The organism is Echinicola shivajiensis, assembly GCF_018642165.1.
Taxonomy (GTDB): domain Bacteria; phylum Bacteroidota; class Bacteroidia; order Cytophagales; family Cyclobacteriaceae; genus Echinicola; species Echinicola shivajiensis.
Window position 1 is genome coordinate 57,672 of record NZ_JAHHZM010000008.1, and the last position, 57,671, is coordinate 115,342.

56 protein-coding genes (2 of these 56 cut by a window edge) are annotated in these 57,671 nt (G+C 39.3%); 28 read left to right on the forward strand and 28 right to left on the reverse strand.

The window, feature by feature from the left end:
• The 3 genes from KMW37_RS13920 to KMW37_RS13930 all read left to right on the forward strand — a co-directional run.
• Positions 1–213: the end of an amidohydrolase gene (locus tag KMW37_RS13920; protein ID WP_215225252.1), read on the forward strand. Its footprint begins 921 nt before the window's first position; the window shows 213 of its 1,134 coding nt (coding positions 922–1,134); its start codon lies beyond the left edge, outside the window; its stop codon occupies positions 211–213.
• A gap of 21 nt (positions 214–234) precedes the next feature.
• Positions 235–1,389 (forward strand): alanine racemase, encoded by a 1,155-nt coding sequence (gene alr, locus KMW37_RS13925; protein ID WP_215225253.1) that lies wholly within the window; start codon positions 235–237, stop codon positions 1,387–1,389.
• Positions 1,390–1,567: 178 nt separating this feature from the next.
• The gene (locus tag KMW37_RS13930) at positions 1,568–1,972 is read left to right on the forward strand and encodes an META domain-containing protein (RefSeq protein WP_215225254.1); all 405 of its coding nucleotides are present in this window, start codon (positions 1,568–1,570) and stop codon (positions 1,970–1,972) included.
• A 100-nt stretch (positions 1,973–2,072) separates the two neighbouring features.
• On the opposite strand, the gene purU is transcribed toward KMW37_RS13930, so the two are convergent.
• Together purU and KMW37_RS13940 are read right to left on the reverse strand one after the other, a co-directional pair.
• The gene (gene purU / locus KMW37_RS13935; protein WP_215225255.1) at positions 2,073–2,927 is read right to left on the reverse strand and encodes a formyltetrahydrofolate deformylase; all 855 of its coding nucleotides are present in this window, start codon (positions 2,925–2,927) and stop codon (positions 2,073–2,075) included.
• A 133-nt stretch (positions 2,928–3,060) separates the two neighbouring features.
• On the reverse strand, positions 3,061–6,000 hold the full coding sequence (locus KMW37_RS13940; RefSeq protein ID WP_215225256.1) for a DEAD/DEAH box helicase: 2,940 nt from the start codon (positions 5,998–6,000) through the stop codon (positions 3,061–3,063).
• 1,365 nt (positions 6,001–7,365) lie between these two features.
• On the opposite strand from KMW37_RS13940, the gene KMW37_RS13945 reads away from it, so the two are divergent.
• The gene (locus KMW37_RS13945; RefSeq protein ID WP_215225257.1) at positions 7,366–8,877 is read left to right on the forward strand and encodes a hypothetical protein; all 1,512 of its coding nucleotides are present in this window, start codon (positions 7,366–7,368) and stop codon (positions 8,875–8,877) included.
• A gap of 66 nt (positions 8,878–8,943) precedes the next feature.
• Here KMW37_RS13945 and KMW37_RS13950 read toward each other — a convergent pair whose 3' ends face one another.
• Both KMW37_RS13950 and rbfA read right to left on the reverse strand, forming a co-directional pair.
• Complete coding sequence (locus tag KMW37_RS13950) at positions 8,944–10,167, reverse strand: ABC transporter permease (protein ID WP_215225258.1); 1,224 nt, start codon at positions 10,165–10,167, stop codon at positions 8,944–8,946.
• Between the two features lie 81 nt (positions 10,168–10,248).
• Entirely contained in the window at positions 10,249–10,623 is a 375-nt protein-coding gene (gene rbfA, locus KMW37_RS13955) for a 30S ribosome-binding factor RbfA (protein ID WP_215225259.1), read from the reverse strand.
• A gap of 92 nt (positions 10,624–10,715) precedes the next feature.
• Here rbfA and KMW37_RS13960 point away from each other — a divergent pair, with 92 nt between their 5' ends.
• Together KMW37_RS13960 and KMW37_RS13965 are read left to right on the forward strand one after the other, a co-directional pair.
• Positions 10,716–12,110, forward strand: coding sequence for a hypothetical protein (locus KMW37_RS13960; RefSeq protein WP_246581497.1), 1,395 nt, complete (start codon positions 10,716–10,718; stop codon positions 12,108–12,110).
• 85 nt (positions 12,111–12,195) lie between these two features.
• On the forward strand, positions 12,196–12,630 hold the full coding sequence (locus KMW37_RS13965; RefSeq protein WP_215225260.1) for a hypothetical protein: 435 nt from the start codon (positions 12,196–12,198) through the stop codon (positions 12,628–12,630).
• Positions 12,631–12,703: 73 nt separating this feature from the next.
• Here KMW37_RS13965 and KMW37_RS13970 read toward each other — a convergent pair whose 3' ends face one another.
• The 5 genes from KMW37_RS13970 to KMW37_RS13990 form a co-directional block, all read right to left on the reverse strand.
• On the reverse strand, positions 12,704–13,366 hold the full coding sequence (locus KMW37_RS13970) for a phosphatidylserine decarboxylase family protein (RefSeq protein WP_215225261.1): 663 nt from the start codon (positions 13,364–13,366) through the stop codon (positions 12,704–12,706).
• Between the two features lie 126 nt (positions 13,367–13,492).
• Complete coding sequence (locus tag KMW37_RS13975; protein ID WP_215225262.1) at positions 13,493–14,770, reverse strand: Glu/Leu/Phe/Val family dehydrogenase; 1,278 nt, start codon at positions 14,768–14,770, stop codon at positions 13,493–13,495.
• A 74-nt stretch (positions 14,771–14,844) separates the two neighbouring features.
• Positions 14,845–15,684: a phosphatidate cytidylyltransferase gene (locus KMW37_RS13980; RefSeq protein WP_215225263.1), complete on the reverse strand. Its 840-nt coding sequence runs from the start codon at positions 15,682–15,684 to the stop codon at positions 14,845–14,847.
• Complete coding sequence (locus KMW37_RS13985; protein WP_215225264.1) at positions 15,668–15,874, reverse strand: putative signal transducing protein; 207 nt, start codon at positions 15,872–15,874, stop codon at positions 15,668–15,670. Before KMW37_RS13985 ends, KMW37_RS13980 begins: the two co-directional genes overlap by 17 nt.
• Entirely contained in the window at positions 15,849–16,808 is a 960-nt protein-coding gene (locus KMW37_RS13990) for a CPBP family intramembrane glutamic endopeptidase (protein ID WP_215225265.1), read from the reverse strand. The genes KMW37_RS13985 and KMW37_RS13990 overlap by 26 nt, the downstream gene beginning before the upstream one ends.
• 37 nt (positions 16,809–16,845) lie before the next feature.
• Here KMW37_RS13990 and dusB point away from each other — a divergent pair, with 37 nt between their 5' ends.
• Both dusB and KMW37_RS14000 read left to right on the forward strand, forming a co-directional pair.
• Complete coding sequence (dusB, locus tag KMW37_RS13995; protein WP_215225266.1) at positions 16,846–17,844, forward strand: tRNA dihydrouridine synthase DusB; 999 nt, start codon at positions 16,846–16,848, stop codon at positions 17,842–17,844.
• Positions 17,845–18,240: 396 nt separating this feature from the next.
• Positions 18,241–19,173, forward strand: a complete 933-nt coding sequence (locus KMW37_RS14000) for a DMT family transporter (protein ID WP_215225267.1) — start codon at positions 18,241–18,243, stop codon at positions 19,171–19,173.
• Here KMW37_RS14000 and KMW37_RS14005 read toward each other — a convergent pair.
• The 6 genes from KMW37_RS14005 to KMW37_RS14030 all read right to left on the reverse strand — a co-directional run bounded on the left by KMW37_RS14005 (position 19,165) and on the right by KMW37_RS14030 (position 26,352).
• Complete coding sequence (locus KMW37_RS14005) at positions 19,165–20,628, reverse strand: potassium/proton antiporter (protein ID WP_215225268.1); 1,464 nt, start codon at positions 20,626–20,628, stop codon at positions 19,165–19,167. The two genes, KMW37_RS14000 and KMW37_RS14005, sit on opposite strands and share 9 nt — an antisense overlap.
• A 39-nt stretch (positions 20,629–20,667) precedes the next feature.
• Positions 20,668–21,753: a DUF3810 domain-containing protein gene (locus KMW37_RS14010; RefSeq protein WP_394369624.1), complete on the reverse strand. Its 1,086-nt coding sequence runs from the start codon at positions 21,751–21,753 to the stop codon at positions 20,668–20,670.
• Between the two features lie 68 nt (positions 21,754–21,821).
• Positions 21,822–22,406, reverse strand: coding sequence for a NifU family protein (locus tag KMW37_RS14015; RefSeq protein WP_215225269.1), 585 nt, complete (start codon positions 22,404–22,406; stop codon positions 21,822–21,824).
• Between the two features lie 68 nt (positions 22,407–22,474).
• Positions 22,475–23,806, reverse strand: a complete 1,332-nt coding sequence (locus tag KMW37_RS14020) for a dicarboxylate/amino acid:cation symporter (RefSeq protein WP_215225270.1) — start codon at positions 23,804–23,806, stop codon at positions 22,475–22,477.
• 18 nt (positions 23,807–23,824) lie between these two features.
• Entirely contained in the window at positions 23,825–24,907 is a 1,083-nt protein-coding gene (aroC, locus tag KMW37_RS14025) for a chorismate synthase (RefSeq protein ID WP_215225271.1), read from the reverse strand.
• Entirely contained in the window at positions 24,907–26,352 is a 1,446-nt protein-coding gene (locus tag KMW37_RS14030; protein ID WP_215225272.1) for a BatD family protein, read from the reverse strand. The genes aroC and KMW37_RS14030 overlap by 1 nt, the downstream gene beginning before the upstream one ends.
• Before the next feature lie 123 nt (positions 26,353–26,475).
• Between KMW37_RS14030 and KMW37_RS22475 the strand changes: the two genes are divergently transcribed.
• Positions 26,476–26,664, forward strand: coding sequence for a hypothetical protein (locus KMW37_RS22475; RefSeq protein WP_246581499.1), 189 nt, complete (start codon positions 26,476–26,478; stop codon positions 26,662–26,664).
• A gap of 145 nt (positions 26,665–26,809) precedes the next feature.
• Here the strand turns inward: KMW37_RS22475 and KMW37_RS14035 are convergent, their stop codons facing one another.
• From KMW37_RS14035 to bshC, 4 genes are all read right to left on the reverse strand, one after another.
• Positions 26,810–27,937 carry a sugar phosphate isomerase/epimerase family protein gene (locus KMW37_RS14035; RefSeq protein ID WP_215225273.1) on the reverse strand — a complete coding sequence of 376 codons (1,128 nt, stop codon included), beginning with the start codon at positions 27,935–27,937 and terminating at the stop codon, positions 26,810–26,812.
• Positions 27,938–28,032: 95 nt separating this feature from the next.
• Positions 28,033–28,518, reverse strand: coding sequence for a hypothetical protein (locus KMW37_RS14040; protein ID WP_215225274.1), 486 nt, complete (start codon positions 28,516–28,518; stop codon positions 28,033–28,035).
• A 29-nt stretch (positions 28,519–28,547) separates the two neighbouring features.
• Positions 28,548–29,123 (reverse strand): 5-formyltetrahydrofolate cyclo-ligase, encoded by a 576-nt coding sequence (locus KMW37_RS14045; RefSeq protein WP_215225275.1) that lies wholly within the window; start codon positions 29,121–29,123, stop codon positions 28,548–28,550.
• Positions 29,101–30,681 carry a bacillithiol biosynthesis cysteine-adding enzyme BshC gene (bshC, locus tag KMW37_RS14050; RefSeq protein ID WP_215225276.1) on the reverse strand — a complete coding sequence of 527 codons (1,581 nt, stop codon included), beginning with the start codon at positions 30,679–30,681 and terminating at the stop codon, positions 29,101–29,103. Before bshC ends, KMW37_RS14045 begins: the two co-directional genes overlap by 23 nt.
• Positions 30,682–30,863: 182 nt before the next feature.
• Here bshC and KMW37_RS14055 point away from each other — a divergent pair, with 182 nt between their 5' ends.
• The 17 genes from KMW37_RS14055 to KMW37_RS14135 all read left to right on the forward strand — a co-directional run bounded on the left by KMW37_RS14055 (position 30,864) and on the right by KMW37_RS14135 (position 45,511).
• Entirely contained in the window at positions 30,864–33,077 is a 2,214-nt protein-coding gene (locus KMW37_RS14055; protein ID WP_215225277.1) for a heavy metal translocating P-type ATPase, read from the forward strand.
• A 28-nt stretch (positions 33,078–33,105) separates the two neighbouring features.
• On the forward strand, positions 33,106–33,303 hold the full coding sequence (locus KMW37_RS14060) for a heavy-metal-associated domain-containing protein (protein ID WP_215225278.1): 198 nt from the start codon (positions 33,106–33,108) through the stop codon (positions 33,301–33,303).
• Between the two features lie 170 nt (positions 33,304–33,473).
• Positions 33,474–34,715, forward strand: a complete 1,242-nt coding sequence (locus KMW37_RS14065; RefSeq protein ID WP_215225279.1) for a M16 family metallopeptidase — start codon at positions 33,474–33,476, stop codon at positions 34,713–34,715.
• Positions 34,716–34,777: 62 nt separating this feature from the next.
• Positions 34,778–35,263 (forward strand): 2-C-methyl-D-erythritol 2,4-cyclodiphosphate synthase, encoded by a 486-nt coding sequence (ispF, locus tag KMW37_RS14070; protein ID WP_215225280.1) that lies wholly within the window; start codon positions 34,778–34,780, stop codon positions 35,261–35,263.
• A gap of 1 nt (position 35,264) precedes the next feature.
• Entirely contained in the window at positions 35,265–35,948 is a 684-nt protein-coding gene (gene mnmD, locus KMW37_RS14075) for a tRNA (5-methylaminomethyl-2-thiouridine)(34)-methyltransferase MnmD (RefSeq protein WP_215225281.1), read from the forward strand.
• 593 nt (positions 35,949–36,541) lie between these two features.
• Positions 36,542–37,000: a cupin domain-containing protein gene (locus KMW37_RS14080; protein ID WP_215225282.1), complete on the forward strand. Its 459-nt coding sequence runs from the start codon at positions 36,542–36,544 to the stop codon at positions 36,998–37,000.
• Positions 37,001–37,189: 189 nt separating this feature from the next.
• Positions 37,190–37,615, forward strand: a complete 426-nt coding sequence (locus KMW37_RS14085) for a hypothetical protein (RefSeq protein WP_215225283.1) — start codon at positions 37,190–37,192, stop codon at positions 37,613–37,615.
• A 51-nt stretch (positions 37,616–37,666) separates the two neighbouring features.
• Entirely contained in the window at positions 37,667–38,389 is a 723-nt protein-coding gene (locus KMW37_RS14090; protein WP_215225284.1) for a hypothetical protein, read from the forward strand.
• Between the two features lie 5 nt (positions 38,390–38,394).
• A complete protein-coding gene (locus tag KMW37_RS14095; RefSeq protein ID WP_215225285.1) occupies positions 38,395–38,541 on the forward strand; it encodes a hypothetical protein in 147 nt (48 codons plus the stop codon).
• Positions 38,542–38,603: 62 nt separating this feature from the next.
• Positions 38,604–40,151 (forward strand): serine hydrolase, encoded by a 1,548-nt coding sequence (locus KMW37_RS14100; protein WP_246581500.1) that lies wholly within the window; start codon positions 38,604–38,606, stop codon positions 40,149–40,151.
• 80 nt (positions 40,152–40,231) lie between these two features.
• Positions 40,232–40,885: a transglycosylase domain-containing protein gene (locus KMW37_RS14105; RefSeq protein WP_215225286.1), complete on the forward strand. Its 654-nt coding sequence runs from the start codon at positions 40,232–40,234 to the stop codon at positions 40,883–40,885.
• Positions 40,886–40,945: 60 nt separating this feature from the next.
• A complete protein-coding gene (locus KMW37_RS14110; protein WP_215225287.1) occupies positions 40,946–41,332 on the forward strand; it encodes a DUF3995 domain-containing protein in 387 nt (128 codons plus the stop codon).
• Between the two features lie 68 nt (positions 41,333–41,400).
• Positions 41,401–41,979 (forward strand): Crp/Fnr family transcriptional regulator, encoded by a 579-nt coding sequence (locus KMW37_RS14115; RefSeq protein ID WP_215225288.1) that lies wholly within the window; start codon positions 41,401–41,403, stop codon positions 41,977–41,979.
• 84 nt (positions 41,980–42,063) lie between these two features.
• On the forward strand, positions 42,064–43,233 hold the full coding sequence (locus tag KMW37_RS14120; protein WP_215225289.1) for an Acg family FMN-binding oxidoreductase: 1,170 nt from the start codon (positions 42,064–42,066) through the stop codon (positions 43,231–43,233).
• Between the two features lie 198 nt (positions 43,234–43,431).
• Positions 43,432–43,992, forward strand: a complete 561-nt coding sequence (locus tag KMW37_RS14125; protein WP_215225290.1) for a dihydrofolate reductase family protein — start codon at positions 43,432–43,434, stop codon at positions 43,990–43,992.
• Between the two features lie 16 nt (positions 43,993–44,008).
• The gene (locus tag KMW37_RS14130) at positions 44,009–44,758 is read left to right on the forward strand and encodes a carbon-nitrogen hydrolase family protein (RefSeq protein ID WP_215225291.1); all 750 of its coding nucleotides are present in this window, start codon (positions 44,009–44,011) and stop codon (positions 44,756–44,758) included.
• 186 nt (positions 44,759–44,944) lie between these two features.
• The gene (locus KMW37_RS14135) at positions 44,945–45,511 is read left to right on the forward strand and encodes a hypothetical protein (RefSeq protein WP_215225292.1); all 567 of its coding nucleotides are present in this window, start codon (positions 44,945–44,947) and stop codon (positions 45,509–45,511) included.
• A gap of 10 nt (positions 45,512–45,521) precedes the next feature.
• On the opposite strand, the gene KMW37_RS14140 is transcribed toward KMW37_RS14135, so the two are convergent.
• The 5 genes from KMW37_RS14140 to KMW37_RS14160 form a co-directional block, all read right to left on the reverse strand.
• Positions 45,522–47,003, reverse strand: a complete 1,482-nt coding sequence (locus tag KMW37_RS14140; RefSeq protein ID WP_215225293.1) for a cryptochrome/photolyase family protein — start codon at positions 47,001–47,003, stop codon at positions 45,522–45,524.
• Complete coding sequence (locus KMW37_RS14145) at positions 46,996–48,111, reverse strand: FAD-binding domain-containing protein (RefSeq protein ID WP_246581501.1); 1,116 nt, start codon at positions 48,109–48,111, stop codon at positions 46,996–46,998. The genes KMW37_RS14140 and KMW37_RS14145 overlap by 8 nt, the downstream gene beginning before the upstream one ends.
• Complete coding sequence (locus tag KMW37_RS14150) at positions 48,092–48,583, reverse strand: SRPBCC family protein (RefSeq protein WP_215225294.1); 492 nt, start codon at positions 48,581–48,583, stop codon at positions 48,092–48,094. Before KMW37_RS14150 ends, KMW37_RS14145 begins: the two co-directional genes overlap by 20 nt.
• 326 nt (positions 48,584–48,909) lie before the next feature.
• A complete protein-coding gene (locus KMW37_RS14155; RefSeq protein WP_215225295.1) occupies positions 48,910–49,410 on the reverse strand; it encodes a TspO/MBR family protein in 501 nt (166 codons plus the stop codon).
• Positions 49,411–49,421: 11 nt separating this feature from the next.
• A complete protein-coding gene (locus KMW37_RS14160; protein ID WP_215225296.1) occupies positions 49,422–50,117 on the reverse strand; it encodes an SDR family NAD(P)-dependent oxidoreductase in 696 nt (231 codons plus the stop codon).
• Positions 50,118–50,238: 121 nt separating this feature from the next.
• On the opposite strand from KMW37_RS14160, the gene KMW37_RS14165 reads away from it, so the two are divergent.
• Positions 50,239–50,805: a fasciclin domain-containing protein gene (locus tag KMW37_RS14165; protein WP_215225297.1), complete on the forward strand. Its 567-nt coding sequence runs from the start codon at positions 50,239–50,241 to the stop codon at positions 50,803–50,805.
• A gap of 309 nt (positions 50,806–51,114) precedes the next feature.
• Here the strand turns inward: KMW37_RS14165 and KMW37_RS14170 are convergent, their stop codons facing one another.
• The gene (locus KMW37_RS14170) at positions 51,115–53,997 is read right to left on the reverse strand and encodes an outer membrane beta-barrel protein (protein WP_215225298.1); all 2,883 of its coding nucleotides are present in this window, start codon (positions 53,995–53,997) and stop codon (positions 51,115–51,117) included.
• Positions 53,998–54,198: 201 nt separating this feature from the next.
• Positions 54,199–54,537 (reverse strand): bacillithiol system redox-active protein YtxJ, encoded by a 339-nt coding sequence (gene ytxJ / locus KMW37_RS14175; RefSeq protein ID WP_215225299.1) that lies wholly within the window; start codon positions 54,535–54,537, stop codon positions 54,199–54,201.
• Positions 54,538–54,839: 302 nt separating this feature from the next.
• Between ytxJ and KMW37_RS14180 the strand changes: the two genes are divergently transcribed.
• Positions 54,840–56,228 carry a DUF4403 family protein gene (locus tag KMW37_RS14180; RefSeq protein WP_215225300.1) on the forward strand — a complete coding sequence of 463 codons (1,389 nt, stop codon included), beginning with the start codon at positions 54,840–54,842 and terminating at the stop codon, positions 56,226–56,228.
• A gap of 65 nt (positions 56,229–56,293) precedes the next feature.
• Here the strand turns inward: KMW37_RS14180 and KMW37_RS14185 are convergent, their stop codons facing one another.
• Both KMW37_RS14185 and KMW37_RS14190 read right to left on the reverse strand, forming a co-directional pair.
• Positions 56,294–56,968 (reverse strand): 3'-5' exonuclease, encoded by a 675-nt coding sequence (locus tag KMW37_RS14185; protein ID WP_215225301.1) that lies wholly within the window; start codon positions 56,966–56,968, stop codon positions 56,294–56,296.
• Positions 56,969–57,671 carry the final stretch of a DUF294 nucleotidyltransferase-like domain-containing protein gene (locus KMW37_RS14190; RefSeq protein WP_215225302.1) on the reverse strand. Its footprint extends 1,244 nt past the window's final position, so 703 of the gene's 1,947 nt are visible here — the last part of the coding sequence; its start codon lies off the right edge, out of view — the gene reads right to left on this strand; the stop codon is at positions 56,969–56,971.

Genomic DNA, 57,671 nt, shown 5'->3' on the forward strand with positions numbered 1-57,671 from the left:
ATGTTAAAGCTAAAAACCAAACATGTCCGAAATTCATTTAAATGGTCAGAGGATTTTGGTCAGTTTTCTTCTCAGAGTAAAACCCTTCTTTTTGGTTTGGGATCTGGCAAAAGCCATCCCCAGCTTCATGAAGCTCATTATGATTTTCCTGATCAGATCATCCCCACTGGAATTAATATGTTCGAAAAAATATTGGCTCAAATTCACCAGTAAACACCTAAATTCTTAAAGCCCATGCCGCATACTTCCCACTTGGAAATCAGTAAATCTGCCTATCGAAGAAATATAAAATTCCTCCAAAATCAACTGGGAGCTGAAACCATCATCTCTTCCGTAGTAAAAGGAAATGCCTATGGACATGGCATTGAAAACATAATCCCAATCGCAGAATCTGCAGGCATTAGACACTTTAGCACATTCAGCACTGATGAAGCAATGAGGGTACACAATACCATCGAAAAGAACAGTACCATCATGATCATGGGTATGATTGAAAACAGAGACTTGGAATGGGCAATTGAAAAAGACATTGAATTTTTTGTCTTTGAGTTCGATAGATTATTGGCGACCATCAAAGCGGCCAAAAAACTAAGGAAAAAAGCAAAAGTTCATATAGAAGTAGAAACAGGTTTCCACAGAACTGGATTTGAATGGAAAGAAAAGGAAATTCTGGCAGAAATGCTTTTTGAACAGCAAGAACACCTCGAGCTGTCCGGGCTTTGCACGCACTACGCCGGGGCTGAAAGTATTGCCAATTATGTACGGGTCCAAAACCAAATTAAGAAATACCATGAATTCAAGAAGTGGTTTTTCAACAAGGGAATAAAGTTCAAAACCCATCATACCGCCTGTTCCGCTGCTAGCCTAAGTTACCCAGAAACCATCATGGATATGGTTAGAATTGGAATCGTTCAATATGGTTTTTGGCCCAGTCAAGAAACTTATATGAGCAAATTCAAACAACTAGCTGTAAACCGAAAAAATCCCTTAAAGCGGCTTATCACCTGGAAAAGCAAGATCATGAGTCTGAAGAAAGTAGAAATGGGAGATTTTATCGGCTACGGCAATACCTATATGGCCCCAAGAAATATGCTGGTTGCCATGATCCCCATAGGTTATGGTCATGGCTTTAGCAGAATGCTTTCCAATTTGGGAAAGGTTTTGATTCATGGCAAAATCGTTTCTGTAGTCGGAACTGTGACCATGAATTCCATCACTGTAGATGTGACTGATCTTAGGGATGTAAAAAAAGGAAATGAAGTAGTGATCATTGGTAAACAGAAAAACAATGAAATTACCGTCGCTTCCTTTAGTGAATCAAGCCAGCAGGTCAACTATGAACTTTTGACAAGGTTACCTCAGGACATTCCAAGAAAGATTGTATACTGAGTCCATCGATAAACATGTAAGACCGCAAATCAAAATATCAGCACATTCATATTTATCAACAAGAGGATAAGTATAATTTTTGTTTGACAACCACCTATCAGGTTCATTGCTTCTGAATCCAGAAGTAAGAAATCTGAACTAGCACATCAAAAAATTTACAAACAAAAAAGCTTTTAACATGAAGTTACTTAATTCACTATTCTTAACCTACCTATTAGCCTTGACATTTTTTGCCTGTGGTGGCCCCACCGATATCGGAGCACATGATTGGAAAGTCAAATCCATCAATGGAGCCCCTGCCACACAAGAACAACTTTCCACCATGACCTTAAAATTCGGAGAAGACAAAAAGGTCTCTGGGTCTTCTATTTGTAATAACTTCAAAGGGCAAGCGGTATACAATAGGGAAAAAGTGAAATTTTCCACATTATATGCTGACAGTAAGCCTTGTGAAGAACGGTATATTGAACAGGCCTACCTAAGCTCTCTAGAAATGAGTGAAAAATATAGCCAAACTGCCAACCGATTGGTGTTCTATGATGAAAAAGGCAATATCACTGTAGAACTTGAAAAAATCAACTGAATAAAATCTTCTAGAAAATAAATTAGGCTGTCCAGTAGACTACCGCTGGCCTTGATTAGCAATTTTCAGAACCGGCAAGTCTACAGGACAGCCTTGAAATCTAATTAAATATGATAGTCTTATTGCCCATGACCATTACTTTTTGGGCTATATGGTATTTAATGGCTTTTGACAATACTACTTTTTCCACATCCTGTCCAATTTGCACCAATTCCTCCACTGTATTATGGTGCTTGACACGAGCAATATCCTGCTCGATAATAGGCCCTGCATCCAACTCTTCGGTCACATAATGACCTGTAGCACCAATGATTTTCACACCACGCTTATGGGCCGCATGATAAGGCTTTGCTCCTACAAAAGCTGGCAAAAATGAATGGTGAATATTGATGATCTTATTAGGATATTGAGCGATGAATTTAGGACTTAAAATTTGCATATACCTGGCCAATACCACGAAATCGACTCCCTTTTCAGCCATCAATTCCAGTTGCTTCTCTTCTTGCTCAGCTTTGTTTTCCTTATTAATTGGAAAATAATAAAAAGGGATATTAAAGGCTTCCACCACGGGCTTTAGTTTTTCGTGATTGGAAATCACCATTGGAATTTCCACATCAAACTGCCCTGAATAATACCTAGAAAGAATATCAAATAAGCAGTGGGAATGCTGGGAGACCATAATGGCCATTTTTGGCTTTGGTTCGGTAAAGTACAAGGTAAAGTTCATGCCAAACTTGGTACCTACAGTCTCAGCAAAAATACGCTCTATTTGATCTTTTTTTATGGCAAAGGTACTCAGTTCCCACTTGGCACGCATAAAGAAATCTCCAGTCTCATTATCTATATACTGGTCAACTTCTTCCACATTTCCATTGTGAAAATAAAGAAACTGAGAAACAGCTGCCACTATACCTTTCTGGTCCTTACACTGTATGATCAAAATCGCACTTTCCATACCAATCAAAAATTAGGGAAACAATACTATTACTGCTTTAAAATTATATCTTTTTTAGATTACGGCCATTATTATTGGATAAATTTCAAAAAAAGATCATTTGCAAGAAGCATTTATTTAATCTTCAAAGGTTTTATTCTAATAATGCCTCTATATCCTCCTTATTGAGGTTTTTCATAAAGCTTTCTTCAGTGCTGATCAGTTCTCCTGCAAGGGCCATTTTTCTTTCCTGCAAAGCCATGATTTTCTCTTCGACTGTATTATGGGCGATGAACTTATAGATGATCACTTTGTTTTCCTGCCCGATTCGGTGTGCTCGGTCAATTGCCTGAGCCTCCACAGCAGGATTCCACCAAGGATCTAAAAGGAAAACATACTCAGCCTTGGTAAGGTTAAGCCCCACACCTCCGGCCTTTAAGGATATAAGGAAAATTTTCACTTTTTCATTTTCCTGGAATGCTTTCACTTGGGCCTGCCTATCCTTGGTCGTTCCATCCAAATAAGCATATGGAATATGATGGGTATCCAGATACTCCTTCACAATGGCAAGGTGCTTCACAAACTGACTAAAGACTAAAACCTTATGACCTTCCCTTGCTGTAGAATCCAGCATATGGATAATATCCTCCATCTTCCCTGAATCACCGGCATATGTAGGATCGGTAAGCCTTGGGTGATTGGCTATTTGACGCAGCTGAGTCAAGCCTCTTAAAAGCGTAAATGCTTGCCTGTTCATTCCCGGAATGGACATTTCCTGAACAATTTTTTCACGGTAATAAGCCTTCACTTCTTCGTAAGCCTTTTCCTGATCAGAAGTCATATTGGAATATTTGACATTGATCACCTTCTCAGGAAGGTCAGTGGCCACTTGGGTTTTCAGCCTTCTCAAAACAAATGGTTTGATCATGGCATGTAGCTTTGTAGCCTTGTCCATGTCATTCATCTTCTCAATAGGCTGCAAGAACTGCTTCTTAAACATCCCCTGAGTACCAAGAAGTCCTTGGTTTACAAAATTCATTTGTGACCAAAGATCCATTGTTCCGTTTTCTACCGGAGTACCAGTAAGTATCAATCTATGTCTACATACCAATTGATTGACCGCTTTGGAAATGATACTTCCTGGATTTTTGATTGCCTGAGATTCATCCAAAATGATATAATTGAAGAAAAAGTCTTTCAGTATATCCACATCCAAACGGGTAATTCCATAAGATGTCAGCACCAAATCATATTTTGAAAACCGGCTACTGTCTTTAATCCGCTGCGAACCTGTATAGACCAAAATCCTCAGATTTGGAGTAAACTTTCTGGCTTCCAACTCCCAGTTGTATATCAGTGAAGTAGGCATCACCAAAAGAGAAGTGGCTCCTTCAGTACGCTCCTTTTCATGGGCCAACAGTGCCAAAGTCTGAACAGTTTTACCCAAGCCCATATCATCAGCCAAACATCCTCCAAAATTATACTCATTCAAGAACCTCAACCAATCATAGCCTGCTTTCTGATAAGGGCGCAAGGTCCCTTTGAAATTAGGAGAAATATCATAGGACTCCATTTCAGAGAAATCCTTGAGTTTTTCCAATTTTCTACTAAGCGTTAGATCAATTAGGTTCCCTTTTTGTAATTCTTGGGCCAGCGCAATATGATGCTTTTTAAGCTTCATATGTTCATGCTGTTGCTCACCAGTTTCCAGAAAAGAGAAAATTTCAGAGTAGTTCACAAACCAGGAATCAGGTATTACGGCAATTTCACCATTAGGCAATTCAAATTCTGCTTTCCCCTTCACCAATAATTTTCTTAGTTGACTAAACGGTATTTCGAATTCACCAAAACGAATGACCGCATTGACATCAAACCAATCTATATTCTCCTTGATCTCGACTTTTATGGAAGCATGCCCAATAAAATACTTCTTGCCTTTTCCACTTTGGTTTTGAAGGATTTTCACCCCCATGCCTTCAAGTGCCTCTCTGTGAGAATTTAACCAGTCAAAAGCTTTGGATTTTCCCAAACTGAACCTGGAAGCTCTTACAGGCAATCCCAGATCTTTAAGGTAGTCTCCATAGGATTTCTCTTTCTCCAAATCCCGAATCACTTTATGGAAGACGTAATTATCCCCTTGCTCTTCCAACTCTACATTATTGGATTTCTTCTCTTCTGAGCGGAAGGAATAATTTCCATATTGGAATTTGAGGTCAAAAACGATTTTATCTTCATCTTCAGACTCCTGTGCTTGACCAAATAAGTCTGTACTGTTGCCCGAACTTGGCAGATCACTTAGGCTTAACAATGCCTCAGGTTTACTGCGCTGAACTTTTATATCAAACCCCTTGGCATAAACATCAAAGGATGCTACTAATTGGGTGATGAATTTCTGGTAATAAGATCGCTCTACATTTTTGGGAATGACAATAAACTTCTTGTTCAGGAAAGGCTTAAGTTTCTTTCCATCTACATTTTTCTCAAAATTATAGAGGTTGCCATTCACCACAAGCCAAGCAGGTTCCTCACAAATCAAGTAGCCTCCTCTATACTGCCATTCCATTTTTTCCCCTTCATATTTAAGGGTAGGGAAATAATGGGTATTATCTTCATTTCTCCTAAAGTGGAAAAGTACACTGGCCTTTTCTGGCATTACATTGATCTCCTTCCAAATTGGATTTCCATCATTGCCCATTTCAAAGAGTCGCTTGCCCTTAATCTTCTCCAAAATCTTGGCTCGCAATCCTTCCAAACGGATTTCTATCATATGACGGATCTCCTTATTCGCTGCAGACTCACTATTGGTGTCATAAATCTTGCGAAGGTATTCTTTAGGCTTGAGCTTTTTAGTATTGAATTGTTTAACGATAGCATCATGTTGCATGCTATCCATCAACTTGATCAACTCATAGTCTTCATCATCCAGTCCACTACCAAACTCTCGGGCATTTTGTGAAGCAATATTCTGATATGCAAAGGAGAGCCTCCCCTTATCGTCCAATTGTATAACAAAGGACTCAAAAAGGATTCCCAAGTATTCGTGACTGAAAAGAGAATAAACAATTTCAAATGGCTTCTCTGGAGAAACTTTCATAACACTTTTAACAATCCTACCGACCTAAACCGCTGATTAGGCAGTAATTTTCTAAAATATACTAGCTTGCAAAGTAAATAATATTTATAACTTTTAATAGAAAAAAGAAAAGAAAAAAGGGATATTTTACAAAATCTTTAATACAAATACGGTCATATCATTTTTCACATCATTCACACCTTATATATTGATTTTCATTTTGTTAGCAGGAATTTTCAAGAGAAAAATCTACCATCAATTAAAAATATCAGCCCATTGCCCTGCCAAGTCAGTCAACTAATTTGCCAGAAACTCAATTTTCAAGAAAAACCAGCTATCGATAATTAGTCCATACATGCAACCAAAAAGATAGGAGAGACCACTGATTATAATCAATCAACATGTGTAATCCTTTCATAGAACAACACCGAGAAGATTATCCGAAAGTTTATTAGTAACTCCACAGTCTGCACTCATATTTACGCTACTTTCAAGTTAAAGTAGAGCAAGCATAGCGAGAACAAAAATCAGAAATTTTTCCAAAATATGGAATTATGACATTAAGCAAAATCGCGTAAAACACATTTAAACAGACTTTTAGAACAAGGCACCCGAATTGTATTAGATTTTTGACATCAGTGAAATGGTTATTGGTTCACTGTTATAAAACTGATTATAACAAAAACTGATATGGTCATGAGTAAAATTCTTAAAAGATTTTGCCATCAAGATTCTTAATAAAAATGAAGACCAGTGGCAATTAGACTTATAAAGCGCTACATGCACTTGGGAAAATAAATTCATCATCATAGCAACACATGAAGTGGTCAAGCGGAAAGGTTGACTTATCACCCTCAAATTTAACAATTCATTTTTGCAATGAATTGTGATCTGACTTTGGCCGGAATGGAAGTTCCGGCCAAAGTTTACCGATTTATCTAGAACATTCATTATTACCCTAAAAAATCAAATCATGATAAAATATAAATCTATCATCAATAGTAACTACGTAGCTAATAAGGATGGAAATACATGAAACAGATCATGTGATATAGTGGAGTTTGAATATTCACCACTCAGTAACATTGAAAATTCAGCCCCCATAAAAGAACAGCTTAATGGCTTTGTACAAGTAGAAAGGAATGGATTAATCACCCAGATTATTACAGCTCATCCTGCCAATAATATTTAAGCCGATTCCTTCAAATATCCCTAATGGATAAATACGCTAACATAAATCCCAATATCAGCATGAAGTAAAAATCAATATCTCAAATGAGTTAATAAATAGTCACCCTAGCTAAAATGAAAAACTTCTTATTCACCCTCATGACAACATGGCTTTGTCTATGCATGAACGCGTATGCCCAAATAGTTCCTGAAACTATGGCTAACCTTAAACTGGGAAATCACAATTATGTTAAAAACAATATGATGCCCAGTCAAATCGTCGGCAGTGACGAAAGTGGTATTTATATGATCAAGGTAAAACTTAAGCATGAAATCAGAGACAGCAACAACTTTCCGATCCTAGAGCATTATAATGATCAAATGACGCTCACCAAGTTTAGGGAACTGAAAGTTGCCAATACCGAAACGGCTGTACAATTTGAACGCATTATCGAACTTGGAGATCAGCTTTTCTGCTTTTATAGCAGCTTGGACAAAGGCATAAAATCCAAAGCGTTGTGGGCTCAAAAAATAAATAAGAGCACGCTTTCCTTGGAAGATGAAGTAATCCCTGTACAAGGGATAGATTACACAGGTATGCCGTCTTATCTTAGTCCGGATTTTCACTTTAAATTATCCCCCAATCACAAAACTCTTTTGGTGAGTTCCCAAAAGACCGCGAGCAAAAAAACTGATGAAGGATTCTTGTTTTCGGCATTTAACGAAAACCTAAGTAAAATATGGACAAAGGAAACATCCAGTCCTTTCGAAAAAGGTCTTTTCAGTATTGAAAATTATCATATTACAGACAAGGGGAAAGCATATATGCTGGCCAAAACAGTAAAAAAGGCGAAAGACCTAGAGCTTTTCTGGGAACCCAACTACTCCTTTGAAATTCTGGATCTCACCCAAGATGGAAAAGAGCCGTTCCTGATTCAACCTGAAGTAAAAGACAAATTCCTTAGCAAAATGCAAATCACCACAAAACCGAACGGGGATTTGATTTGTGCAGGATTTTATCTTGACCAATTGAATAAAAATGTTACTGGAAGTTATTTTATCACCTTGACTAGTGAAACTGGAAAAATCATCCACTCGGATTTTCAGGCATTTCCTACTTCAGACAGTAATGACTCTAACAGCAAAAAAACGCGTCAGCAAAATATCACCCAAAACATTTTTGCCTATTCCCTTAATGATTTGGTTTTAAGAAATGATGGCAGCACAGTCCTTATTGCTGAACAAGCTACCATTGTCTCAGGCAACAACCCTCGAAATAATATCCCAGGAACCAATATCAGCTACAATAATATCGCCGTGACCAGTATAGATCCCGAAGGCAAAATCATGTGGACCCAGAAAATTCAAAAAAACCAGGTTTCCTCTGCTGGATACAGCTTCTTTTCCTCATTTGCCAATGCAGTTTTGCATGACAAAATATACTTGGTCTTTAATGACAACCCTGAAAACCTTTGCGAAGGGACTTGCAAACCCGTCCTCTTCAGCCCAAAGTCGCCTAAAAAAGAAGTTCTTATTGCTTTAGTTGAACTGGATTGGCATGGTAACATCAAGAAAAGAGCCCTGCCCTTTTCCAGAGACCTCAATATCCTAACTAAACCAGAGGCTTGCCAACAAGTTTCCTCCAATGAAATGGTAATTTTAGGACAAAACAACAAATCCTACCAAATGGCCAAACTGGAATTTGAGAAAACCTTTTCTTATCAATAAGGAGACCTAATGACGTTGAATAGATCTTTCTGATCTAGCTTTCATTGAAAGTTAGATCAGAAAGATCTACAAATGCTCCACAGTATTCACCCTGGAGGCAATGATGGCAGGCCTATAAGAAGCAAAAAAGGTAATCAACACCACACTGATGCTGGTCCATAGAAAATCTGACCAAATCATCTTTACGGGATAATTCTCCACCACGGAAGACGCTATTCCTAGGGATACCAGGCCAAAGTTATCCTGCAACCAACAGATCAAAAAGCCCAAGACCAATCCCACAATGGCCCCACTAAAGGCAATAATTACCCCTTGCTTGATATATATCTTCTTGATCAATTTGGTAGGAGCTCCCATGGCCAACATCACAGCAATATCCTTTTTCTTTTCGATAGCCAGCATGCTCAAGGAGAAAAAGATATTAAATGACGCAACTGCTAGAATAAATGTCAGCGTAATAAAGACAAAAAGCTTTTCAATTCGAATGGCCCTTAATAGACTGGCATGTTGTTCGTCAGTATCTCTAACCTCAAATTCATCTCCTAAAAGGGCCTTTATAGAAGATTTGACCTCCTGTATTCCATAGCCATTGGCTACCTTTACTTCTAATGAAGTTCGCTTATCTCCATAATCCATCAGCTCTCTGGCAAAGGAAAGCGGAACCAAAACATAATTATCATCAAACTGCTTCTCCACCCTAAAAAGGCCTGCAAAATCAAGCATATTTGAATTGTACATTTTGGAGGGATCAATAGTACCCGCCCTAGGTGCTTTAGGATAGTACATCCTTAGCTTTTCAAATTTATTGTTAGGGTCAACCCCAAGAAAATATCCAACACCACTTCCCAAGATGGCTCTGGGGCGTTGCTCAGTACCCAAACTCATCTCTCCATTAAACACTCCACGGCTGAATCTTTCCTCATCCAAAAAATTATCGGAAACTCCCTTCATGGTCACCACCAATTGATCATCCCTGTACTTCAACAAGGCATTATCTTCAATCACTTCTATCAAACCTTCCACCCCTTCTACAGCACCTAGACTATCCATCCACTCCTCAGTGGCCACAAAAGACTTTCCTTTCACTGCCTGTATTTCCAATTCCGCATCAAAGGAAGCATATAGCCCCCTGATCAGGTCCTCCAAGCCATTAAACACAGAAAGAACAATGATCAAGGCCATTGTCCCAACTGCCACGCCTACCATGGCGATCCTTGAAAGAACATTGATGAAGTTCCTTTTCTTTTTACTTCTGAAATACCGGGAGGCAATGAAAAATGAGAGATTCACAGTTTACTTATTTCTAATCAGCACTATTAATATTCAATGTCCTTTAAACTAATTTAAAATTTAATAATTTCTCGCGAATAATCAGTCCTCTTCATCCTCTTCTGGAGCCTCAGGGATATCCAAATCTCCAATTATCTTGTCCATATGCTGGGCATAAGCGGATGAATCATCTGGATAAAATACCAATTCAGGCACAATACGTACTGATTTCCCTATTCTTTTACCCAAATGCTTACGGATTTCGCTTTTATGGGCATTGATCTTGTCAAATAACTCTTCCTTATTGGCCAATAAAAAGCTAAGGTTAATTTTAGCCACACCAAGATCCGGACTCATCAGTACCCTGGTTACGGTGACCATTGCATTGCCCACCAATGGACGTGACTCCCTCTGAAATATCTCTCCAAGCTCCTTTTGAATTAACTTTGAATACTTTTGCTGTCTCTTACTTTCCATATTGTATAATTTTCATTGCAAATTTAGTGAATTAAATGACTAACCTTTAATTTCGTACGTTCAGAATACGCAACCTACAACAGATATTATTCTTGCTTAGTTTTTTTAGAATCAACGACCCCTTTAGGATCCTGGGAATAGCACTCCTTTTGATCATCTTAAGTATTCCATATATACTAATGGATATCCCCTTGCTATCCCCTGAGCTATCATGGATGCTAATTGGTGAAAGGATGAGTGCCGGCCACTTTCTATACGTAGACATCATAGATGATATAGGACCATTGTCAGCGTACACTTACTGGGCAATTGACTTTTTGGTGGGAAGGTCGTGGTGGACCTATAAAATACTGGCCTCGCTGATCATCCTTTTCCAGATTTACTATGTAAATGGACTTCTAACCCAATATAGGGCATTTGAAGAAAGTAGCTATATACCTGCATTGGTGATGGTGGTTTTGTTCCATTTGTCTTTTGACTTCTTGACTTTGTCTCCCACACTGTTAGGCAGTACCTTTATAGTGCTTGCTCTTGGACAACTGTTTTCCCAAACCTTAATCAACGAACAGAATACAGAATCCATTTTGCTGGTAGGGATTTTTGGAGGGCTTGCTGCCTGCTTTCACTTTCCCTTGGTCATCTTCTTGCCATTCTTGATCATTGCAGGAATTTCCGTAAGTGGATTTTCATTCAATCAATTATTGCTGGCACTATTTGGATACTTCCAGCCATTCTTACTTTGCTGCATCTATTTCTTTTGGATTGGTGCATTGCAAGAGTTTATCAACGAGTTCATCCTTGCCACAAGGGTAAGAGGAAGCTATCCTCATGTAACCTATATTGACCTAACCATCTTGATCGCTACACCGATTGCCTTTTCGGTATTTGGATACCTAGTAGGAACGGTTACAAAGAGTATTACGGTCAATCAACAAAAGCAAAAGCAATTGATGATCATATTTTCCATCATTGCACCACTATCTATCATTTTGGCCAATAGAAGGACTCCTTATCAAATGGTGGTCTTCCTGCCTGGATTAACTTACTTTATCAGCCAGATCTTTGTTTATGTCAGAAACAAAAAACAGCTCAACCTATTGTTTTACTTGTTCATATTACTAATTCCTCTGGTAGGATATAGCTGGGCCATTTATAAAAGCCAACCTAATAAAAACTGGAATTATACACTAAATGAGAAAGTTCAAAACGAGGGCAAGAAAATCGTTGTTCTGGGAGATAATATCAGTCCTTATTTAGGGAATACTTTGGCCAGCCCATACCTTAATTATCGACTTTCTAAAAGGGTTTTGACCAATTACGAGAGCCATGAAAAAATGATAGAAGTGTACCTTCATTTCCAAAAAGAAAAACCAGAAGTGATCTATGATCAGGAAGGCACATTCTCTGAGCTACTCAAGCATATTCCTGCATTGGCAGAAATGTACACTGAAAAGAGTCAAGGCATCTACCAATTAATCAATAACTAAAGCCTTCTTAAATAACTTGCTATCAATTCAAAAATTGGATTTGTTATATTATCTTCGTCAAATCTTTTAACAAATACAATTTCAAATGAATTATTTAAAATTAAGCTTTTTTGCAGTTATTCTTTTTTTCACAGCCCAACTTTCCAAAGCCCAAGTAACAGCGGGTTTGTACACCAATAGTTTTTCTACGCAAGTAGGTATAGGTACAAATCCAGAAAAGAAATTCTTTGGCGAGGCACGTTTGTTTGCAGGGGATTTTCTACAAAATGCTTATGGTATTGAAGCCGTAGGTCAGTATAACTTCATCCAGTCTGATTGGTACAATCTTTCTGGAGGATTAATGGTCAGCTACTTAGAATTTGACGAGAATAGGATAGGATTACCAGTCCTTTTGGCCATTAAGCCTATTGAAAACCACCGCAAACTCGCTTTGATACTCGAGGCTACGCCACTTTTTGATGGAGAAGTTGGCCTTAGGGGAAACTTTGGTTTAAGGTACACCATAGAAGGGAACAAATAATCCTCAAAAAATCAAAACACAAAAAAGGCTGTCGATATCGACAGCCTTTTTTCATTTATATGTCAAGAATATTTTATTTCAGTCTAGCAAGCGGGGTTATTCCTCCCTTGGTCACATCATCAATATTCACTAAGATTTCTGCATCAAGCGGAACAAACACATCCACACGGGATCCGAATTTGATAAAACCAAATTCACCTCCCTGCACCAAAGGATCTCCCTCCTTCACATAATATTTGATTCTTCTAGCAACAGCCCCTGCAATTTGTCTTACCAATAATTTCACATCCGACTTGGCATGCTTGATCACCATGGTTGTGCGCTCATTCTCATAGCTAGCCTTAGGATGCCAAGCCACCATATACTTTCCCGGATGATATACGAAGTAATCGACTATCCCACTGATCGGAGAACGGTTTACGTGCACGTTCACAGGAGACATAAAGATAGAAATCTGTTTTCTCCTTTCTTTGAGCACTTCATCTTCTTGTGCTTCCTCTATCACTACTACTTTACCATCTGCTGGAGCATATACCAGATTTTCATCATCTGGTAATGGTATAGTAGGGTTTCTGAAAAATTGCAGCACCAGCAAGTAAATTATAATACTGGCCAACAGAATCAAGTTCAGCACAGCATCCTGTCCTGGCAAAAGCTGGTGCATGGCAAAATTGACACCCGTCAAAATCACCAACATCCAGAATAGCAAACTTCTTCCTTCTTTATGTATGGTCATAATTTAAAATTAAGGAGGCAAATTTAACTATAAATAACCAATTAAGGATACTTACTTATCATTTAGACAATCAAATTTTATTTTTTGCCCGCTTAACAAATATTATTCAGTGCATTACAAAGCGTTTTAGTAGCCGCCCCTATATTGGTAAGTTTGGGCTACCTTGTCAATAGCGACAATATAAGCAGCTATCCTCATAGGAACATCATATTTTACAGAAGCTTTGTATACATGATCAAAGGCTTCTTTCATAATCCTATCAGACCTTCTATTGACCCTTTCGGCGGTCCACTTATAACCCAAGCGGTTTTGTACCCATTCAAAATAGGAAACTGTTACGCCACCTGCATTGGCCAAGATATCAGGTACTACCATGATTCCCTTTTCATTGATAATCTTATCGGCATTAAAAGAAGTAGGACCATTTGCCCCTTCCACAATTAATTTCGCCTTAATTTTATCAACATTTTTCTTGGTAATCACATCTTCAACAGCTGCGGGAACCAACACATCCACCTCTAATTCAAACAATTCATCTGCCCTGGAAAGTTTCTCTGCCCCATGGAAACCTTCCAAAATACCATTATGCTCATTTCTATACTTAATGGCTTCCTGGATATTGATCCCATTGCTATTATAGTAGGCACCGGAAATATCAGAAATGGATACAATTTTAAGTCCTCTTTCTTCCAAGAGTTGGGCAGCCCAAGAGCCTACATTCCCGAATCCTTGAACGACACAAGTAGCCTGAAAAGGATTGATTTTTAATTTCTCCATGGCTGCCAAAGCAGAAACCATTACCCCTCTACCAGTCGCCTCAGTTCTGCCCAAAGAACCTCCCAAAACCAGTGGTTTGCCCGTAACTACCGCATTGACGGTCATACCATTTGCCTTGGAGTACTCATCCATTAGCCAGGCCATCTCTCTTGGACCAGTCCCCATATCTGGTGCTGGAATATCCTTGTCAGGACCAAATACATCAATCATGGCCAAGGTATATGCCCTCACCAAACGTTCGATTTCTCCCTTGGACATCTCTCTGGGATTACAACGAACGCCACCTTTTCCTCCACCATAAGGAATATCCACTACGGCGCATTTCCAGGTCATCCAGGCTGCTAAAGCCCGAACTTCATCAATATGTACATCAGGAGCAAAACGAATCCCGCCTTTAGCAGGCCCGAGAATATTTGAATGTACCACCCTAATGCCTTCAAAAACTTTTATTTTACCATTATCCATGGTAATAGGCAGGGAAACAATCACTTGTTTAGCGGGGTTTTTCAGCACGCTATAAACCTCATCAGAGAGGCCTAGTTTTTCTGCTGCGATATTAAACCTCTCCATCATTGACTCCAAAGGATTTTCTTTGTCCTTTATAGGGGCCGGTTCAATGTAAGCCATAATTGGGTTCTAGTTTATTTAGCAATTGAATTACAATGCAATATTAATACATTTCCAAAACACCCAAGCCTTTTTTAGAACATTTTCAAAAAAGCAGCAATAAAAGGTGCTGAAACTAACAATCCGTCAAAACGATCCATAAAACCACCGTGGCCTGGCAATCCTTTTCCTGAGTCTTTGATTGCAATACTTCTCTTGAACAAGGACTCGATCAAATCCCCATAGGTGCCAGCAATAACGATGATTCCAGCTATACTAAACCACTTCCAAGATGCTATAACCGTAAAGTTAACACTCAATACATAGGCAATAATCAATGCCATCACCGCTCCTCCCAAGCTGCCCTCCCAGGATTTCTTTGGGGATACTCTTTCAAACAACTTTGTCTTTCCAAACTTTGTTCCAGCGAAATATGCGCCTGTATCACTGGCCCACAATAATAATAGGCAGCCTACGATCACTTCATAGTGGAAAGTATCATCCACAGAAAAAGCAGCCATATTCAATAAGGAAAATGGAACTGCCACATAAAACAAACCTAAAAAGGTATAGGCAATCCCTGTGAAAGGCTTCTTATCTGTTTTCTTATACAATTTAATAAAGAATATTAGGGAGACCATTGGAAAGATAAGAAAGTAGTATTTATCTGCCATGTGTTGCATTTCCACCAGGAAAGACATCGCAAAGATCATTGCACCCAAAAAGGTCCCAAAAGACTTTAAAGGGAGCATACCATCCAATCCCGAAAGCTTATAAAACTCCATTTGAGAAAACACCAAAATCACCCCGAATACCACAAAATAGGTCCACTCACTATAAACACAACCTCCAATTATCGCAGCTGCCCCAATGATTGCCGTGATTACACGTTGTCCCAGCTCACTATAATTGGAAATATTAAAACGAGATTTCATTCTTTATTATATTAATTGCCACAAGGGCCTTGTCTGCAGCTACCATCACTTGATAACTACCATGAATTTGATAAACTGATTCTTTTTTATTGAGTACTATGGCTGTTATTTCATGTTCGCTTAATACACCCTTAACTATTTCAGCCCTTATAGGTGTACTACTCTCAAATACCTTCTGCCATTTTTCCATGTGAAGAGACATTTCTATTTTGAGCAATAAAAATACGCATACAGAAAATAAAGACTACCAGCCCTATGACAATCGTATACCATGAAAAATCATCAGGTTCTTCCATATTAAAGTCTACCATGCCCAGTTTGTTCAAGTAAACCATAACCAGGGTAAAGGAATTATTGAGCACATGTCCTAGCATAGGGTAAACTAAGCTGCCGGAAAATAAATAGAGATAGCCAAACAAAGCCCCTAAAAGCATCCTTGGAAAGAAGCCATAAAACTGAAAATGAATCGCTGAGAAAATAAATGCAGAAATCCAAATCCCCATATGGGCATTGCCCGTATAGCGATGAAACTTTGGCTGAATCAAGCCACGAAACAAATACTCCTCTCCTATGCCTGCCAAAACACCTATCACCAGTAGTCCAAACAGAAACTCAACAGGACTCTGAAAATCAGTAAGATATTTAGTCAAAACCATGGCCTTATCCTCCATTTCCCTGGCGAAACTTTCAAAGCCAGACATGAAAGAAGGGAAACTGATGTTCATATTCCACTCTACTATGGCAGAATCAAATAAGATAAAGCCAAAAAGCAGAGGAAAAATAATCAGCAAGCCACTGAACTTTACACGGTCAAACTGTTGTTTCCAGTCGAGATCAGCTTTTTCTACCAGCTTAATATATAAATATGCCGCTAGGAAATAAGCCAGTCCTCCTCCCAGCCCCTGAAGAAACAGCATGGCTGCTCGCCCGTTGGAATGATCCAGCTGCCCTTCAAAAAGAGGCAGAATATCATTATAGGGGATATCAAACATAAAAGGGATCAGGACCAATGCCAGTCCTTGTGTAAGAGCAAGTACGCCAAAAGTGATCAAAACTAGTACAACCATGGACAATATCCAGTTACGTTTTGCAGCAATTTGGCTTTGGGTTTTATAAATCTCCATAATTGGGGTAAATTTACAGGAAAATTATAAATCAGTCGTGGTAAAAATAGGAAACTTAGACTTAGGAGAATTTCCATTGCTGCTAGCACCTATGGAGGATGTCAGTGATCCGCCTTTTAGGGCTGTATGTAAGGAAAATGGCGCAGATTTGATGTACACAGAGTTCATTAGCTCTGAAGGCTTAATCCGTGATGCCGCCAAAAGTGTCCAAAAACTCGATATTTTCGAATACGAAAGGCCTATTGGTATTCAGATTTTCGGCAATGAAATCGAATCCATGCGGGAAGCCGCTGCCATCGCAGAAGCTGCTGGACCGGACATTTTAGACATCAATTATGGCTGTCCTGTAAATAAGGTTGCCTGTAAAGGTGCTGGAGCAGGCATTTTATTGGATATTGACAAAATGGTGGAAATGACCGCTGAAATTGTCAAAGCCGTAAAGATTCCCGTTACTGTAAAAACCAGACTAGGCTGGGACCATGAAACCATCCGTATCGTTGAAGTAGTAGAAAGACTACAGGATGTGGGCATTCAGGCCATCAGCGTGCATGCCCGTACCAGGAAGCAAATGTACAAAGGCGAAGCTGATTGGACCTATTTGGCCAAAATCAAAGAAAACCCGCGCATCCATATCCCATTATTTGGAAATGGGGACATCGACAGTCCAGAACGCGCCCTTGATTATAGAAACCGATTTGGAGTAGATGGCATGATGATCGGTCGAGCGGCCATTGGCTACCCCTGGATATTCAATGAGGTAAAGCATTTTTTTGAAACTGGAGAAAAACTGGCCGCACCAGATTTGGCCGAAAGAATCCGCGTGACCAAAAAGCACTTGGACTTTTCTGTGAAGTGGAAAGGCGAAAAATTAGGAATCCTTGAAATGCGTAGGCATTATACCAACTACTTCCGCGGTATGCCCAATTTCAAACCTTACAGAATGCAAATGGTTACCGCCGACACATATGACGAAGTGGCTGCCATTTTGGACGAAGTAGCGGTACAATTTGCCGATTACCAGTTTGTAGCCGGTTAATTCAATAAACATGAACTTGCATTACCCAAGGTTGGCCCATAAAGCCAACCTTTTTTTCACGCTGAGAACGCAAAGATCCCGCCAAGCACGCGAAGATTAATGGATATACCCTGAACTTTAACTTTCTGATCTTTGCGCAACCTTGGCGCACTTTGCGAGACCCTTTCAAACTATTAAGAATATTTCACGCAGAGAACATTAAGAAGTTGTGAAGCTCACAAAGCTTGATTTTGAATATCCCCAGCCTTTCCGGTCTTTGTACAACCTTTTGCTCCCTTTGCGTGGAACTATTTTTCACTAACATTTTTCTGAAAAGGCAACTAATTATTGACCTTGGCTGTTAATTGAAAAGTTTACTTTTGTGGATAATTTAGCATCAGATTTAACCCTAATATAATGACACCAAACCAATCAGGCGATCAAAGTCTACGTAGCTGGCTATTATTGGCCTTTTTATCATTAATCTGGGGCAGCTCCTTTATCCTTATCAAAAAAGGCTTACTGGTATTTTCAGCAGGTGAAGTAGGAGCCTATAGAATTGTTTCTGCAGCCATTGTCCTGCTTCCTCTTTCCATCCCCAAGCTAAAAAAATTGAATAAAAAACAACTCTTCAATTTGGTCATTGCAGGAATGGTGGGCAGTTTTATCCCTGCCTTTCTCTTTGCCACGGCCCAAACACAGATCAGCAGTTCTATCACAGGAGTACTTAACGCCCTCACCCCCCTTTTTGTAGTAATCATTGGTGCTTTATTCTTTGGAGCAAGAATAACCACCAGAAACAGCATTGGTCTAATCATCGCCTTTCTTGGAGTATTGGTACTTATCTCCGTAAAGACAGGTGCAGGTTTCTCCGGCTTGACGGATATCAATGCCTATGCCCTTTTGGTAATTTTGGCTACCGTGTGTTATGGCATCAATCTCAATATCATCAAGCATTGGTTTGTCAAACTCAGGCCGGTGGAGATTACCGCTATCTCCTTACTATTGGTTTTGCCAGTGGCATTAGGCTATTTATTATTTGCGACAGACTTCACCCATAAACTGAGTCATATAGAAGGAGCAAAATTGGCGGCTGGCTACCTGACTATTCTGGGGGTACTGGGCACAGCCTTTGCTCTGATCATTTTTAATGGTTTGGTTAAAATCGCCTCTCCAGTATTTGCCAGTATGGTCACCTACCTGATCCCTATAGTGGCGATTGCATGGGGCGTCATTGATGGGGAAGTATTATTACCTGGTCATTATATAGGGATTCTTGCTGTCATTGCAGGAGTTTGGATTGGGAACCGTAAAAAGGCCAAACAGCTAAGCCCTAGCTCTTCAAGTTAAACCTAAAGCTTCTTTCACCTTTTCTTCTTCGTCTTCTGAATTCATCATCACCATTAACTTATCGCCAGAAACAATTTCGGTATGCCCATTGGGAGTAACAAACTTCCCCTTCCTATTGATCAATACTATCAGAGAAGTATTTGGAAAACCCAGTTCAACTATTTTTTTCCCATCAATGGAAGAATTTTCTGGAACATCAACCTCTATGAGAGCATTCTTAAAGTTCTCTGATAGTTCCAGGTCTAACAAAGACTTCTTTTTCATTCCTTCGGGAACTGCCAGCTTCAGCAGCTTGGCTACAAAAGAAAGAGTGGTCGCCTGTAATGCCACTGAAGTCAAAACGATAAAAAAGACAACATTAAAAATCATATTGGCACTTTCAACCCCAGCGATAAGAGGAAAAGTAGCAAACACAATTGGGACTGCTCCTCGAAGCCCTACCCAGCTAACAAACAACTTATCCTTAAAGCTAAATTTAAAAAATGCCAAAGAGACAAAAACTCCAATAGGCCTTGCTACAACTATTAAAAATAAAGCCATGACAAAACCAATACCCATTACTGGAATCACTTGACTTGGAAACACTAATAAACCTAGTGTTATGAACATTATAATCTGCATTAACCAAGCAACACCATCGAAAAATTTAATAATGCTTTTTTTATGGATCATTTTACCGTTCCCAATTGTGACAGCTGCGATATAGACACCCAAAAAACCATTCCCTCCCAACAGATCAATCACGCCATAAACCAACATCACCAATGCCAGCATTAGTACAGGGTAAAGGCCTTCATATTCCAATTGAATTTTATTAAAAAGCAAAACGGTTCCTCTTCCAAACAAATATCCACCAAGTCCACCAACCAACATTTGAAGCACAAAAACAGGCAAAAGACTTTGAAATGTAAATCCCTCCAAGCTTATTAAAGAAGTCAACCCTATGGTTAAAAAATAAGCCATGGGATCATTACTCCCAGACTCCAATTCTAATAAGGGACGCAAATCCCCCTTCAAACCGATGCTCTTTGTCCTCAAAATGGAGAAGACTGCTGCGGCATCAGTTGATGAAACAATGGCGCCAAGCAATAAACTCTCCAACAAACTAAAATCGCCAATCCAATACGCAAAGCCACCAACTGACATTGCGGTAAGCAGCACCCCTAAAGTAGACAGTGTCAATCCAGATCCCAAAACTGGCTTGATACTTTGCCATTTTGTATCCAGACCACCTGAAAACAGTATATAAGCCAGGGAAACTATCCCGAGAAACTGAGCAATTTTAGGATCATCAAAAGCGATTCCCCCTAGGCCATCAGAACCTGCCAGCATTCCAATTCCTAAAAACAATAGCAAAACGGGAATCCCTGCCCTTCCTGCGGTCTTGCTTGCCAAAATACTTGCGATTAGCAAAACAGCTCCAATAAGAAGTATATTTTCAGCAGTCAATATCATCTATCTAAAAGTATTTAAGGTTTAAGTCTTTGTAAACGCTCACCCGGCTATTTTATTCCTCCAAGCATAGGCCAGCATGGTCAGCTGAGCATAGCTGCCCACTCCTGCCTTGACTCCCTGGGCTTTTAAGTAAAGGTCATTTGATTTTCGACTGAGCTCCAAGGAAAAGGGTTCAATCTTCCTATGGTTTTCAGAAATATCCGCAAAATCATTTCGAACTCCCTTACCTAGGGTCTTAATGAATGCCTTATAAGCCTCCTCATCTTGGCGATAAAGATCTTTAAGCTGATAACTGAACAGCCTTAACTGTGCAGAATAGTTCAACAAAGGTATTTCACTTTGGGTACAAACCACCCAAGCAAAGAAATTAGCCTCTCCCTCATCTGTTACGCCACAGCTATGGGCCATTTCATGGGCAAGCGTAAAAGGCTTTTCCAGATGGTGCAAGGTAGGATCGATATAACTCTCCCCAGTAAAAGGAAAATAAATACCCAATATGCCCAATTTCCTCAAAAAACCCCCAGGATATAACTGCCTCGTTCGCGGATTCCCGGAATATTCAAGCCCCAGCATGGTTATTTTCTCTTCTATTGTTTGACGCACCATGTCCTCCAATGCATCATAATCGATATTTTGATCCAATGCTGAGGTATCATTCGAAATCTGGTCGCGCCATGCTTGAAGATCGTCTCTGGTAAGCTGAAGCTCACTCAGTAACTCCTCCTTTTCAAGGGGTAAGGGCTCCAAACTCAGCTGCTGAAAAATGGGAATTCTTTGATAATTGAAGCCCCAAAGTAGGAGAAAGACAAAAACCAGAAAACCTAAAAAGTTCAAGATATTCCTCGCTGTGAAAACCAAACTATTCAACCAGCCTTTTTGAAGTCTCCAACCTTTCCAAAAATAATACAGTGCCACCAACAGTCCCGTAAAAAAAAGATATATACTGGGAATGGGGAATTTCCCAAAACTAAAGTCAATAAGATTTCTAATAACCGGAAAAAAACCTCGGGAATAAATTTGCTCGGTATCCTCAGGAAACTGAAGAAAGAAATATCGAACGAGCAATGCTATTAACCCAAGCACAGCCCATGTCCAATTTCCCTTTATGATTTTATCCAAGCGCATACTGATGTAATAATACAAAAAAAGGTCATTCGCCTAGGCGAATGACCTTCAATTTTGTTATTTATCTCTTATATACCTTCAGCTTCTACTGCCTTTACTTCATCAGGAAGCATTCTGGTAAGTAAATTCTCAATTCCTGCCTTTAAAGTCACTGTACTGGATGGACAGCCTGAACAAGCGCCTTGCAATAATACCTTAACAGTTCCTTCATTGAAACTATGGAAAATGATGGCTCCACCATCTTGCTCCACAGCTGGACGTATATACTCGTCCAAAATCCCTTTGATTTTCTTAACCGTTTCACTGTCATTCTCATCAAACAAAGGGTCTTTATCCAACACCACATTGATGGCTGGCTTCCCAGCTTCAAGGTACTGCTTGATATGCTCCCTGATATGATCTTGAATTTCCGGCCATTCAACATCATCCTTCTTCGTAACGGTCACAAAGTTAGAAGTGATAAACACCCTTTCCACTGCGGCAAAATTAAATAGTTCTTTGGCCAATGGGGAGTTCTCTGTGCTCTTTTCATCAGGATAATCAAAGCTTACTCCATCATCCGTCAACATGAAATTCACCACGAATTTCAATGAATTGGGATTAGGATTGGCTTCCATATAAATATGTACTGGCTTTTTCTGCGCTTGTAACATGATCTTAATTTTTAGCTTTCTAGCAATTCAAACAGCAAAATAAGCGATAAGTTCCTGTTTTGCCTAATTTATTGTTCTACAGCTGTCAATGGATTAGATTCACGAATCAGGCCGTCAGGCAATTCACCCTCTGTACTGGCTACTACGGTACAAACCGTTGCATCTCCAGTGACGTTCACTACTGTTCTGAACATATCCAAAATCCTATCTGGTGCCAAGATCAAGGCCAAGCCTGCTGCTGGCACCCCTATGGACTCCAATACAATCAAAAGCATAATCAATCCTGCCCCTGGTACACCTGCAGTTCCTATTGATGCCAAAGTAGCGGTCAATACAATCATTAACTGCTGAGTAATGGTCAAATCCATTCCCAAAGCCTGGGCAATGAAGACAGCTGCCACACCTTGGTAAAGGCTGGTTCCGTCCATATTAATCGTTGCCCCTAAAGGCAATACAAAACTGCTAACTTCTTCAGAAACCCCAATTTCTTCCTCCACCTGCTTCATGGTTACCGGCAGTGTGGCAGAACTCGAACTTGTTGAGAATGCCAATAGCTGGGCAGGGCGCATGGCTTTAAAGAAATCCTTATAAGGGACCTTGGTAAATAGCTTTAGAATGCTTGGGTAAACCACCAAAATCATAATAAGCAAGCCTCCCACTACTACTAAGCTATATTTCAACAATGCGTATAAAAGTTCAAAAGCAGAATCAGGATTGTCTCCCGCAATTTCCACAATTAAGGAAGCCATCAAAGCAAAAACACCATATGGGGCAATCAACATGATATAACCCACAATCTTAATGATCACATCGTTCATTCCATCAAAGAAAGCGATCACTGGACTGGCCTTTGCTTTGGGAATCTGCAGCAATGCTATGCCCACAATAATGGCAAAAAACACTACTTGTAACATGGCCCCATTATCGGTTGCTGCCTGGAAGACATTTTGCGGCACAATATCCACCAATGGCTGAAGCGGGCTTTGTTCCTGAAGCTGAGCAGCCTGATTCGACTTGTCACCAACTACATCATCATAGAGGCCCATTAAGTTTTCCCGGGTTTCTACTGGAAGGCTTTTTCCTGGAGCAAATACATTGACCAATACTAAACCTAAGGAAACTGCAATCACTGTGGTAAGCATATAGGTGATAATGGTCTTGCCTCCTATTCTGCTTAATTTCGAAATATCACCCAAGTTAGACACCCCTACAACCAATGAAGCCAAGACCAAGGGTACTGCTATCATCTTTAGGGAATTGATAAAGATGGTACCAATAGGCTTGATATAATCAAGTGTGAAATCTGGTGAAATCTGCATTTTCACAATCACCAAACCAAACACCAATCCTAGAACTAGGCCAATAATAATTTGGGTATGAAGGGGTATCTTTTTAATCATGTTGATGGGTTTAAAATCCTATTCTTCCAATTTATTTAATCGATTCAACAATAAGAAATCAGCTAGTACCAAAGCCCCCATTGCTTCCACAATCGGCACTGCTCTTGGAACTACGCATGGATCATGTCTTCCTTTTCCAGAAACGGTAACACTTTCCCCTGCCTGATTAACACTTTCCTGATCCGTCATGATGGTGGCTACTGGCTTAAAAGCTACCCTGAAATAAATATCCTCCCCATTGGAAATCCCGCCTTGGATACCGCCTGAGAAATTGGTTTTGGTCCTCACCCTATCTCCATCCTGATAAAAAGCATCATTATGCTCTGAGCCTTTCATGGAAACACCATCAAAGCCACTTCCATATTCAAAACCTTTCACTGCATTGATACTCAACATGGCCTTGCCCAGATCTGCATGAAGTCGATCAAAAACTGGCTCTCCAAGCCCTACAGGAACATTTTTGGCTACACAGCTGACCACTCCACCTACTGTATCACGGTTCTTTCTTATTAAGTCAATATACTCGATCATTTCCTCCGCTTTTTTTGGATCTGGACAGCGAACGATGTTTTTTTCTATTTCAGAAAAGTCGAGCTCTTGGTAATTTTTATCCAATTTGATATGGCCTGCTTGACTTACATAGGCATTGATTTCAATACCAAAATGCTTAAGCATTAACTTGGCCACAGCCCCTGCAGCTACCCTGGCAGCAGTTTCTCTGGCACTACTCCTTCCTCCACCTCTATAATCACGGACACCATATTTTTCCTGATAGGTGAAATCGGCATGAGAAGGCCTGTACTTGTCCGCAATATGGGAATAATCCTTGCTCTTTTGGTCCGTATTCATGATCACTATCGCTATTGGCGTACCGGTACTTTTCCCTTCAAACACCCCTGATAGGATCTGACATTCATCTTCCTCCTTACGTTGTGTTGTGATTTTGGACTGTCCTGGCTTCCTTCTTTGAAGCTCCTGACGGATGAAATCCTCATCAATTGGCAGTCCTGCAGGACAACCATCAATTATAACTCCTAGCCCTTTTCCGTGTGACTCACCAAAGGTGCTAATCTTAAATACTCTTCCGAATGAATTACCCATTACCTCTTTTTCATAATCAGTACGGCTAGCAGAATTACTGCGCCGACCAGTAGTATATTGATAAAAGTCGAAAAATAATACTTATATCGTTGGTTTAAAAGCTTATTGTCCTCAAGTTCGATTAAATCATATATTCCTCCCAACCTTGTCGAGGAAATGGACTGGTTGATTTTACTTTCACCTACCACTTCCAATACTGCCTGCGGACGCAAAGTATCATACGTTTCTCTGTCCGTATTGAAGTATATCCATTCGAAGTGATCATTCAGATCCACTTCACCTGGTTCATTGACAGTGATATAATATTCAAACTGCTTGATCCCCGTAACCCGACCTCTGCCACGGTTTATCTGCTGGCGCTCATTAGGGTCATAGGTATTCAGCTTGCTCATATCCATTTTTCTTGGCGCCTTGATCGAACTGATATTTCCCTCACCTGCAATACCAAAATCATAAGTCACCCCTTCACCGGTCTCTATTTTCTTTGACTTAAAATTCTCCCTTAACCTATAAACACCCACGCTCACCTCATTTTTCAAAGGATGTGGTGGCAGGGGCTTTACCTTTACGGTTTTTGCAGAAGCATAAAAGGTCTTGAAATCCTGTTGCCTGTTATTCCCAAAGAAGGTGGGGTTTTTAGCCACCTTATATTTGATCATCTCCCAAGCCACCTGTGGCAATTCAATCTCTCCTTCATTAAAAGGATAAAAAGTGGCTTCATAGACTTTAAAACGAGTCCAATTTTTACCATCTATGGTGACCCTTTCAGGCTGGATATTGGTAATATTGAAGTTCTCTTCCCATGCACTGGTAGGCTTGATCTTCTTTACTATCTCTTCCAGCTGTTTTCCAGGTTCATAAAAGTCAAAAGGGGCCTGATTGGATGCTGACATATAAAATGCCAAGCTTACATTAAAACCTTCGCCCAAATAAATCTCATCCTTATTGACACTCATAGAGAAAAAGGCCTCATCATCTATCTCTACAAATTCTTGGGGCTCCTGCTCTGTTCTTCCAAAGAAATCATCAAAAGGGTCTCTGGAACGTTGACTTTGCTGATTTTGGTTGGCATCAGTAACTGTTATGGTCATCCCTTGGGAAGATACCGACTGGCCGTTGATCTGCAAGGTAAAATCCGGCAACTCGAACATTCCTTTCTTTGTAGGCCGATAGTATTGAACAATACTATTCGTGCTGCTCATCTGCCCGTTGATCACATTCATGGAAGAAGACTGGGAAATGCCCTGCTTCTGAAAACCTGGGATTTCAGGGAATTGATCATAGGACTTTATTTTTTCATCCGAAATCGTTATTTTTATACTGAACGTTTCATTCAACCCTATCTCTTCTGGACCAAGATCAACTTTGATATCCTGTGCGAATGCCTTTGAAACCAACATTGCACATAGAAATACTAGATTGAGGTAAAGTTTCGTTCTTTTCATAGATACATGTGCTGCTTTTAATAATGAACGCAAATTAACGAGTATATTTTAAACGCAACAAATTAGTCGTGTAGTCGTATTGAATTTTGTATTGTTTAACATAATTTAAAAACCAAATGAGCCATGATTGAATATGTTAAAACCATTTTATTGAAGGTGAGTTTTGACAAAAAGCTTTTCGAGAAAGAGTTAAGAAAGGGCCTCAACATGCTTGTACCCTCTGAGGTTCAGGAACTAAAAGTTTGGTGTTATAAGACGTTTTCAAAAATTTATTTATCTGTGCTAAATAAATATTTTGTAAAGCTCACCTAGAAAAATACAGCCCCGCATTAGCGGGGCTTTTTCTTTGATTTTTTTGAAATTCAGTTTATATCTAATATTTTAGTTGAAGACAAATTTTTAAAGTTTTTTGACTTCTTTTATTATGAACAAAAGTCATGGCTTGAATCTATTTAATCTAATATTCCAAATCATCCATGGTCACCACAGGAATATCCTTGGAAGCTAGGACTTCCATTTCCTTAAATTCTTCTTCTGGATATTGATATCCATTATCCGCCAATGACCAAAGCAAAGGACTCAAATTCAATACCGTAGCCTTATAACCCTGCATTATAGCGGCCATATTTCCCGTACCTTTTGATAGCCCCGCTTCATTCTCAATCTCATATGGTCCTGAAAAACCGCGTTCCTGAAGGGTATTGATAAATTTTCTCCAATCCATACTATCCCCCACACCAAAGCCCGGCAAGGTGGCCTCATAATGATGCCTGTCCCATTCATTCTGGGGATGGGGAACTCCCGCTTTTTTTGCCAAAGCGGCATCTACCAATTGCGTAGGGTACATATTTCCCCAAAAAGGATCTGCATTGTTTCGGGTAGACTTCACATGAATACGCTTCAGTCTATCCATATCCGTGTTTTTGATTACCTCCACCGGGTCAGTATGCTGCCATACATCATGAGAAGGATCATAGATTTCTCCATGTGCTTTACTTGGGATCATGGCGTACATCAATTTCCTAGCTGCAAGCACACCTGAAAGGTTATTAAAAGTCCCCGTATAACCGGCAGCTCTCCAGCCTTCCATGGGGCAATTTTCATATAAAACAGTTACCCCTAAATCTTCTGCGTATTTGATAATTGGACCGAAAACCCTGGCATATTCTTCTAGGTTTTTCTCAAACCCATTTTCTTCATTACCTAGCTCATGGTTATAGCCCACAAAAGTTCCTATCTTGATATCATTGTCATCACCGCCCATCAAATGCGCCATTCGAATCAGCTTAAGCAAATGGTTTTGATTCTTGATTCTTTGCCCTGGATCTCCCCCGATCAAATTATCAAAGGCCCCCAAAGACATGCTTAGCCTGGCCTCATTAAATTTCCCAAGCGTTGCTTTGGCCGTATCCAAGCTAAAATTATCATAATCCATATGGGTAGCCACAAAATCATCCCGGGTGCCATCTTTCCTAAACACACACACATCCAGCCCTTGTACTCCAGTTTCCTTTGCTTTCTTAATTACCTCATCCAAATTCAGCTGGTCAAAGGCAGAGGTCATGATCCAAATCGGGTTATTCATATTATCTATTATTAATCTTAATTGTTACTCAACTAAATTAAAAAAACAAAGGCAAATGCCCTTTGACATTTGCCTCTATTTGACTTATCCGAAATTTAATTAAAGGTAAATCGTATGGAAAGTGCCAATTCATCTCCCCACCAGGTTACCCCATCAGTGAAGTTATAGGCTGGCTTATAATCCAATGAAAGGTTTACAGGAGCATCTACAAACTTGTAATCCAAGCCAATGATCCCATCTATACCGAATACCGTGTACTCAGTCTCATCTGAATCAAAAGGAGGGTTAGTTTTTTTGCCCCAAGTTCCAAGGTGGGCACCACCACCATAAAACCATTTCAAACCCTGAATCTCACGAATATCCTTGTGTACTTCATAGAGACCAGTTACCAAAAGTCCTTTCCAACGGGTGTGGATTATCCCCTCAACTGCTGCATCATAAGTCAAAAACTGTTTTACAGTTAGTCCGTTGGTTACACCTGCTCTAAGTCCTACACCAGTACTATAGGTCTGGGCTTCGGCCTCCTGACTTATAACCATAACGAATACCGCAAAAATGGCTACAATCGCTTTTTTTAACATATCAAATAAAATTTAGTGAAATAGATGGTTTATTTAAATTCAATAATTCCGCTAGGTAAAATACATAGATCCAAAGTGACATCATGCTCCTCAATTGCAGAAATGGATACTTCAGGCAGAAAATAAGACAAGCCAATTTTCAACACCTCGGAAGAAAGCCCTGATAAAAACTTATCATAAAAACCTTTCCCATATCCAATGCGGTTACCGTCCAAATCATATGCCAAAAGCGGAACAAACACTACTTCAAGTATTTCATCCCCGACTTTTTCAAATTCATTTGGTACAGGTATTCCCCAATCATCCAATATAAAGGTAGTTTTTGAATCTATTTTCACAGACATCAAATTTCCTGTTTCAAAATCTGAAATAGAAGTATAAACCTGCTTTCCCGCTTTTGTCAAAGAGTCTAACAATAGAAAAGTATCTATCTCAAATAGCTTTTCAATCGGCAAAAATAAATGAAAATGCTGAAACCTATTTTGGGCTGCCAAAAATTTCTCAACCTGTTCGACTATTTGCCTAGAGTATTCTCCCCTTTTCTCAGGGCCTAGGGATTTTCGCTTTTCCTTATATCGTTTTCTAAGCTCCGCTTTTTCTTCCATCTTGTTCCAAGATAATAAAATCAAAATCCAAGGGATCAAAAGACTGATATAATGAACTTATAAAATCATCATTTTCTAGGTAAAACTCCAAAAAGTTAACTTTTCTCTCTTGGGCAGTCCCGCCCGGAAACAATATATCCTTCAAATCCTTCATTTGCCTTAGGGCGGTTTCCAGATTGCGCTCTTCCCCTTTTCTCAGTTTTTTCCCAAAATGCTCCAACACCTTAAGCGCCCTGGTCTTGGCTGCTTCCGCAGAAGACTTAAGTGTAGGATCTATCTCAGCAGCCTCTTTACCCATTTTTTCGAATATTGCCCCCAGTGCTTCTTTTTCTTTTTCCAAGCTCACATCTGTTTGGGAATGCACCAGAACATAGTTCTTTTTCCACTTGTCATAATCGACAAAAATCTCTGCTTTGCTCAGTCCCAAAGCTTTCATTTTCCTTTGGGCCTTTGAATTTAATATCATCGCAAAATTCCTGGGCATGACCATTGGATAATCAGTTTGGTATCGGTCAAAAACCAATTTCAGCTGCAACCAGTAAGCTACTTCTGCCGGACCTCCCAAATAGGCGATATTGGGCAATATATATTCTTGATAAAGAGGCCTCAACACTACATTGGGACTAAACTTTTCCGGATGCTCCTCCACCAAATCAAGCATCACATTTTTCTTAATCTGCTCACCCGTATCCAATATCTCAAAGCCTTCCTCGGTCTTTACAATCCTGGAACGAAGACCTTTATCCAAATAGAAAAAGTTAATTTCTCTTGGGAATATCTGACTCTTATAACCCAGTTTCTCCAAATTTTCAGTCTGCATATTCACCAGTTCATTGGCCTGATTGGACAGCAAATCATCCTTGATGATTGGCTTAAAAAGCTGCTTTAGGGAGGCATCATGTCCATCTACAATAACCAATCCTTTATCATCAAATAAATAATTCACATAATCCCTGACAGCTTCAGCCAAATTCTGCTTTTCCTGATAGGCCCTTTTGAAGAAATCTGGAGCAAAACAGAGTTCCTTTATTAAACCCTGCAGTTGGGCGTCCAGTTCAAAATCACCCACAGCACCTTTTTGCCCTGAATTCCAAGTGTATTTCTTGCCTTCATAAGTAAAATGATTGATTTCCTCAAAGTCATGATCTTCAGAGGCCATCCAATACACTGGAACAAATCGGTAATTTGGATATGTCTGCTGAAGCTTCTCTGCCAAGTTTATAGTAGATACGATTTTGTATATAAAATAAAGCGGGCCAGTAAAAAGGTTAAGCTGATGCCCTGTAGTGACCGTAAAAGTATTACCATCTTCCAAGGCTTGGATATTTCCCTGAACTTTCTCTGTCAACTCAAAACCCTCATATTGTTTTTCCAAAGTAGCCCTAAGCACCTTTCTCTTTCCTTGATCAAACTTCCTCTCCTGAACAATAGATTCAAAATTTTCCAAGCTAGGGTATTGATTATAAAAAGGACGGAGACTCTCGTCTTTTTGGATATAGTCAATAAACAATGGTGAAAACTGACCGGTACACTCCGGTTCAAGGGTTGATTTCATCATGAGTCTAAAAGATTTTGCTGGGCAATTTATGGCTTTGTGTTGTTAAACTGGAATTAAGCCTTTAAAGTTCGGGATTTTTTTAGAATTCATGAACAAGCCTCGCGCTGTTTAATCATTTCAAAAATTGTATAAATAAGCATAGGACCTTTCTGCCTAATTTTATACCAACAAAAAAAGAAAAAATGTCCGCTAATACATTAAAGGCAAAGAAAAATGAGTGGCCGGTAACAGGCATGAGCTGTGCCGCCTGCGCCACTTCCATAGAAGACACCTTAAAGAAACAATCAGGTGTGCACTCAGCCAATGTCAATTTCGCCAATCATACTGCCATTTTGGAATTGGAAAAAAATGCCGACCCCAAATCCATCCAAAAGGCCGTAAGAGCAACAGGCTATGACATTATAATTGATCCCCAAAAGGAACAAGACCTTGAAGCCATACAGTTGAAAGCATATAAAAGCCTCAAGAAAAACACGATAGCTTCTGGGATTTTGGCCTTTCCGGTATTTGTCATTGGCATGTTCTTTCATGAAATCCCCTATGGCAATTATATGATGTGGGCCCTGACCACCCCTGTTCTATTTATATTTGGAAGACAGTTTTTCATCAATGCCTTGCGCCAGCTTAAGCACCAAAAGGCCAATATGGATACTTTAGTGGCCTTAAGTACAGGGGTAGCCTATCTTTACAGTTCTTTCAACACCTTTTTACCTGAATGGCTAAGCCAGCGGGGAATTAGCCCCCATGTATATTTTGAGGCGGTCGCCGTAATCGTATTTTTCATCCTTTTGGGAAGAATGCTAGAGTCAGGGGCCAAGGCAGGCACTGGACAAGCCCTCAAAAAACTGATGGGCTTGCAGGCGGATGAGGTAACTGTCATAAGTGGTGGAAATGAACAAATCAAAAAAACTGCAGAAGTTAATATAGGAGAGCTTGTCCTGGTTAAACCCGGGCAAAAAATCCCACTGGACGGCAAAATAATCTCTGGAAACAGTTATGTGGATGAAAGCATGCTAACAGGTGAACCTATTCCTATAGATAAACAAAGTGGTGATCAGGTTTTTGCGGGGACCATCAATCAAGCTGGAAGTATCAAATTTGAAGTGGAAAAGGCAGGGGAGGACACGTTTCTTTCTCAAATCATACAAAGGATAAAAGAGGCACAAGGCTCCAAAGCCCCAGTGCAAAAGTTAGTGGATAAAATCACTGCTATTTTCGTTCCTATAGTGATCAGCATTGGGGTGTTGGCCTTTCTTATTTGGGGATTTAGCGGAATAGAAGATTCCTGGCTTCATGGCATGTTGGCCTTTATTACGGTCTTGGTTATTGCCTGTCCCTGTGCATTGGGCTTGGCCACTCCTACCGCCATCATGGCTGGTATAGGCAAGGGAGCCTCTATGGGCATTTTGATCAAAGACGCTGAAAGCCTGGAAATAGGACCAAAGGTAGATACTGTTTTACTTGATAAAACAGGGACCATTACTGCAGGTAAGCCAGCTGTATTGGAAATATTGTTGGATCCGGGACTCAATGAGATCGACAAAAAGTTAAGTGTTCTCTTGGCCATGGAGTCAGAAAGTGAGCACCCCTTGGCAGAGGCAGTTGTCCAACACTTAAACAAAGCTCATAAAAAGTCTTCCATAGACAACTTCCAATCTCATACCGGAAAAGGTGTTTCTGCTATGAGCGATGCTAATCATTATGCCATAGGTCAAAAAGATTGGCTTCTTTCGCAAGGTGTAAAGACCAATGACTGGATGCAAGATTTTGAAAACAATCATTTGGAGAAAGGAAATATAGTCGTCTACCTTTCCGAGAATGATAAATTTATAGGAGTAATCAGTATTGCAGACCAAATTAAGGAAAGTTCAGCCAAGGCAATTTCCCAAATGAAAGAAATGGGGTTGGAAGTACATATGCTTACAGGTGATCAAGAAAAAACAGCTGCTGCATTGGCGGAAAAAGTGGGCATTAGCCATTTCAAAGCCAAAATGCTTCCTGAGGATAAGGGCAATTATTTGAAAGCCCTGCAAGCTAAAGGTAGAACCGTAGCCATGGTGGGCGATGGAATCAATGACAGCGAAGCCCTTGCTCTGGCAGATCTAAGTATTGCGATGGGAAAAGGAACGGACATCGCCATGGATGTGGCCAAGGCCACCTTAATCCATTCGGATCTAAAACAAATTCCACAAATGCTGAGTTTAACCAAAGACACTGTCAAAACCATCCGCCAGAATCTATTTTGGGCTTTTATCTACAATATCATCGGAATACCTATTGCTGCGGGTATTTTATTCCCGGCATTTGGCTTTCTACTTAACCCCATGATAGCTGGAGCCGCCATGGCATTGAGCTCAGTCTCTGTAGTTACCAACAGTTTACGTTTAAACAGATAATTTTAACTATTTATATATCCAAAAGAAAATGATAAAGCTTAAAACCAATATCAAATGTGGCTCATGTATAGCCACGGTAAGTCCTAAACTGGATGCATTGCCAAATACAAAATGGGAAGTGGACCTAAGCCATCCTGATAGAATCTTAACCGCAGAAGGCGAGGCCAACGAAAAAGAAATCAAAGCTGCTTTGGAGTCAGCAGGCTATCAAGGCGAATCGATTTGATTAATCTTCGGTAACCTTTTGCCAGATTTTGTTAGCTTTGCGCAAGACAACTGTCCTAATTTATTTTCAACAGTTGTCTTGCGTATATTAAATTAGTACCAGTATTTTCATTCAGAAGTCCACCCAGGTTAATTTCCATAAGGATTTTTTGAAAGTGTAGCACCTAACCAATGATTAATTACGAGCGATTTATATTAGAGAACGGCTTGCAGGTATTGGTCCATGAGGACCATAGCAGTAAGATGGCGGTTAGTAATATCATTTATAAAGTCGGTTCTAGAAATGAAATCCCTGGGAAAACTGGATTGGCCCATTATTTTGAGCATCTGATGTTTGGAGGCTCCAAAAATGTCCCCAGCTTTGATGGTGCCTTGGAAAGGGTAGGTGGTGAGTGCAATGCCTTCACCAATACTGATATAACCAATTACTACATCACCTTGCCGGCCACCAATATAGAAACTGCTTTTTGGTTGGAATCGGACAGGATGCTGCAGCTCAACCTGAGCAAAAAAACCATTGAGACCCAGCGCAAGGTGGTGATCGAGGAATTTAAGCAAAGGTACCTCAATCAACCATATGGAGATGCCATGCACCGCTTGAGACAGCTTTGCTATAAACAACACCCCTACCAATGGCCTACGATCGGTGTTGAAATTGCCGATATTGAAGGTTTTACAGAAAAGGATATCCGTTCTTTTTACCAGCAACATTATGCACCTGATAATGCCATACTGGTGGTCGCTGGGGATGTGGACAGCGAAGAGGTCCTGGAAATGGCCAAGAAATGGTTTGGTCCGATCCCTTCATCAGGCAAAAAAGGCCAAACTATTCCAACAGAATGTCCCCAAGTAGAAAAAAGAGTACAAACTCATTTTGCTGATGTGCCAACAGATACTTTATACAAGGCCTATCATGTTCCGGGCAGACTACAAGAAGGCTATTTAGAGTGTGATTTGATCACTGATATCCTGGGCTTTGGCAGGTCATCCTTACTGGAACAGAAACTGGTTAAAAACACAGATATTTTTGCTTCCTGTAATGCCTATGTTCTCGGTTCAATTGATCCGGGATTGATGGTCTTTACCGGAAAAATGGAAAAAGGGAAAAGTGCTGAAGAGGCCGAAAAAATACTGGACGAGGTAGTTCAGGAGTTTATTGAAACGCCTATTTCAACAGAAACCCTGGAAAAGGTCAAAAACCAAGCTGAGGCCATGAAGACCTATGAATCCATTCAGCTGATCAACAGGGCCATGAACCTTGCCTACTACACCCAGCTAGGAACCCCTGACCTCTATCAAATAGAATACGATAAGAAAACCAGAATTTCTGCTGAAGAAATCTCCGCTGCAGCCAAAAAGTTTATCAGAGAGGAAAATGCTTCTGTACTTTACTACAAAAGCAACAAAAGCTGAACCCGGCTTTAGACAATAACCTCCATTGACAAAATCTAAAGTAAAAGCATTATCTTCACCGCATGAATAACTTTAGAATTGGATTTGGATATGATGTTCACCAATTGCAGGAAGGTTATGACTTCTGGCTAGGTGGCATTAAACTAGAACATACCAAAGGAGCCGTAGGGCACTCAGACGCTGATGTATTGATTCATGTGATCTGCGATGCGCTTCTTGGAGCTGCCAACCTTCGTGATATTGGCTATCATTTTTCAGATCAAGACCCGCAATATAAAGGCATAGACAGTAAGATTTTACTCAAGAAAGTCATGCAACTTATCCGTAAAGAAGGCTATGAAATCGGCAACCTGGATACCACTGTTTGTCTTCAGCTTCCAAAGGTAAATCCACATATAGACAACATCAAAGCCTGTTTGTCGGAGGTGATGGAAATCCCAGCCAACAATGTTTCCATCAAAGCCACCACCACTGAAAAATTGGGTTTTGTGGGAAGGCAAGAAGGCGTTTCTGCCTACTGTGTAGCATTGATTTACAAAAACAACTAAGATGGACAGAGAAATCAAACTGATAAAAACGGAGGATGGCTCACATTCACTTTATGTGCCCGAATTGAATGAAACCTACCATTCTTTTCATGGTGCCTATAGAGAATCCATCCATGTTTTCTTTCTCTATGGATTGGACCATTGGTTGATGCACCACCATGGCCAACAGCCTGTGCGCATTTTCGAGGTGGGCTTTGGAACTGGGCTGAATGCTTGGTTGGCGCTGGTATGGGCAGAGCAAAACAAGCACCCTATGCTTTATCACACCATTGAGCCATTCCCTATTCCAGAAGATATTTATACCAAACTCAATTATACCTCTATTGACGAGGAAATCAGCCATTATAAAGGCTATTTTGAAGAATTGCATAGGGCAGAATGGGACAAAGGGGATGCTGTCACCCCTTATTTCAATATGAAAAAGGATAAAACTACTTTGGAAGAGGTAAAACTTTATCCTACAGATGTGGTCTTCTTTGATGCCTTTGCTCCCAGCAAACAACCTGAGCTATGGTCCAAAGAGCTACTTAAAAAAGTAGTGGATGCCATGAATCCAGGAGGCGTATTTGTCACCTATTGTGCAAAAGGCCAACTCAAAAGGGACTTGGCTGAATTGGGACTGCAGGTGGAAACTTTGCCTGGCCCTCCGGGCAAAAAAGAAATGATCCGAGGCACTAAGCTGTAAACAAATTAAGATAGATTGCAGGGATAAGGCCAGGAATAGAATGTGCTAAAATCCCTGCAATCTATTTGACATTTTTTATTTCTAAAACTCCATCATGTATATCCGCAAAGACACCAGTAGCTTCTGGATAGTATGATAATCTTTCAAAAAGCACAGGAGAGTCCAGAGAAATAAGGTTTTATTCTGTGCAAATCTGTGAAATCCGTGAGAAACAAATTTACTGGTATGATAACGGATAATCATAAACTCCATTTACTCCATTCCAATATTTTTTCTCCTCTACTTTTTAAACAATAATCCGGAATTTCCCTGAAATCCCTACTCATTCTTAGCCTTCTTCTTATCCGCTGATTTATAGTAAGGAACTGTTCATCTTTTTTTCCAACCAGAACACCCCAAACAATATCAATCAATTGATATTGAGATATATAATACGTATTATAGTGCTAAAACAACACAAATAATACTTTAGCTTTTTGGTGACAGCACCTGGAGGGGAAACCAATCCCAGATCTGTAAAATTTCCTGCAATAAACCATACCAAGCATATTCCTACAGGCTGCTTGGTTTATTAACTTTTAAATTATCATTCTATGAAATCTTTCAATTGGCTGAACAGCATTTTATTTATTATGCTTTTAGCATCTTTCACTGCCTGCGATCCATCAAGCTCATCTAATGAAAAAGTGGAAGAAAAAGTAACAAGTATCGAGGCAAAACCTACAATCACTAAGGAATATGATATGTCAAAAGCATGTCATATTGTGGGTGCGGATATGTCCAAGGTATTGGTGGATACACTAGGCGTAGTAATGTATGAATTTACTATGAATCCTGGCGACTCTGTTGCATGGCATGAACATCCTTATCATACCCTCTATGTTTTAGAAGGAGGAAAAGCTGCTGTCTATTTTAATGGTGGGGAAAAACAAATAATGGAATTTCCTACTGGCTACGGTATGTTAGGAGAACCACTAGGAGATGCTGCGGTTAATATAGGAGATACCCCAATTAAGGTTCTCACCCATGAACTCTACTCTCTAGCACCCTAGTTTTCTTTAATTTTATTTCCGTGTAAATACGAAATACCCCACATGGGGTATTTTTTTATTTATACCAAATCCTTAGTTTTAGTTTTTATTCCTTTTGGACAGACATAACTTAAACCATTAACTATCAATTCTTTTAAGAAATAATCCCATGGCAATGCTATTTAAAGGATTGACCAATAAAAAACAATCATGACCAAGAGCAAACTAATTTTTTTCAGCCTGATCACTTTAATTTTCACCTCATGTGGCGTTTCCTATTCTGAGAAAAAATCAATAAAGATCAAAGAAAAAACGATCGATGGTTCCAAATACCGCCTCTTTAATCGGCTCAAATTCAAAAGTGTTAAATTCCATTTTGCGAAGGGATTTATGCTAGAAAATAAAATATCTTTTATTGGATTGGAGAATGACATTCATAAAATCATTGATAGATCAGAGTTTGAAAAAAAAGTAGATCTAAACAGCACAGAGTCATTTCAAATTGACAGTGTCTCCTTTGTCGTCAACGAATCAAAGGACAAAGTTGAATTATTATATTATTTGAACATTGATGATCAACCAGAATTGGTGACCATGTCCTTGGAGAAGGATAAGGATCAGTGGACTTTGAATTGATCTTTATATGCTAAATCCAAATTCGCTCTTTTCAATCTATAACCCCAAACTATGAAGCCCCTAAAAACCACACTCATTATTTTTTCCTCACTATTGATTTTCTCTTGCCAAGCCAAAAACCCTCAGCAATTGGAGGAAGGCTACTATCTTTTGGAGAGAATAGTCAAAGAAGGGGACACCACGCTCAAAGATTTGGATATCAATAGCGGGGTACTTCAGGTAAAAGGTCAAGATTCCCTCATTTTCGAAGGGAATATGAATATAGGCCAACACTTTTTTGATAATGATCATTTCAAATATCAAATAATAGGAACAAGATTAATCCTACAAAACAATAGCTATAAGGAGAAATTTGCCCTTAGCTTTGACAAGGACAGTTTGTTGAGAATTGATATTCATGACAAAACCCAATTATACTTTAAACAACTGAAGCTTAATTTGACCGGAAAATATAGTATTGTCAGTTATGAAAAACATCCGCAAGCAAATCTGGATACTATCAGCAAATACCGTGATGAATTAACAAAGGGAATAGCTTTTCATTTTAATAAAGACAATACGGTAAATATCAATCCCAAGGTCGTCCAATTCCTTTTGAAACATCCCAATAACAAGAATGAGGTCTTCGATTATGTCTTGACCAATAACTCTATTGTGTTTGATAATTCGGATTATAGTTTTCTATTGGACTATACCTATGATGGTATCCTCCATTTTTTCCCTGAAGACAAGAATTTCAGAAGATTGGACTTTATGAAACACCCTAAGCAATAGCCTAATTGAAATCCAAGCTTCCGGGAAGATTCAATATCAAACTAGCTTCTAAGGGTTCAACAGAAATGAAAGAGCAATTAAGTTCTGTTTATGGGCTGAAATTAGTAAATACCAATGATTCTGTGGAGTTTATCAATATCGAATTTCAGTAGACCACGATGAACTATTAGAAAAGGCCATTGAAATCATCATGAAGGAATAAAATCTTTATAATATGAAAAGGACAATAGCAGCAATTCTTTTAGCATTTACCATTTTAAACACTAATCTGGCTTATGCTCAGTTGACCTCCCATGAGATCGATCAATTGGTAGAAGATGCTAGGTCCAAGTTCAATATCCCGGGAGTAGCGGTGGGCATAGTAAAGGATGGAAAAATCGTACATGCAAAAGGCTATGGCTTTAGTTCATTAGACACGAAAAAGGAAGTAGACCAACACACTCAGTTCGCCTTGGCATCGGTTTCCAAAGCCTTTACCACTACTGCTATGGCCATTCTGGTGGATCAAGGAAAAATATCCTGGAAAGACAGGGTCATAGATTATATTCCTGAATTCACCATGTATAATGATTATGTCCGTGAGAACTTCATTATTGAAGATCTATTGACCCATCGAAGTGGGCTGGGCCTAGGGGCAGGAGATCTGATGTTTATCCCTGATGAAAATGATTTCACCATTAATGATATTCTTTCTAGTTTTCAATATTTCAAACCAGTATCAGCTTTCAGGACTCAATATGACTATGATAATTTACTTTATATAGTAGCCGGTGAATTGATCAAAAGAGTAAGTGGGCAGTCTTGGGAAGATTTTGTTCAGACCAATATTTTAATACCACTAGGAATGGACAATTCCTTCTCTTCAATTGCCAATATTCACGACAAAAGTAACCTTGCAGCTCCTCATATAAAAAAGGCTTCTACACTTCAGACCATAGAAAACTTTAAACGGACAGGAAATGGAGCCGCAGGAGGGATCTTCTCCAATGCAGAAGACTTCTGCCAGTGGATGCTTGTACAACTAAACAAAGGTAGATTCGGTAGCAATCTGGAAAGGCAATTGTTTACGGAAAAGAGACAAAGAGAAATGTGGAAACCTTATATATCCAATATCACTCAGCCCAGTAAACCTTACTATGTCAATTTTAATGGCTATGGCCTTGGCTGGGTGCTCAATGATATAAATGGACATTTTATAGCACATCACAGCGGAGGACTACCAGGAATTAGCACACAGACCATCCTTGTTCCAGATGTTAATTTAGGTATAGTAGTCTTATCAAATAGCGATATAAGTGTAGAGCCTATTTCCTTTTCAATTTTGGATAATTACCTTGGTTTACCAGACAATAACTGGGTGGATAAAATACATGAAGGACACGATAAGAACAGTGATGAAACTGAAAAAATCGTCCAAGAAATTTGGGAAACAGTAGCAGTTGCGGAAAACGAAAAATTAACTCCTGAGAAGCTTATAGGGCTATATGAAGATAAGTGGTTTGGTAAAATCGAGGTATTCAACAATGAAGGTAAACTTTGGATAAAATCATATAGATCACCAAAACTTAATGGGCACTTGCAATACTATAAAGAAAATACCTTTGCGGTCAAATGGGAATATCAGGACCTGAACGCTGATGCTTTCATAACATTTTCTTTAGATAAAACAGGAATGGCACAAAGCATAAAAATGGAGGGCATTTCACCGGATATTGATTTTAGCTTTGATTTTCAGGACCTCGATATCAAACGCATTGAATGAATTTAAGTGTGTATGATCATTTCAAAATATTATCAGATGCCTCAAGAATTGGGTTAAATTAAAGAACCTTATACACTACAATGAAAAAAATAAAAATTGTCCTGCTCTCACTAGGCATACTATTGACCATAGTTTTTGCCTACTATTTGGTTATCGTAATGGATGCCCGAGCCAAAACCCCGGAGATCGTTAGCCGTGCTTTAAGTCCAGACAAAATAAAACTGGAATTATCAGATCTTACAGAAGAACAGCTTGATGCACTCCTCAAAATTCAGGACCCCAACTTTTATCATCATAAGGGCTTTGACATCAGTACTCCAGGGGCTGGAGTTACCACCCTAAGCCAAGGTTTGGTAAAGCTTTTTTATTTTGAAAGGTTCAAACCAGGGATAGCAAAAATCAAACAGAGCTTGATTGCTAGATTTGCATTTGACCCTTTAACTCCAAAAGACACCATACTAAAGCTATTTATCAACCATGCCTATATGGGCCAGGGAAATAGGAAAGCAATCTATGGGTTTGAAAATGCTGCCGAATTTTACTTCAATAAACCCTTCAAAGAGCTCAACAATGATGAATATCTTGCTTTAATAGCCATGATTCGTGCACCGAACACTTTTCATTTCATCAATAAAAGGGAAGCGAATGATTTAAGAGTTAGTCGAATTAAACGCTACCTTTCCGGAAATTATACTCCCAAAGACAACGGTGATTTTCTTTACGATCAGGAATAAATTTAATTGTCCGAAAAACAACAACCGAGCAGTTTTAAAATATTAAACCCCTATAACAAAATGTATCTATCCATTTTATTAAGCAGCATCCTATTTGTCTTGGGAATAATTCACTTTAACTGGGTAATGGGTGGCAAATTCGGCTTTGAAGTATCCTTGCCCACCAATGAAAAGGGAGAAAGGGTATTAAATCCCAAAAAAATTGACAGCGTTGTAGTAGGCTTGGGATTAACTTCCTTTGGATTATTCTATCTCATCAAATCTGGATCGATTGAATATAGCTTGCCTGAATGGATCATGAATTATGCTGGCTGGATCCTCCCATTGATATTCCTCTTAAGGGCAATTGGAGAGTTTAAATATGTGGGATTTTTTAAAAGTGTAAAGGAAACAGACTTTGGAAAAATAGACAGTAAATTCTTCTCTCCACTATGTTTGGTCCTATGAATTTTAGGAATCTTGATCCAGATACTTTAGCCTTAATTACACAAGTCCAAACTAAGCCAATATAGATTTTGAGCAATCAGGAACTGATAGAGCACTTTAAACAAGTCTTTCCTTTGCAAGAGGCCGATTTAAAGGTTTTTCTTTCGAAGTTTAAATCCCTTTGCCTGAAAAAAGGGGAATACTTTATCCATGAAGGACAGATTTGTAAAAAAATCGGATTCATCCTCGAGGGAAGCATGCTTTGCTCATACAATAAAGACGGACAGGAGATCATTGATGAGTTCTCCTTGGACAAAGAATTCATAACGGATTATTATAGTTTTTTGACCCACTTGCCTGCAGATAAGAATGTCAAGTGCCTGGAAGATTCCGAACTTTTGGTCATAGCTTATGACGATATTCAAAGCTTATACAGTCAAAATCCAATTTATGAGAAGCTGGGAAGGATCATGGCCGAAAAGCTTTTTATCAATTGGCAGCAAAAAAACAAATCCCTGATGTTGGACAATGCTGAGACCAGGTATTCAAAACTCATCAACAGAAGACCCGACCTGCCTCAGCGCATCCCACAATACCTAATCGCATCCTATCTTAATATAAAACCCGAAACCCTAAGCCGCATCCGCAAAAAGCTGGCCTCCTCATAAAGCCCTATTTCTTTCTTGATCTAGGTCAATCATTTTAGCAATACTGCTCTTTAGCTTTGTTCTATTAACCTATGATAAAGCTATATGCGACGAAGGAACTTTATGATAAAAGCTGGTCAGATGATGACTGTTTCCATGTTTATGTCGGCTGCAGTTGACTCCTCAATTTTGGCAGCTTCCAACCCTAAACTTCAAAAGCCCGAACGCTGGAAAAAAAGGCCCAAGCCCAATGATTTTGACCAACCGATTTTAAAGGCCATAGCTTTGGGGATCAATGCTCCAAGTCCCCATAATACACAGTCTTGGAAATTTAAAATTGTCGATGAGCTGGAAATGCTACTCTATGTAGACGAAAACAGACTTTTGCCTGCCACTGATCCACCATCAAGGCAAATCCATATGGGCGCTGGGTGTTTTATCGAAACACTGGTCATCGGAGCCAGTAGTTTGGGTTATCAGACTCAAGTGGATTATTTTCCTGAAGGCTACTATGACGCATCTGATTTTGGTCAAAAGCCTGTAGCTTTCATTCGCATTGAGGAAGGAGGCGCTAAGGATCCATTGGCTGATTATATTTACAAAAGGCAAACTAACCGGAAAGCCTATACGGCAGAGAAGATTTCACAAGCCACTTTTGAAAATGTTAAGATCACTGCAGGAAAAAGCCATTCCAGACTGCTCTTTAAAAATGAGGATTTGACAGCCCTAAAAAACATTTTTTATCAGGGGCTGGACATAGAATCCAGGACCTACCGGACCAATGAGGAAACTAGGCTCCTGTTCAGTTTCAGTGAAAAACAAAGAGCCGAAAAACGTTATGGATTGAGCATGCCCCAAATGGGCTATGAAGGCTTATCAAAAACCATAGTGGAATTGGCTGTAGATAATGGCAATCCTAAAAAATGGCATGATCCAAAGACTATTGATAAATCCATGAAGTCCATTAAAAAAGCCATTGACAGTACCCAAGGGGTAGTTTGTTGGATTAGCCCAAGCAATGATTTCCAGGACTGGCTTGCATCAGGCAGGGACTTTGTCAGGTTTTCACTTTCCCTTAGCAAACACGAAATGTATTCCCATCCCTATAATCAGGTCATTCAAGAATTTGATGAGATGAAGAAACTTAGTAAGGAACTTGACCAGATTTGGGATGTTCAAGCTGGTGAAAAAATACAGATGATGGTAAGGATTGGGAAATGCAAAGCGCCCTATTACAGTTACCGCCTGCATCTGCAAAATTATTTGATAGCATAAGAGCCGGTATAATACCGTCCACTTATGCTATCAATAAAGTTAAATTTCAAAGAAGTGGAAAATTATCAGCAATATTATTTATATGTATATCCTAAATCATATTATTTTACTAAAAAAGACCTTTCACAAACACTGTAGCATAGATAATCCCTCAAGCAAAACACTTTTCCAAAAACCCAACAATCAAATATTATCATCATGGCAAAACTGACCTCTTTCACATTTATCTCATTAAATGGATTCTATAAAGGACCTCAGGAAAATATCGACTGGCACCAACACGGAGGAGAAGAAGCTGACTATTCTGCTAAAAGTTTAAAATCAAACAGTATTCTGCTCTTTGGCAGGGTGACCTATGAAATGATGAAAAGCTTCTGGCCTAGTCAAATGGCCTATGATGGCTTTCCAGAAGTAGCAGAGGGAATGAACAAAGCAGAAAAATTAGTAGTAAGCAAAAGCCTGGAAACTGCAGGCTGGCAAAACACCAAAATCATCAAGGCAAACCTAATTGAAGAAATCACCCAATTAAAACAGTTTGGAGAAAAAAACATCACACTCTTGGGCAGTGGAAAGGTCCTTGAGCAACTGGCCGCAGCCAATTTAATCGACGAATACCAAATAATGATTGACCCGGTTTTTGTTGGAGGCGGAACACCCATTATAGACCACCTGAATAATAATATCATCCTTGAATTAAAGGATTGCAAAACTTTCAAAAGCGGAACCATCTTGCTTAATTATCTTCCCAAATTAAAATAAAAAAGGATCTCCTGGCATGAAAATAGGAATCGCACAAATAAAGCCCAGCAAAGGAAATATACAGGAGAATATCCAGATCCATAAAAAGTGGATTGAAGCTTCTATTTCGGAAAAGGTAGACATTATCGTTTTTCCTGAACTGTCACTTACAGGTTATGAACCAGAACTTGCTCAAGAATTGGCCCTGGAGATAAATGATGTTAGATTGGATGAGTTTCAGAAATTATCAGACCAAAACAATATCACCATTGGACTTGGCATCCCCTTCAAAAAAGCATTGGGTATCTCCATTGGCATGGTCATATTTCAACCTAAGCAATCGAGGATTATATATTCAAAACAAAGATTACATCCTGACGAATTGCCCTATTTTATTGAAGGAGAGGAACAAGTGGTAGTAAATGTAAAAAATCACAAAATTGCCCCAGCCATCTGCTTTGAATCCTTACAGGAGGACCATGCAGAAAATGCCCAAAAGCTAGGTGCTGAAATCTATTTGGCCAGCGTGGCCAAATCTGAAAATGGAATTAAAAAGGCTTATGAGCACTATCCAAAAATCGCTAGGAAATTTTCAATGCCCATACTGATGGCCAATTGTTTTGGATTTTGCGACAATTATTTTAGTGCTGGGCAAAGTGCAGTCTGGAATAAAGAAGGAAAAATTTTAGAGAAACTAAAAAAGGATAGTGAGGGACTATTGGTTTTTGACACTGAAATTGGGGAGGTAATTAATAATAAATTAAAATGTCTAAATAATCGGGGCTAGTCCAATATAGGGTATTTCATATAAACAAATAATTCTCTAGTTTAAAGGATATAAATATTAAAACTACTTATGATTAATCGTAGTATATCAATTGCTGTCAGGGCATATTTTCACACCTAAGATGAGAGAATAAATCAAAGGAATATAATATTTCAGCCTTTATCCGCTCATTTGAACATATAAAAAATGAAAACATTTATAACTTTTTTATTACTCATATCAATCCTTCAAATAACAGTTCAAACTGTTGACATTGATAAACTGAAATCTGCCTTCTCAAAATTAGAAAAGAGGAACAACCTTACTAATCAAAGAACATTTTTTGAATTGTTTCCCAACTCCTTCGATGCATTTGAGCAGACTTTTGGATATAAAAATGGAAAGGCAGCACCACTATATGACGGACACGAATATGTGGTTAAATTCTTTTCTCTTGATAGTATTCCTGAACATGAACAAATGAACAAGTGGATTAATATTTCAATTGGGGGCCATTGGGAGGCTGATGCTATCAACTACTTTCAATATCAACTGAGGCCAAGAATTTTAAAGAACACCAACTTGACCTATGAACTTCTTAAGAAAAGAAGCGAAAAAGATACTGAAGCTTTCTTCTACTTTTTCTTTAATCAGGTCCATCCTGAGTTTGAAAAGGTCCCTAATGAATTTGAATCGATTAAAAAACTTGACAATGAATTTTATAGCCTAATTTTAAAAGGATACCAACGTGCCATTAAAGACAGTGGACATTAAGAGTAATCCTTTACCCCAATCCATCCAAAAACGCTTCAGCCTTCTCCAATAGCTTTTCCCTCTTGGCTATGTCCATTTTATCAAGTGTTCCTAAAAGCATCTTTAATCTTGGATTTTTCTTGAAAAAATCTTGGTGCACATGCATAAAGCGCCAGAAAAGTGCATCCCAGATTTCTTCCCAATCACCCTTAGGAAAATCACTCATTTTCTTCAGGTAGTTACTTCCACTGATATAAGGCTTTGTGGCCATCAATCCACCATCGGCAAACTGACTCATACCATAAACATTCGGCACCATCACCCAATCATAGGCATCGATATACATTTCCATAAACCAGCGGTACACCTCCTCGGGATCAAATTCACAAAGCAGCATAAAATTGCCCAGCACCATCAGTCTTTCAATATGGTGGTTATAGGCAGTATTAAGCGTCTTCTTGATCGTCATATCGATGGGAACAATCCCCGTATTTCCCTCCCAAAAAGCTGTTGGGATCTTACGGTCAAAACCCCAAAAATTGCTGGTTCGCTCTTCTGAGCCCTTCCATTCATATACCCCGCGGATAAACTCACGCCAGCCCATGATCTGCCGCACAAAGCCTTCCAGAGAATTCAAGGGAACCTCATTTTCTTCTGCAAAAGCAATTGCCCTATCCAGTACTTTTATGGGAGAAAGCAAGCCCACATTCAGCAAGGGCGTCAGCACACTGTGATTCAAAATACTTTCTGTCCATACTATGGCATCCTCATAAGGTCCAAATTCCTCAAACCGCTGCTCTAGAAATTGCTCCAGCCATGATGCTGCGGCTTCAAAAGTCACCGGATAATAAAACCCATTGTCTATACTCCCATAATTACCAGCAAAGTGTTTTTTCACATAATCCTTTGCCTCCTTGATATAGGCATTTTCTTTGGGCCAGTGGACTTGGGGAGGACTTTTCTTTTTGGGATATTTCTTTCTATTATCGGCATCAAAGCTCCATTGACCTCCCACTGGATGCTCACCATCCATCAACACATCCCGCTTTTTCCTTTGCTGGGCATAGAAATCTGCTTGGAAGTATTTTTTATTTTTACCGAAATATTCCTCCAGTTCAGCTTTGGTATTAAGAAAAAGCTGACTTTCATGCAACTCTAGCGCTATTCCTTCCAACTGGCATGCCTTTCTGATGCGACTTTCCAGCCAATTGTCCGTCGGGTCAATGGTAACAATTTTCTCCACCCCTTCCTTGGCCAGCAGAGGAATCAAATTTCGAATATCTGAGTTCTTATCCGTACTAGGGATATAGTTTAGTTCTATTCCAATATCCTTGAGATAATCCTGATAGGCCTGCATGCTTGCCCTATGAAAAAGCAATTTTTGTTGGTGGAATTTATACTGACGAAAAAACAAATACTCTTCCACTAAGTACACTGCATAGCCATTGTCCATCAAGGGACTTTTTTTATGTAACTCGTGGGGAAAAATAATATTGACAGTTTGCTCAGTCATCTATCCAGCTCTTTTGGCACTTTTTCCAAAATGCAAAAAAGGAAGGGTAATAGCCCTTCACCGTAAACATCCAATCCCTGGGATCTTCAGTGCCTTTATAATGTCCATTTAAAGGATGTTCTTTATAGAAAATATCATCCAAGCCAAATTTTTCCTCCAGTTCCAAAAACTCCCCTACCATTACTTGAAAACCTTCAATATTTTCTGCCAGCTTCAATATAAAGTCAATGGTTTTTGGGGCCACTGGATACTGATCAAAATGGCTTGGTTCCAATAATAACACCCTGTTGGCATCCACATCCTTCCTCCATTGTGGATCAAGGTTATAAAAATTATAAATCAAGGTCGGCTTTTGGGGATCTAGCACCAAGGCCTTGGTCTCAGGAAGGTTTACTGTTAAATTAGGTAATGCAGTAGGTTTTAATTGCTCAGGAATATCTATTTCGGCCAATTCCTCATAACTTCGATCCAGAAAAGTTCCCCGCTGAGCTGAATGGCAATATTTATTGATATTCTCTTGATTGGCCAGGTATTTTTTGTGGCTATTGCTTCCTGCCACCCATTGCCAACTCAGCGCATTACTGGCCCAGTCTCCATCAAACAAATGATAATACATCCATTTTGCAGGGATTTTCCAATGACTCTGTCCAATATTACATGCCAATGCCGCCAAATACATGCGCACATGGTTATGAAGATACCCTGTTTCGTAAAACTCTCCGATTAACTGATCAATGACCTTAATTCCCGTATTGGTCTCAATAATAGCTTTGGGCATTTCGTGGTTATTTACGGGGCTTTGGCTTTGCTTCACATCTTTGTTGATCGCATTTCCTTTTGCAATCCAAACCTGCTGCCAATAATCCCTCCATGCCAATTCTTGAAGAAATTTGGTAATTTGTGATGGTTGATATCCTTTTGCCAATACATGCTCCATCACTTGCTTGGTGGAGATCACTCCCCTGGAGATATAGGGGGAAAGGTAGCTTACAGCTCCATCAAGAAAATTACGCGAGCGACCATAAGCTATTGGGTCCACCTGAGCCAAGCGATGGATTATCTGATCATATGCCGTGGGAAAACACATATTACTTTTCCAGAATTTCATCAGGCTTGTATTTCCCAAATTTCTCCTCGACTGCCTTGAAACGATAATCAAAAATTTGTTTCAATTGTCTTTTTATAAAGACAGCATTGGCAAGTGCTCCCAATGGACCCAAGGGAGGTTGATAGGTTACTATATCCGACATAAGCACCCCTCCTTCTTGGAGGAGTGTCAAACGGTGTTGGTGATGCCACATAACATAGGGACCAATGCGCTGCTCATCCACAAAAAATTCTTTTTCCTTCACTTGAGTAATTTCTGTCACCCAAGTCATTTTGATGCCCAGCAATGGACTTACCTTATAGGAAATAATCATTCCGGGGTACATCTTCTCAGGCAAGTTTTTAGAAGTGATATCAAATCCCATATGATCTGGAGTGATCACTTTCAAATTTGCCGGAGAAGAAATAAAATCCCAAACCTCCTCCAAACTGGCAGGAATTTTTTGCTCGGTAAATAGCTGGTAATGTGCCATGAATATTGATTAATTTTTATTCTCATTCATTTATCTTCTCCTTAGATCAGATCTACAAGCATTAAACATTACTGGCCAGGAATTGTTTGATAGTATTTAGCTACAACTCTCTCTAAACGATCTTAAGTACATGTCGAACCTTTAGTTTTAGTCGGTCGAGCGGAGTTGAGACCCTACGATTTCTTATTTCTTAATACGCCCCCGACTCTACTTGGTGGTAAGACAGGTCCGCTCAGGGTAAAAGGGAGATTGGAACCCTGTCTTAGATATTGACAGGTGTATTAGTGTAACAGTACTAATAGGCTTGAAGCATTTAGGAACAGGATTTAGCTATTTAACCACCAAATACTAATATTCAGAATAGAGGCAAAGCTGACCCAGAGGATATAGGGGATTTGTAAATAGGCTGCCCATTTATTTACCCTATGAAAACTAATAATCATCCACAGGATCATTCCCCATAAAACCAAAATTTCAATAGCCGCTAAGCCTGGCAAATGAAAATAAAAGAATATAAAGCTCCAGCAGAAATTCAATAATAACTGAATAAAAAATATCCTCAAAGCTTTTGTCCTAATTGCACTTTTTGGAGACTGCCAAATCAGATAAAGGCTTACCCCCATCAAGGCATAAAGGGTAGTCCAAACAGGGCCAAACACACTATTAGGGGGATTAAAGCTTGGTTTTTCCAAGCCTGCATACCAGGTTTGAATGTTACCGATATTGGCCAAACCAGATATGCTCCCCAAGAGCACAATCCCGAGCACGCAAATTAATAGCTTCAGCCAGTTGATTTTATTTTTTTGAAAATCTAAAATGGTATCCATAAAAAATAATTTTAGTTTCTAATTGAGGACATTCCGCCATCCACGGGCATAATTTGTCCACTGATCCAAGAACTCTTATTCGAAAGTAAAAATGCCGCCATCGCTGCAATATCTTCTGCCTTGCCAATTCTTCGCAAGGGATGCCTCTTGGCATTCACTTCCCTTTTCTCCTCTGAAGAAAGCAAAGAACTTGCCATTGGAGTATCTGTCAGAGAAGGAGCAATGCAATTGACTCTAATACCGGGGGCTAGTTCAGCGGCCAGGGCCTTGGTCAAGCCTTCTATAGCTCCCTTTGAAATGGCCACCTGACTATGAAAAGGAAGCCCCAACTGCACTGCTACTGTTGAAAAAAGAACAATGGAAGCCCAATCTGACTTTTTTAACTTGGGCAATACTCCTTGAATGATTTTAACTGCTCCGCTGACATTGAGCTGTATATCTTCCAACAGGGCCGCCTCCTTAATCCGGCCAAAAGGTTTGAGCTGGATGCTTCCTGGACAATAAACCAGCCCATGCAATTCATCAGGTATTTCTTCATTCTTCCACTCATCCTTCATAACATCATATGGAAAAAAATTCACTCCCGAGAGAGCCTTTACCTGATGTTGATTATAGCTGCCCCAAACTTGGTTTCCCTCCTTAACCAATTGCCTTGCCAGCTCCTTTCCTATGCCTGATGAGGCCCCGATGATTAGATAATTTGACATACTTATAAAACAAGTCCAATAATAAAATGTTTGAATTCCTTTCAAATGGAATTTAAACAGGAATACAATCCATGATTATAAAGTGCAGCGTATATGCTTTCAAACAATAAATGATATGCTCATGAAAACGACAAAAATTTTACAAGGGGCCTTGCTGGCATTTTTTGTGCTAGGTGCATTCCAGGCATTTGCCCAATCGAAAAAAACTGTAGAAGTAGGTGGAGCCCCTATGTACCCCACTAAAAACATTGTGGAAAATGCGGTAAATTCAGATGATCACACCACTTTGGTAGCTGCAGTAAAAGCGGCTGGCTTGGTGGAGACTTTACAAGGTGATGGACCATTTACAGTTTTTGCTCCCGTCAACAAGGCCTTTGATGCACTTCCTGAAGGAACGGTAGAAACTTTGTTAAAACCAGAAAACAAAAAAGCCCTGACCAATGTGCTTACCTATCATGTGGTAGCAGGAAAAATGAGTGCTAAAGACATCATGAAAGCCATAAAAAAAGGTGACGGAAAAGCCATAATGACTACTGTGGAAGGTGAAGAGCTTACTGCTTGGATGAAAGATGGTTCCTTGTATATTTCGGATATAAGTGGAAATAAAGCTAAGGTAACAATCCCCAATGTATTTCAGTCAAACGGTGTTATTCATGTAGTGGATGCAGTATTGCTACCAAGCATGTGACTCTTATTCGAACCTTCAAACTTAGTAACTGTAAAAATATCCCAAGAAGATTTTTCTTGGGATATTTTTACAGTTACTGGCATCTGACAAGTAGGTTCAAGCTCTTTTTGATATGGTATGATGCTATTATTTCTGTTTTATAAACGCATCCCCCGACCTTGCTCAAAGTAGAAGAATGGTGAGATTGGGAGGGCTGCAGTAACAAGGGTTGAATATTATATACAAATAGGATAGAGGCAAAAAAAGAAATGCAGAACACAACGTCCTGCATTTCTAAAACATATAACTATAACCTATAATATCGCTAACTTACCAACTTCTGGCACCACCTCTTGGCGGTCCAAAACCTCCTGGTATTCTTCTTTCGTCTCCTCCCTCTGGTTGTTTGAACTTGCCAATGATATAAGTAAAGGTCACCAAACCATAGCTGGTCAAAACATTGGAATAAACATCAGAAACTGTCACATCAGATACCGTCCTATTGATACTTTGGTTTTGGCCCAAAATATCAAAAATGGTCAATTTCAATTCTCCTTTATTATCCTTCAAGAACCGATATCCCCCTTCAACATTCCATAACCAGATACTCTGATCAAAACCCTCAGACAATCCAGTATAAAGAGTGTTGGCCATGGTGGTATTAAAGAATAATTTTCCATCATTAGGAGAATAATAAAGCTGCACATTAGAGTTTTGCTGATAGTAATTATTGTCCAGATTACTTTGCAGACTACTCTTGACTATGCTATATGTCGCGGCAGTAGAAACCGTAAAATCAATATCCTTTGAAATATTGCTGGTAAGGGAAAATCGTTGGGTCAAACCGATATTATTATTATAATTCAGTTCATTATTGATCAAGCCGGGTGTTCTGTTATAGCTCACACTGGAATTCAGGTTCAAATTCGATTTCAATTTCTCTACAGGAGTACCATAATTAAAAAACAGCCTTGCATTCCAATTGCCACTCAAATTAACAGGCTGGGTGATCTGACCTCCTTTTCGCAAAAGCACCTCTCCATTGATCAAAGTATCTTTTTCTGCCACGTAAGTATGTGTTCCAATATAATTATTGGTGAATGAACCTGTAGCAAACAAAAACATGGTCTTGGATCTTTCCATATCAAACTTTCCATAGTTCATAAAGAAATTATGGTTATAGCTTTGACCCAAACTAGGATTACCCACACTCAACTGCAATGGATTATTATTATTGATCACATTTTGCAATTGGTTGACACTGGGCTCATTTGTACTGGTTCTGTAGCGGAAACGCATATTTTTTCCACTTTCCCTGTCCCGATACATGATACTCGCATTGGGCAAAACATTATTAAAACTTCTTTTAAATGTCGCTTCCTCCGGAAAAAAGGCTTGGTTATTCAATTGGGCATTTTGATAATCCACATTTAAATTAAAATTGAAGCCATTTTCACTGAAACGATAACCTAGGCCAGCTTTTTGAGTTGTGAACTTATTATCAAACTCATTACTTAATGCTGTATCCAAGATCATTAAATTTTGTTCTTCTGCCAACACAAAGGTTTTTTGGTCAGCTGAGCTTTTATTGTTTCCAATCTGATAATCGAAAGACATGATGGATTTTTCACTTATTGGCTCTGTATAGGTAATATTAGCCCTATAATTAAATCCGTCAGATAGTGCATTGCTTTGCTGGAAAACCGTATCCACAGAGTTTCTCACAAAATCACGGTTGGCCATAAGTAGATCTGTAAATTGGTCCCTTTCATTCAATCCTGTATAAATATTCGTACTTATTGTCCTGCCTTGCTTATCAAACTTATAGCGATAGGTAAGATTATTGGAAATATTATAGCCATCTGTCAGTCTATTATTGATCGTCTGGGCGGCACTCAAAGAATCTAGATTTTGATCCAAATTCAGCCCATATTCATCACTGAACATTTTGTTATTCTGCCAGCTTAAACTTGGACTTATAATCAGAGAATTTCTGTCATCAATATCGTATTCGATTTTAGCATTAATCCGGTGATTTTCATTTTTGGTATTACTAAGCAGGTTTTCTTGGTAATACTGTCTCCTGTCCTCGGAAATCACCGTTTCAGTATTCGTATTCTGGATCAGGTTATTATTGGAATGGTTGAAAAAGTAACTTCCTGTAAAATTGATTTTATCACCCCACTTATCGCTGTAATTTAAACCTAATGAGTTTGTTTTGGCAATTCCATTGTTATTTCCTGTGAGGAAGTTATCATTTCCTCCACCACCTCCACGTCTTCTAAAGCGACCTCCGCCCACTCCTCCTGATACCCCTAGCAGATCCTGTGAGGAGAAATTCTGTTGGTTGATATTATTGGACAAACCAATGATGGAAATTCTTTTATCTCCCTTAAAAAAATTGATATTACCTCCTGCAGAGTAACGCTCATCTGTACCATATCCACCATAGAGTCTCCCAAAATATCCATTGCGCATATTTCCTTTGGTGATGATATTGATGGTCTTGGCATAATTACCATCATCCAAGCCTGTAAGCCTGGATTGATCAGATTTTTGGTCCAAAATCTCCACTTGATCAATCATATTTGACGGAAGGTTTTTCAGGGCAATATTGGGATCATTTCCAAAAAACTCCCTTCCATCCACTAGGACTTTTTGGACATCCTCACCTTGGGCCTGGATCTTCCCGTTTTCTATTACCACACCTGGAATTTTCTTGATCAGGTCTTCTGCATATCCATTTTCCTTGGTCTTAAAGGCCGCAGCATTGAAAACAGCGGTATCCCCTTTCATTTCCCCAACAGGTACTTGACCTTCTACCAGCACTTCATTAAGTTCATTGCTATCCTCCATCAAGCTTAGCGCTCCCAGATCCACTGGACCACGCTGATCTACCACTTTCCTCAATTTGGTATAACCTATATATGAAATCTCTACAATTAGATGAGAAATTCTGGGACGGGAAATGGAAAAAGCGCCCTTCCCATCAGTAACGGCTGCAGTCATTAAACTATCAGTTTCCGTTTTCAACATTACATTGGCACCAATCAAAGGCTCCTTTGATTCAGCATCCAATACAGTCCCTGTTATATTAAATGAGCCCATACCGCGTACTCCTCTTTCCCTGCCACCATTCTGTTGCGCTATTGACCCAAAAGCAAGTAGAAAGAATAATAATCCAAAAGTTGAGAAGATAATTGTCTGTTTCATAAATCGTGCATTTGATGCTTATTAGACATCGCAAAGCCACAGACGTTTAAAACTAAGGCAGAAAATAATACCTGAACTTCAGTTTTTATTGACGGATGGTAAAAAATAGATTTAAAGTAGAACTATGCTTATTTGAAAAAATAAAAAAGGTGCCATCAGATTTTGAAGACACCTTGAATATGATTTTTGAGAATTGGATGATTAGCCAACTTGCCCGATAATATCCTGATAATTGATCCCCATATGGCTGTTATCATAATACGCCATTCCGTCCTTTACCAGTATAACTTGCGGAGACTCATGCTCTACAGCAAATTCTTCTGCTATGGCATTTGATATTTCTCTATAGCTCAATAGATCTAAAATATACGGACTGACCTTTTCAAAATCCTGGTCCTGCCAGTTCCTTTGTAAACGGTTCCAAGCCATACCACTAATAGAGCAGCTGGTTGAATGTTTAAAGATCAAAACCGGTTGGTTTTTGCTTTCTTCTTTAAGCTGTTGGATTTGCTCCAAATTATCAATTGATTTCCAAGCCATATTAATTCAAATTTTGTTTCTCCTAGCCCTAACAAGCTTGAGGGGTATTTTGGTTCGAAGATAATGGAAATCAACAAAATAAACCTAGAAGAAGCCTCCTAACTTTTTGAGTAATCCACTCATTATACTCTCCTACAGCATCAAGCACTGCTTAAATTAACTTCCTTTAATTCATTTCATTAAAGAATTGGTCTCAAAAAAAGAATTTAAGAAATTTTAAGGCATGATAATGGCAAAGACTTCACCACTAACTCCCCAAAGTCCAAATGATTTATTAATCTTGTAGGCCTGAAAAGTCCATTATGAAAAGTAACATATTTGTTGTCGGCTTAATATTGCTGATCATTTCCTGTAAAGGTATCAATCCAGAAAAACCCCAATACGAAGGAGCTCCTGTCGTTCTTCCGGAGGCCATTTCTAAAGTGAATGTACCTCTTGAAATCCCCCTTAGATACATAGAAAAAAACCTCAATCGGGAATTAAGTCAATTGCTTTATAGTGACCAAGGGTTGGACATGGGCAATGGCTTGATGGCTGATTTGGAAGTAAGCAGAACCGGAGATATTGCGCTCAGCGCTTCTGGACAAAAGCAATTGGAAATAGAAATACCACTCAAGCTTAAAGGCAAAATCAATATAGAAAAGAAGCTCTTCGGACAAACCATTTCCACAGCGATCCCCTTTGATGAAGGACTGAAACCAAGGGTTAGCTTTATCTCGGAAATTGGCAGAAATTGGGATATCGGCATTTCCAATATTAATATTGAGAGTTGGGGAAGGTCGCTCAAGTACAATTTGCTGGGGTATGAATTTGACCTTGAACCCATGTTGGAAAAACACGTTGAAAAGATGCTCGACGATCAACTTACGGGAGATAATCTTACCAGAATTAGTTTTAGGGACATGATTCAGGAAACTTGGGAAGCTTATGGTAGACCAGTAAAAATTGAACACGAAGGATTTGACGCTTATGTATATACAGTCCCGCATAAAATAAAAGTAAAAGAAAAATTCACCACAGATCAGAAGCTGGAGTTGACCATAGGAATAGAAGGAGAGGTATTTACCCAAATAGGCTCAGAACCCCTTGTTGAGCTGAGTCCTTTGCCACGACTATACTATAATGATGATAGTGAGAATTACCTTGACATCACCTTGCCACTATCCATACCCTATCAGGATATGGACAAATACCTTAACGATATGTTGGCAGGCCAATCCTTCAAGATGGACGCTAGCACCCAGTTAATCCCAAAAGCATTTAAAACCCAAAACTTTGGTAATAAAGCCTTGGTGAAGGTGGATTTTGTAGTCAACAGAACAGGCAAAAAAAATATCTCAGGTAATATTTATTTAGTAGGTAAACCAACTTATGACCCATTACGAGAGGCCATTGTTTTCGAAGAAATCGACTTTGACCTCAACACGAAAAATATTTTGGCCAATAGTGCTAGCTGGATGAAGCAGGGACAATTGTTGGAGGAAATTCAGAAATATGCCAGCTATCCAATTGGGAATTATATCAAAGAAGCCCGAATGGAATTGCAACAGCAGGGCTATATAGATACCAAATTTGCCTCTTTTAGAGTGATCCGACCTGCCTTGGAGGTGGAAGGGATCTATACCACCAAGGAAGACATCAGACTCTATCTTAAATCAACAGGACAGATGGAAGTAAAGCTTAAGGATTAAAAGGGAAATTTTCTTTACTCTTTTCGCTAATCTTGCTACTAAATACTTGCATCTTAGTACTCTATTTAATATCTCATCAAATCCCCATAGGTCTTAATCCCTTTTTTGTCAGCCTCTTTCAGTAGCTTCAACAATAACTGGGCGGTCAAAAAAGCATCGCCAGCAGCTGTATGACGATCATGGATAGAAATATTATACCTTTCACACAAAGCATCCAAACTATAATCTTTCAAATTGATTCGGCTGGGGTCATAGGGCATACCATGTTCTATGCGGATAGCCAAGTCTCCTGTATCCACCACAGGGTTTAGGATCTTTCTCAGTCCATATGGTTTTGCTAATTTCTCCAGCATGGCCTGGTCAAAGCCTGCATGATGGGCTACCATGATGTGCTTACCCAAATAAGGGAGCAGTTGTTTCACAAAATCATCAATGGGCATGGCGTCATTGGACTGAATGATTTCATGAATCTTTATGCTGGATACATTTTGCTTGGTAGAAAACAATAGACTTTCCATGCTTGTGTCCACCTTGATTCGCCCCTTGATGATTTTTATTCCTCCAAAAGCCAAAACATGATCATTTTTCACATCCAAACCTGTTGTTTCCGTATCCAAAACTACAAAGGAAAGATCTTTAATAGGTGTTTTCTTGGAAAGTTCAACTTCAAACAACGCCTCATATTGATTCACTTCAGGAATTTTTTCCTGTTTTTTTCGAAAAATATCCAACCAACTCATTTACCTGTCAATAAAATCAGTTTGAAACCTCAATGCCAACATTTCCTGAATTTGATGAATCGGGGAAAAGGCATTTTTCAACATTCGGCGCTGAAGCTTCCCCAGGGAACTAGGACTGATATATCTTCCAGATGAATTCGAGCCTATACCTTCCAAGGCCCTTAAGCGCAAAAATATTTCATAAGCCTTTCCAGCTTCCCTAAAAACCTCTGCATTTTGGGGTTCCAATTCTGCCAATAGTTCGAACCTTTTGAAAGTATTGTTGACGCCCTTTTGTCGGTGGCTTAAAATCAGAAGCCTAGCAGCATCGGCCAAAGGTAGCATGGCCCTCAATTTAATATCAAACTGATCCTTGTGTTCCCCGGATTTTTCTACAATAAAATTCCTAAAAAAACCTAATGGAGGTGGATTCAACAAGGCATTATTCGCCAAAAAGCTCATAAACACTTCCCTTTTGTCAATAGCCCTGAAGATATAATTGGTCATTGCCTCTGCGAGTTCCTTATTTCCATATACTGGCCTAAAATCAAAAAATATGGTCGCCTTAATCAAGGATTCCTCATCTGGCAAATTTACCCATTCACTAAAATAAGACTCCCAGGTTGAAAGTGAATTACACCATTTTGGGTTGTTGGCCATGACCTTACTTGGGCAAGGGTGAAAGCCACATGCCAGTAAAATATCTATCACCTCCTGTGAAAGT

Bases quoted from the DNA above. Each gene is read 5' to 3' on its own strand.
- purU (WP_215225255.1), bottom strand. From the start codon at position 2,927: ATGGAAAGTGCGATTTTGATCATACAGTGTAAGGACCAGAAAGGTATA.
- KMW37_RS14135 (WP_215225292.1), top strand. From the start codon at position 44,945: ATGAAAACATTTATAACTTTTTTATTACTCATATCAATCCTTCAAATA.
- KMW37_RS14065 (WP_215225279.1), top strand. From the start codon at position 33,474: ATGATTAATTACGAGCGATTTATATTAGAGAACGGCTTGCAGGTATTG.
- KMW37_RS14045 (WP_215225275.1), bottom strand. From the start codon at position 29,123: ATGGAAGAAAAAGCGGAGCTTAGAAAACGATATAAGGAAAAGCGAAAA.
- KMW37_RS14170 (WP_215225298.1), bottom strand. From the start codon at position 53,997: ATGAAACAGACAATTATCTTCTCAACTTTTGGATTATTATTCTTTCTA.
- ispF (WP_215225280.1), top strand. From the start codon at position 34,778: ATGAATAACTTTAGAATTGGATTTGGATATGATGTTCACCAATTGCAG.
- KMW37_RS14155 (WP_215225295.1), bottom strand. From the start codon at position 49,410: ATGGATACCATTTTAGATTTTCAAAAAAATAAAATCAACTGGCTGAAG.
- KMW37_RS22475 (WP_246581499.1), top strand. From the start codon at position 26,476: ATGATTGAATATGTTAAAACCATTTTATTGAAGGTGAGTTTTGACAAA.
- KMW37_RS14010 (WP_394369624.1), bottom strand. From the start codon at position 21,753: ATGCGCTTGGATAAAATCATAAAGGGAAATTGGACATGGGCTGTGCTT.
- KMW37_RS14100 (WP_246581500.1), top strand. From the start codon at position 38,604: ATGAAAAGGACAATAGCAGCAATTCTTTTAGCATTTACCATTTTAAAC.
- KMW37_RS14110 (WP_215225287.1), top strand. From the start codon at position 40,946: ATGTATCTATCCATTTTATTAAGCAGCATCCTATTTGTCTTGGGAATA.
- KMW37_RS13945 (WP_215225257.1), top strand. From the start codon at position 7,366: ATGGCTAACCTTAAACTGGGAAATCACAATTATGTTAAAAACAATATG.
- KMW37_RS13975 (WP_215225262.1), bottom strand. From the start codon at position 14,770: ATGGCTTACATTGAACCGGCCCCTATAAAGGACAAAGAAAATCCTTTG.
- KMW37_RS13930 (WP_215225254.1), top strand. From the start codon at position 1,568: ATGAAGTTACTTAATTCACTATTCTTAACCTACCTATTAGCCTTGACA.
- KMW37_RS14160 (WP_215225296.1), bottom strand. From the start codon at position 50,117: ATGTCAAATTATCTAATCATCGGGGCCTCATCAGGCATAGGAAAGGAG.
- KMW37_RS14130 (WP_215225291.1), top strand. From the start codon at position 44,009: ATGAAAATAGGAATCGCACAAATAAAGCCCAGCAAAGGAAATATACAG.
- KMW37_RS14145 (WP_246581501.1), bottom strand. From the start codon at position 48,111: ATGAAATTCTGGAAAAGTAATATGTGTTTTCCCACGGCATATGATCAG.
- KMW37_RS14185 (WP_215225301.1), bottom strand. From the start codon at position 56,968: ATGAGTTGGTTGGATATTTTTCGAAAAAAACAGGAAAAAATTCCTGAA.
- KMW37_RS13970 (WP_215225261.1), bottom strand. From the start codon at position 13,366: ATGACCATACATAAAGAAGGAAGAAGTTTGCTATTCTGGATGTTGGTG.
- KMW37_RS14005 (WP_215225268.1), bottom strand. From the start codon at position 20,628: ATGATATTGACTGCTGAAAATATACTTCTTATTGGAGCTGTTTTGCTA.
- alr (WP_215225253.1), top strand. From the start codon at position 235: ATGCCGCATACTTCCCACTTGGAAATCAGTAAATCTGCCTATCGAAGA.
- KMW37_RS14040 (WP_215225274.1), bottom strand. From the start codon at position 28,518: ATGTTAAAAAAAGCGATTGTAGCCATTTTTGCGGTATTCGTTATGGTT.
- KMW37_RS14080 (WP_215225282.1), top strand. From the start codon at position 36,542: ATGAAATCTTTCAATTGGCTGAACAGCATTTTATTTATTATGCTTTTA.
- KMW37_RS14055 (WP_215225277.1), top strand. From the start codon at position 30,864: ATGTCCGCTAATACATTAAAGGCAAAGAAAAATGAGTGGCCGGTAACA.
- KMW37_RS14000 (WP_215225267.1), top strand. From the start codon at position 18,241: ATGACACCAAACCAATCAGGCGATCAAAGTCTACGTAGCTGGCTATTA.
- KMW37_RS14180 (WP_215225300.1), top strand. From the start codon at position 54,840: ATGAAAAGTAACATATTTGTTGTCGGCTTAATATTGCTGATCATTTCC.
- KMW37_RS13965 (WP_215225260.1), top strand. From the start codon at position 12,196: ATGAATTATTTAAAATTAAGCTTTTTTGCAGTTATTCTTTTTTTCACA.
- bshC (WP_215225276.1), bottom strand. From the start codon at position 30,681: ATGATGAAATCAACCCTTGAACCGGAGTGTACCGGTCAGTTTTCACCA.
- rbfA (WP_215225259.1), bottom strand. From the start codon at position 10,623: ATGGAAAGTAAGAGACAGCAAAAGTATTCAAAGTTAATTCAAAAGGAG.
- KMW37_RS14140 (WP_215225293.1), bottom strand. From the start codon at position 47,003: ATGACTGAGCAAACTGTCAATATTATTTTTCCCCACGAGTTACATAAA.
- KMW37_RS14030 (WP_215225272.1), bottom strand. From the start codon at position 26,352: ATGAAAAGAACGAAACTTTACCTCAATCTAGTATTTCTATGTGCAATG.
- KMW37_RS14020 (WP_215225270.1), bottom strand. From the start codon at position 23,806: ATGATTAAAAAGATACCCCTTCATACCCAAATTATTATTGGCCTAGTT.
- KMW37_RS13940 (WP_215225256.1), bottom strand. From the start codon at position 6,000: ATGAAAGTTTCTCCAGAGAAGCCATTTGAAATTGTTTATTCTCTTTTC.
- KMW37_RS14120 (WP_215225289.1), top strand. From the start codon at position 42,064: ATGCGACGAAGGAACTTTATGATAAAAGCTGGTCAGATGATGACTGTT.
- KMW37_RS14105 (WP_215225286.1), top strand. From the start codon at position 40,232: ATGAAAAAAATAAAAATTGTCCTGCTCTCACTAGGCATACTATTGACC.
- KMW37_RS14015 (WP_215225269.1), bottom strand. From the start codon at position 22,406: ATGTTACAAGCGCAGAAAAAGCCAGTACATATTTATATGGAAGCCAAT.
- KMW37_RS14060 (WP_215225278.1), top strand. From the start codon at position 33,106: ATGATAAAGCTTAAAACCAATATCAAATGTGGCTCATGTATAGCCACG.
- KMW37_RS14085 (WP_215225283.1), top strand. From the start codon at position 37,190: ATGACCAAGAGCAAACTAATTTTTTTCAGCCTGATCACTTTAATTTTC.
- ytxJ (WP_215225299.1), bottom strand. From the start codon at position 54,537: ATGGCTTGGAAATCAATTGATAATTTGGAGCAAATCCAACAGCTTAAA.
- aroC (WP_215225271.1), bottom strand. From the start codon at position 24,907: ATGGGTAATTCATTCGGAAGAGTATTTAAGATTAGCACCTTTGGTGAG.
- mnmD (WP_215225281.1), top strand. From the start codon at position 35,265: ATGGACAGAGAAATCAAACTGATAAAAACGGAGGATGGCTCACATTCA.
- KMW37_RS14090 (WP_215225284.1), top strand. From the start codon at position 37,667: ATGAAGCCCCTAAAAACCACACTCATTATTTTTTCCTCACTATTGATT.
- KMW37_RS13990 (WP_215225265.1), bottom strand. From the start codon at position 16,808: ATGGAGATTTATAAAACCCAAAGCCAAATTGCTGCAAAACGTAACTGG.
- KMW37_RS14150 (WP_215225294.1), bottom strand. From the start codon at position 48,583: ATGGCACATTACCAGCTATTTACCGAGCAAAAAATTCCTGCCAGTTTG.
- KMW37_RS13985 (WP_215225264.1), bottom strand. From the start codon at position 15,874: ATGGAAAAATGGCAGAAGGTATTTGAGAGTAGTACACCTATAAGGGCT.
- KMW37_RS14165 (WP_215225297.1), top strand. From the start codon at position 50,239: ATGAAAACGACAAAAATTTTACAAGGGGCCTTGCTGGCATTTTTTGTG.
- KMW37_RS14035 (WP_215225273.1), bottom strand. From the start codon at position 27,937: ATGAATAACCCGATTTGGATCATGACCTCTGCCTTTGACCAGCTGAAT.
- KMW37_RS13980 (WP_215225263.1), bottom strand. From the start codon at position 15,684: ATGAAATCTCGTTTTAATATTTCCAATTATAGTGAGCTGGGACAACGT.
- KMW37_RS14125 (WP_215225290.1), top strand. From the start codon at position 43,432: ATGGCAAAACTGACCTCTTTCACATTTATCTCATTAAATGGATTCTAT.